At 67.3% G+C, this 57,671-nt stretch carries 40 protein-coding genes (2 of these 40 cut by a window edge); 22 read left to right on the top strand and 18 right to left on the bottom strand.

The genetic code is table 11. The features are described from left to right. The 4 genes in view from L1892_RS09500 to glfT1 are tightly spaced (at most 24 nt apart) and all read left to right on the top strand, a layout consistent with a single transcriptional unit that may run on beyond the window. Positions 1 to 357: the 3' portion of a bacterial proteasome activator family protein gene (locus L1892_RS09500; RefSeq protein WP_235723351.1), read on the top strand. 204 nt of this gene lie to the left of the window's left edge; 357 of the gene's 561 nt are visible here — the last part of the coding sequence; the start codon falls outside the window, past its left edge; the stop codon is at positions 355 to 357. A 24-nt stretch (positions 358 to 381) separates the two neighbouring features. Continuing rightward, positions 382 to 1,242: a galactan export ABC transporter permease subunit Wzm/RfbD gene (wzm, locus tag L1892_RS09495; protein ID WP_235723350.1), complete on the top strand. Its 861-nt coding sequence runs from the start codon at positions 382 to 384 to the stop codon at positions 1,240 to 1,242. A 14-nt stretch (positions 1,243 to 1,256) separates the two neighbouring features. Beyond that, positions 1,257 to 2,078, top strand: a complete 822-nt coding sequence (gene wzt, locus L1892_RS09490) for a galactan export ABC transporter ATP-binding subunit Wzt/RfbE (RefSeq protein WP_235723349.1) — start codon at positions 1,257 to 1,259, stop codon at positions 2,076 to 2,078. Further along, positions 2,078 to 2,974, top strand: a complete 897-nt coding sequence (gene glfT1 / locus L1892_RS09485; RefSeq protein ID WP_235723348.1) for a galactofuranosyltransferase GlfT1 — start codon at positions 2,078 to 2,080, stop codon at positions 2,972 to 2,974. The genes wzt and glfT1 overlap by 1 nt, the downstream gene beginning before the upstream one ends. A gap of 116 nt (positions 2,975 to 3,090) precedes the next feature. Here glfT1 and L1892_RS09480 read toward each other — a convergent pair whose 3' ends face one another. Beyond that, positions 3,091 to 4,500: an MFS transporter gene (locus L1892_RS09480; RefSeq protein WP_235723347.1), complete on the bottom strand. Its 1,410-nt coding sequence runs from the start codon at positions 4,498 to 4,500 to the stop codon at positions 3,091 to 3,093. Next, positions 4,497 to 5,315 carry an acyl-CoA thioesterase gene (locus L1892_RS09475; RefSeq protein ID WP_235723346.1) on the bottom strand — a complete coding sequence of 273 codons (819 nt, stop codon included), beginning with the start codon at positions 5,313 to 5,315 and terminating at the stop codon, positions 4,497 to 4,499. Before L1892_RS09475 ends, L1892_RS09480 begins: the two co-directional genes overlap by 4 nt. 53 nt (positions 5,316 to 5,368) lie before the next feature. Here L1892_RS09475 and L1892_RS09470 point away from each other — a divergent pair, with 53 nt between their 5' ends. Together L1892_RS09470 and L1892_RS09465 are read left to right on the top strand one after the other, a co-directional pair. Continuing rightward, positions 5,369 to 5,851: a winged helix-turn-helix transcriptional regulator gene (locus L1892_RS09470; RefSeq protein WP_235723345.1), complete on the top strand. Its 483-nt coding sequence runs from the start codon at positions 5,369 to 5,371 to the stop codon at positions 5,849 to 5,851. A gap of 118 nt (positions 5,852 to 5,969) precedes the next feature. Then, the gene (locus tag L1892_RS09465; protein WP_235723344.1) at positions 5,970 to 6,848 is read left to right on the top strand and encodes a TIGR03619 family F420-dependent LLM class oxidoreductase; all 879 of its coding nucleotides are present in this window, start codon (positions 5,970 to 5,972) and stop codon (positions 6,846 to 6,848) included. A gap of 6 nt (positions 6,849 to 6,854) precedes the next feature. Here the strand turns inward: L1892_RS09465 and L1892_RS09460 are convergent, their stop codons facing one another. The 4 genes from L1892_RS09460 to L1892_RS09445 are packed head-to-tail and all read right to left on the bottom strand — an operon-like array spanning position 6,855 to position 11,705. Further along, positions 6,855 to 8,270, bottom strand: a complete 1,416-nt coding sequence (locus L1892_RS09460) for a phytoene desaturase family protein (protein ID WP_235723343.1) — start codon at positions 8,268 to 8,270, stop codon at positions 6,855 to 6,857. A 2-nt stretch (positions 8,271 to 8,272) separates the two neighbouring features. Next, positions 8,273 to 8,776, bottom strand: coding sequence for a GtrA family protein (locus L1892_RS09455; protein ID WP_235723342.1), 504 nt, complete (start codon positions 8,774 to 8,776; stop codon positions 8,273 to 8,275). A 35-nt stretch (positions 8,777 to 8,811) separates the two neighbouring features. Then, positions 8,812 to 10,827: an MDR family MFS transporter gene (locus L1892_RS09450; RefSeq protein ID WP_235723341.1), complete on the bottom strand. Its 2,016-nt coding sequence runs from the start codon at positions 10,825 to 10,827 to the stop codon at positions 8,812 to 8,814. A 47-nt stretch (positions 10,828 to 10,874) separates the two neighbouring features. Then, complete coding sequence (locus tag L1892_RS09445; RefSeq protein ID WP_235723340.1) at positions 10,875 to 11,705, bottom strand: aldo/keto reductase; 831 nt, start codon at positions 11,703 to 11,705, stop codon at positions 10,875 to 10,877. Positions 11,706 to 11,776: 71 nt separating this feature from the next. Here L1892_RS09445 and L1892_RS09440 point away from each other — a divergent pair, with 71 nt between their 5' ends. From L1892_RS09440 to L1892_RS09405, 8 genes are all read left to right on the top strand, one after another. Further along, positions 11,777 to 12,988, top strand: coding sequence for an alpha/beta hydrolase family protein (locus L1892_RS09440; protein ID WP_372474992.1), 1,212 nt, complete (start codon positions 11,777 to 11,779; stop codon positions 12,986 to 12,988). Positions 12,989 to 12,995: 7 nt separating this feature from the next. Next, on the top strand, positions 12,996 to 14,540 hold the full coding sequence (locus L1892_RS09435) for a phytoene desaturase family protein (protein WP_235723339.1): 1,545 nt from the start codon (positions 12,996 to 12,998) through the stop codon (positions 14,538 to 14,540). Between the two features lie 9 nt (positions 14,541 to 14,549). Further along, positions 14,550 to 15,857, top strand: coding sequence for a DUF2254 domain-containing protein (locus L1892_RS09430; protein ID WP_235723338.1), 1,308 nt, complete (start codon positions 14,550 to 14,552; stop codon positions 15,855 to 15,857). A gap of 9 nt (positions 15,858 to 15,866) precedes the next feature. Further along, positions 15,867 to 17,393, top strand: a complete 1,527-nt coding sequence (locus L1892_RS09425; protein WP_235723337.1) for an acyl-CoA carboxylase subunit beta — start codon at positions 15,867 to 15,869, stop codon at positions 17,391 to 17,393. Between the two features lie 78 nt (positions 17,394 to 17,471). After that, positions 17,472 to 18,896, top strand: coding sequence for a decaprenylphosphoryl-beta-D-ribose oxidase (gene dprE1, locus L1892_RS09420; protein WP_235723336.1), 1,425 nt, complete (start codon positions 17,472 to 17,474; stop codon positions 18,894 to 18,896). Positions 18,897 to 18,949: 53 nt separating this feature from the next. Next, entirely contained in the window at positions 18,950 to 19,711 is a 762-nt protein-coding gene (gene dprE2 / locus L1892_RS09415; RefSeq protein WP_235723335.1) for a decaprenylphospho-beta-D-erythro-pentofuranosid-2-ulose 2-reductase, read from the top strand. A 2-nt stretch (positions 19,712 to 19,713) separates the two neighbouring features. Continuing rightward, positions 19,714 to 21,651, top strand: coding sequence for a galactan 5-O-arabinofuranosyltransferase (locus L1892_RS09410; RefSeq protein WP_235723334.1), 1,938 nt, complete (start codon positions 19,714 to 19,716; stop codon positions 21,649 to 21,651). Then, the gene (locus L1892_RS09405; protein WP_235723333.1) at positions 21,648 to 22,406 is read left to right on the top strand and encodes an MBL fold metallo-hydrolase; all 759 of its coding nucleotides are present in this window, start codon (positions 21,648 to 21,650) and stop codon (positions 22,404 to 22,406) included. The genes L1892_RS09410 and L1892_RS09405 overlap by 4 nt, the downstream gene beginning before the upstream one ends. A gap of 50 nt (positions 22,407 to 22,456) precedes the next feature. On the opposite strand, the gene L1892_RS09400 is transcribed toward L1892_RS09405, so the two are convergent. The 3 genes from L1892_RS09400 to aroQ form a co-directional block, all read right to left on the bottom strand. After that, positions 22,457 to 22,795: an ArsR/SmtB family transcription factor gene (locus tag L1892_RS09400; protein WP_235723332.1), complete on the bottom strand. Its 339-nt coding sequence runs from the start codon at positions 22,793 to 22,795 to the stop codon at positions 22,457 to 22,459. Next, complete coding sequence (locus L1892_RS09395; protein ID WP_235723331.1) at positions 22,782 to 23,234, bottom strand: SRPBCC domain-containing protein; 453 nt, start codon at positions 23,232 to 23,234, stop codon at positions 22,782 to 22,784. The genes L1892_RS09400 and L1892_RS09395 overlap by 14 nt, the downstream gene beginning before the upstream one ends. Before the next feature lie 168 nt (positions 23,235 to 23,402). Next, a complete protein-coding gene (gene aroQ, locus L1892_RS09390; RefSeq protein ID WP_235723330.1) occupies positions 23,403 to 23,864 on the bottom strand; it encodes a type II 3-dehydroquinate dehydratase in 462 nt (153 codons plus the stop codon). A gap of 71 nt (positions 23,865 to 23,935) precedes the next feature. Here aroQ and L1892_RS09385 point away from each other — a divergent pair, with 71 nt between their 5' ends. Next, positions 23,936 to 27,262, top strand: coding sequence for an arabinosyltransferase domain-containing protein (locus L1892_RS09385; RefSeq protein WP_235723329.1), 3,327 nt, complete (start codon positions 23,936 to 23,938; stop codon positions 27,260 to 27,262). An 82-nt stretch (positions 27,263 to 27,344) separates the two neighbouring features. On the opposite strand, the gene L1892_RS09380 is transcribed toward L1892_RS09385, so the two are convergent. Both L1892_RS09380 and L1892_RS09375 read right to left on the bottom strand, forming a co-directional pair. After that, entirely contained in the window at positions 27,345 to 30,665 is a 3,321-nt protein-coding gene (locus L1892_RS09380; RefSeq protein WP_235723328.1) for an arabinosyltransferase domain-containing protein, read from the bottom strand. After that, entirely contained in the window at positions 30,658 to 33,945 is a 3,288-nt protein-coding gene (locus L1892_RS09375; RefSeq protein WP_235723327.1) for an arabinosyltransferase domain-containing protein, read from the bottom strand. Before L1892_RS09375 ends, L1892_RS09380 begins: the two co-directional genes overlap by 8 nt. A gap of 116 nt (positions 33,946 to 34,061) precedes the next feature. On the opposite strand from L1892_RS09375, the gene L1892_RS09370 reads away from it, so the two are divergent. From L1892_RS09370 to L1892_RS09360, 3 genes are all read left to right on the top strand, one after another. Further along, entirely contained in the window at positions 34,062 to 37,394 is a 3,333-nt protein-coding gene (locus L1892_RS09370; protein WP_235723326.1) for an arabinosyltransferase domain-containing protein, read from the top strand. Next, entirely contained in the window at positions 37,387 to 40,704 is a 3,318-nt protein-coding gene (locus L1892_RS09365; RefSeq protein ID WP_235723325.1) for an arabinosyltransferase domain-containing protein, read from the top strand. The genes L1892_RS09370 and L1892_RS09365 overlap by 8 nt, the downstream gene beginning before the upstream one ends. Positions 40,705 to 40,944: 240 nt before the next feature. After that, the gene (locus tag L1892_RS09360; protein WP_235723324.1) at positions 40,945 to 41,835 is read left to right on the top strand and encodes an oxygenase MpaB family protein; all 891 of its coding nucleotides are present in this window, start codon (positions 40,945 to 40,947) and stop codon (positions 41,833 to 41,835) included. A gap of 3 nt (positions 41,836 to 41,838) precedes the next feature. On the opposite strand, the gene L1892_RS09355 is transcribed toward L1892_RS09360, so the two are convergent. After that, positions 41,839 to 42,249, bottom strand: coding sequence for a type II toxin-antitoxin system VapC family toxin (locus L1892_RS09355; RefSeq protein ID WP_235723323.1), 411 nt, complete (start codon positions 42,247 to 42,249; stop codon positions 41,839 to 41,841). Next, on the bottom strand, positions 42,236 to 42,481 hold the full coding sequence (locus L1892_RS09350; protein ID WP_235723322.1) for a FitA-like ribbon-helix-helix domain-containing protein: 246 nt from the start codon (positions 42,479 to 42,481) through the stop codon (positions 42,236 to 42,238). The genes L1892_RS09355 and L1892_RS09350 overlap by 14 nt, the downstream gene beginning before the upstream one ends. A gap of 149 nt (positions 42,482 to 42,630) precedes the next feature. Here L1892_RS09350 and L1892_RS09345 point away from each other — a divergent pair, with 149 nt between their 5' ends. From L1892_RS09345 to L1892_RS09335, 3 genes are all read left to right on the top strand, one after another. Next, a complete protein-coding gene (locus L1892_RS09345) occupies positions 42,631 to 43,353 on the top strand; it encodes a VIT1/CCC1 transporter family protein (protein ID WP_235723321.1) in 723 nt (240 codons plus the stop codon). Positions 43,354 to 43,467: 114 nt separating this feature from the next. Next, positions 43,468 to 44,016, top strand: a complete 549-nt coding sequence (locus L1892_RS09340) for a Dps family protein (RefSeq protein WP_235723320.1) — start codon at positions 43,468 to 43,470, stop codon at positions 44,014 to 44,016. A gap of 214 nt (positions 44,017 to 44,230) precedes the next feature. Beyond that, the gene (locus L1892_RS09335; RefSeq protein ID WP_235723319.1) at positions 44,231 to 45,463 is read left to right on the top strand and encodes a DICT sensory domain-containing protein; all 1,233 of its coding nucleotides are present in this window, start codon (positions 44,231 to 44,233) and stop codon (positions 45,461 to 45,463) included. Positions 45,464 to 45,576: 113 nt separating this feature from the next. Here L1892_RS09335 and L1892_RS09330 read toward each other — a convergent pair whose 3' ends face one another. From L1892_RS09330 to L1892_RS09315, 4 genes are all read right to left on the bottom strand, one after another. Next, positions 45,577 to 47,163, bottom strand: coding sequence for an acyl-CoA carboxylase subunit beta (locus tag L1892_RS09330; RefSeq protein ID WP_235723318.1), 1,587 nt, complete (start codon positions 47,161 to 47,163; stop codon positions 45,577 to 45,579). A 28-nt stretch (positions 47,164 to 47,191) separates the two neighbouring features. Continuing rightward, entirely contained in the window at positions 47,192 to 52,588 is a 5,397-nt protein-coding gene (pks13, locus tag L1892_RS09325) for a polyketide synthase Pks13 (RefSeq protein ID WP_235723317.1), read from the bottom strand. Positions 52,589 to 52,713: 125 nt separating this feature from the next. Then, a complete protein-coding gene (gene fadD32, locus L1892_RS09320; protein ID WP_235723316.1) occupies positions 52,714 to 54,615 on the bottom strand; it encodes a long-chain-fatty-acid--AMP ligase FadD32 in 1,902 nt (633 codons plus the stop codon). A gap of 253 nt (positions 54,616 to 54,868) precedes the next feature. Then, on the bottom strand, positions 54,869 to 55,855 hold the full coding sequence (locus tag L1892_RS09315; RefSeq protein WP_235723315.1) for an LLM class F420-dependent oxidoreductase: 987 nt from the start codon (positions 55,853 to 55,855) through the stop codon (positions 54,869 to 54,871). 255 nt (positions 55,856 to 56,110) lie between these two features. On the opposite strand from L1892_RS09315, the gene L1892_RS09310 reads away from it, so the two are divergent. After that, positions 56,111 to 57,448: an NAD(P)/FAD-dependent oxidoreductase gene (locus tag L1892_RS09310; protein ID WP_235723314.1), complete on the top strand. Its 1,338-nt coding sequence runs from the start codon at positions 56,111 to 56,113 to the stop codon at positions 57,446 to 57,448. A gap of 13 nt (positions 57,449 to 57,461) precedes the next feature. On the opposite strand, the gene L1892_RS09305 is transcribed toward L1892_RS09310, so the two are convergent. After that, positions 57,462 to 57,671, bottom strand: the final stretch of a protein-coding gene (locus L1892_RS09305) for a cutinase family protein (protein WP_268900160.1). Its footprint extends 741 nt past the window's final position; the window shows 210 of its 951 coding nt (coding positions 742-951); its start codon lies beyond the right edge, outside the window — the gene reads right to left on this strand; the stop codon is at positions 57,462 to 57,464.

The following is a 57,671-nucleotide window of genomic DNA, read 5'->3' as shown; positions in this document are numbered from 1 at the left end:
CTCGAAGAGGTGCGGGCGGCTCCCCTCGACGAGGCGAGCCGCAACCGGCTGCGCGAGATCCACGAGTCATCGATCCGCGAACTCGAGGAGGGGCTGGCCCCCGAACTGCGTGAGGAACTCGAGCGACTCACCCTCCCGTTCACCGAGAACGCCACGCCGTCCGACGCGGAGTTGCGCATCGCCCAGGCCCAGCTGGTGGGGTGGCTCGAGGGTCTGTTCCACGGCATCCAGACCGCGTTGTTCGCCCAGCAGATGGCTGCGCGGGCGCAGCTCGAACAGATGAGGCAGGGTCAACTGCCACCCGGGATGATGACCGGTAACGGCCCCGCCGGACCCAGCACCGGGCAGTACCTCTAGCAGCCGCTTGTAAGCTGTGTCCCCGTGTCATCCGTAGTCAGCGACGAGATCCCCGCAGCACCTCTGGTGTCGGACTCGCGCACCATGCGCCGTGCCGTCCGGGATCTGTCCCAGGGATTGCGCACATCCGAGTTGTGGCTGCATCTGGGCTGGCAGGACATCAAGCAGCGTTATCGCCGCTCGGTCCTGGGTCCGCTGTGGATCACCGTCGCGACCGGCGTCACCGCGGTGGCGATGGGATTGCTCTACGGCGAGCTGTTCGGGATGGACATCACGGTCTTCCTGCCGTACGTGGCGCTCGGCTTCATCTTCTGGAACTTCATCCAGAGTTCGATCCTCGAGGGATCGGCGGTGTTTTCCGCCAATGAGGGTTTGATCAAGCAGTTGCCGGCACCGGTGAGTGTGCACGTCTACCGGGTCGTGTGGCGGCAGTTGATCATCTTCGCGCACAACATCGTGATCATCGCGATCATCTTCGCCATCTTTCCCCCGCCGCTGAACTGGACCGTTCTGCTGGTCATACCGGCAATCGGATTGTTCGTGCTCAACGCGATCTGGGTGTCCATCGTCTTCGGCATCCTGTCCACCCGATTCCGCGACATCGGACAGCTGCTGACCACCGTCGTGCAACTGGTGTTCTTCATGACCCCGATCATCTGGAGCACCCAGAGCCTCACCAGCGCCACCGGGGAGGAGTCGTCGCGCCTGAAGATCGTCGAGCTCAACCCGATGTTCCACTACCTGGAGATCACCCGCGGGCCGCTGCTCGGCGAGTCGGTGCAGTTCTACCACTGGGCGATCGTCATCGGTTGTACCGTCGTCGGCTGGGTGCTGGCGATGTTGGTGATGCGTAACTATCGAGCCCGCGTGGCGTACTGGGTTTAGGACGGGCCGAACACATGGGATCTGAGAGCAAGGTGCGCGTCGACACCTGGGATGCGTGCGTCGACTTCCCCATCTTCGACGCCAAGACACGCTCGCTGAAGAAGTCGGTGATGGGCGCGGCCGGCGGCGTCATCGGGTCCACGTCATCCAACGTGGTGGTGGTCGAGGCGCTCAAGAACATCAACCTGCATCTCGAGCACGGCGATCGGATCGGCCTCGTCGGCCACAACGGCGCCGGCAAGTCGACATTGTTGCGCCTGCTGTCGGGCATCTACGAACCCACCCGCGGAGCCTGTCAGGTGCGTGGCCGGGTGGCGCCGGTATTTGATCTCGGGGTCGGCATGGACCCGGAGATCTCCGGCTACGAGAACATCATCATCCGCGGCATGTTCCTCGGCATGACCCGCAAGCAGATGTTGACCAAGATCGACGACATCGCCGAGTTCACCGAACTCGGCGACTACCTGCAGATGCCGCTGCGCACCTACTCCACCGGCATGCGGGTGCGGATCGCGCTGGGCGTGGTGACCAGCATCGACCCGGAGATCCTGATCCTCGACGAGGGCATCGGTGCGGTCGACGCCGACTTCATGCGCAAGGCACGTTCGCGGCTGCAGGCGCTGGTCGAGCGCTCGGGCATTCTGGTGTTCGCCAGTCACTCCAACGAGTTCCTCGCCCAGCTGTGTGATCGGGCCCTGTGGATCGATCACGGGCAGATCAGGATGGAAGGCGACATCGAGACCGTCGTGGGCGCCTACGAAGGGCCGAAGGCCGCCGCGCACGTCCGCAAGGTGCTCGACACCGTCGAGAACTTCGAGGGCGAGGCACGCAACTGATGCCCGACCAGGTGATCGCGGTGGTGGTCACCCACCGGCGGGTGGAGCTACTGGAAGGTTCGCTGGCGGTGATCGCCGGCCAGGACCGTCCCGTCGATCACCTCATCGTGGTGGACAATGCCGACGAACCCGAAGTCGCCGACCTCGTCGCCCGCCAACCCATCGCGACCACCTACCTCGGATCGCAGCGCAACCTGGGTGGCGCGGGCGGCTTCGCGCTCGGCATGTTGCATGCACTCGCGCTGGGCGCGGACTGGATCTGGTGCGCCGACGACGACGGCCGCCCCGACGGCCCGGCGGTACTGAGCACGCTGCTCGACTGCGCGGCGCGCTACCAGCTCGACGAGGTGTCGCCGGTGGTCGCCAACATCGACGACCCGGACACCCTCGCGTTTCCGCTGCGTCGCGGGGTGGTCTGGCGTCGGAAGCGGTCCGAGCTGTTCGAAGACGATGCGTCGGACTTTCTGCCGGGCATCGCGTCGTTGTTCAACGGCGCGTTGTTCTCGGCACAGGCGATCGAAGAGGTCGGGGTGCCGGATCTCCGGTTGTTCTTCCGCGGTGACGAGGTGGAGATCCATCGTCGGCTGCAGCGCTCGGGTCTCGCATTCGGCACCTGCCTCACCGCCGGGTATCTGCACCCGGATGGTTCCGACGAGTTCCGCCCGATCCTCGGCGGCCGCATGCACACCCAGTACCCCGACAATCCGACGAAGCGGTACTTCACCTACCGCAACCGCGGCTACCTGATGTCTCAGCCGGGCCTGCGTAAACTCATCCCGCAGGAGTACGCCCGCTTCGGCTGGTATTTCCTTGTGCAGCAACGCGACCCGCAGGGCTTCGCCGAGTGGGTGCGCTTGCGTCGGCTGGGTCGTCGGGAGCGGTTCACGCGCCCGTGAGGGAGGGACCCTTCGTGACGCTCGGCTAGCGCCTCGCTCCCACCCCTGATTGAGTAGTCCGGAGCGCCAGCGGAGGGCGTATCGAAACCAGCCCCACCCACGCGGCGCGGGAACCGTCAGGATGCGGGAGCCCGCGGCGTCATCCCCAGCGCGGCAACACCTCCCAGCAGCGCCACACCGCCGAGTACCCACCACGCCTCGGTGAACACATCGTGGGCGGCACCGTATCCGACCGGACTACCCACCACGGCCACCAGGATGCTGACCCCCAACGCCATCCCGATCTGCCGGCTCATGTTGACCACTGCACTGCCCGTGGCGGATTGGTGCACAGGTAGGTCTGCAGTCGCCGACGACAGAATGGACGGCAGCGCCAGCCCGACCCCGATGCCGCCGATCAGCCAGCCGGGCAGGATCTCGGTCGCGTAATTTGGTGTGGCGTCGACCGACAGCGCGATGATGACCCCGCCGAGACCGAACAGCACGCAGCCGGCCGACACGATCCGGCCCACCGGGATACGTGCGCTCAGCCGGTGGGCAACCGCGGCGAAGATCGGCACCATGAGTGGGCCGGTGGACACCGCGAATCCGGTGGCGATGGCCGAGTATCCCCAGACCTGTTGCAGCCAGAGGATGTTCGCGAGTAGCGCACCGGCGAACGGAATCGCGAACAGCACCGCGGTGACGTTGGCGAACGCAAAGGCCCTCACCCGCAGCAGGTTCGGCGCGATCACCGGCTCGGGGTAATGCATCGAACTGACCACGAAGCCCGCGAGAGCCGCCGCGGCCACGACCCACGCGCCGACAATCCGCCCATCGGTCCAGCCCCACTCAGGACCCTCCACCAACCCGAGGGTGAGTGCGCCAATCGACACGGCCAGCAGCGCCGCACCCCGCAGATCCGGCAATCTCGTCGCGGCATCGTCGTGGGAGCGGGTCAATAACACAGCACCGGCGATCAGCGCAGCGACTCCCACCGGGAGGTTGACGAGGAACACCCATCGCCACGACGCCGCGACCAGCAATCCGCCGACGGCCGGCCCCAACGCCGCGGCCAACGCCCCGGTTGCCGCCCAGATCCGCACCGACCTCGCCCGCACCTCGATCGGCATCGTCGAGACGACCAATCCCAGACTCGCCGGGGTGAGAATCGCCGCGCCGACCGCCTGCAGGCACCGGAACGCGACGAGCCACCAGATACCCTGTGCAGCAGCACATGCCGCGCTCGCGGCGGTGAACACCGCTAATCCCAGCAGGAATCCACCCTTGCGGCCGTATCGGTCGACGATCCGCCCGGCCGGCACCAGCAGCGCCGCGTACAAAATCGTGTAGGCGTTGAGCACCCACGACAACTCCGACAACCCGGTGCCACCGAACTCGCGGCCGATGTCGTCGAAGGCGACGTTGACGATGAAGACGTCGAGGCTCGCCATGAAGGCCGCGATCGACAGGATGGCCAGCACCAGGCCCGGCGTGGCCGGGCGCGACGAGGACATCCGCTCCGGAATCGTCCCGATGACGCTCATCGTCGTGCCTCCCATCCGAGGACACGTCGACTCTGCCGGGCCGAGGCCAGCAACCGGCCTCGCTCGTCGCGCAGGGTGGTGTCGTCGACCGACCATCCGCCCGACGTCGACGTGTTGCGGGTGCACACCAGGACGGGTGCCGGACCCGGGTGATCCGGCGGTGCGGCCAGATGCATCGAGAACGCGACGGTCGGCACCGCCACCGGCGCGGTGAGCGTCGGGAACACCGCTGGCGGCAGGCAGTCGGCGAGAAGCGCCAGATAGGCGGCGTCCACCGTCATCGGCCGCACCGTGGAGATCCATGCACGCATCCAGGGTTCGGCGGCCCCGGTCAGCGGCAGCGGACCATCGGTGGGCCGCAGGTCCAGGTGGTGGCCCATCGGAACGATCTCCGGTGGGATCGAGAACTGCGCGCAGTCGTCCGGCATGGGCAGGACGTCGGTCGAGATGTTGGCGATGTCGGTGGGGGCAGGCGGGCGCAGGTGCCCCATTGTCACCGATGCCGCCGCAACCATCACCCCCTGCTGGGTGATGGCGACCTCCACCATCCGGGTGCTACGTCCGGCCGAGGTGACCGTCGAGGTCAGCCGCAACTCCCCGTCGCCGGGCCGACCGGAGAAGCGGAGGTCGACGGCCCGCACGTCGGCCTCCGGGACCGACTCGGCCGCCACATGCACCGCCAACGCGGCGATCACACCGCCGTGCGGGCCGGACCAGCCCCACCACGACCGGTCGACGTCGGCCACCCACCGTCCGTCATCGAGAAGACGTGCCGAGAATTCGTCGGCAAGCGCGTACCTGCTGAGTTGTTTCACGAAACTCAGCAAAGCAGGTTGAGTTGCGTCACGCAACCCACTACGGTGAACTCATGCGCCGAGCCAGCTTCACCGACATGAACTGTTCCGTCGCCCAGACGCTGGAGATCGTCGGTGAATGGTGGACGCTGCTGATCGTCCGCGACGCCCTGTTCGGCGTGACACGCTTCGACGACTTCTCCACCCGACTCGGCATCGCCCGCAATGTGCTGACCCAGCGACTCGACACGCTCGTCGAGCACGGCGTGATGGCCAGGGAGCCCTACCAGGAAAAGCCGGTGCGCTACGACTATCGCCTCACCGAGAAAGGCCGCGACCTGTGGACGGTGCTGGCCGCGCTACGGCAATGGGGTGACAGGTGGGCGATCGACTCCGAGCCGCCGATCGTCACCGAGCATCGCGCCTGCGGTCACACGATGACCGTGGAACCGGTGTGCTCGGCGTGCGGCGAACAGGTGACGCGGTCCGACCTGCGAGTCCTGCCGGGACCCGGCGCCGACGAGTACAGCCCGCGTCCGGTCGCCCGGAGTCAGTAACTGAACCGTCGGACCCGATCGGGGTGGCCCGCAACGCCGCCGACGGGCCGAACCCTTCCCAAGCCAAACTAGAACGTGTTCTACTCTGGGGGAAGAGTCAACCGTCCCGAGGAGCACGATGCGCTTCACCTTTGCCGAGGCCATGACCGACCCGAGTTACTACGCACCGCTCGCGCAGGCCGCCGAAAAGGCCGGTTACTCCGGTTTCACCATCCCGGACTCGCTGGCCTACCCGGCCGAATCGGACGCCACCTACCCCTACACCGCTGACGGCGACCGGGAATTCCTCGACGGCAAGGCCTTCATCGAAACCTTCATCCAGGCCGCCGCACTCGGCGCGGTCACCGAGACCATCCGCTTCACCCCGTTCGTGGTGAAGTTGCCGGTGCGTCCGCCGGCCTTGGTCGCCAAGCAGGCCAGTTCGGTCGCCTACCTGACGGGCAACCGGTTCGCCCTGGGCGTCGGAACCAGTCCGTGGCCCGAGGACTACGACTTCATGGGCGTCGACTTCGCTCGCCGCGGCAAGCGGATGGATGAGTGTATGGACATCATCCGCGGCCTGACCACCGGCGAGTACTTCGAGTTCCACGGCGAGTTCTACGACATCCCCAAGATCAAGATGACCCCGGCACCCACCGAACCCATCCCGCTACTCGTCGGTGGTCACGCCGACCTCGCGTTGCGCCGTGCGGTGATCCGCGGGGACGGGTGGATGCATGGCGGTGGCCCGGGCGAGGAACTCGATGCGCTGCTGGACAAGATCGCAGATATCCGCAAGGCAGAGGGAAAGACCAACGAGCCCTTCGAGATCCACGTGATCTCCACCGATGCGTACTCCGTCGACGGATGTAAAAGACTGGCGGACAAGGGCATCACCGATGTGATCGTCGGCTTCCGGCTGCCCTACATCAAGGGCCCCGATACCGAACCCCTGCAGAAGAAGGTCGATCATCTGAACTGGTACGCAGACAACATCATCGCCAAAGTCAACGGGTGACGCAGGTCAGCGACTGAGGTACCGCAACGCGGACTGTGCGGCACGGTAGCCACACATGCCGTGCACCCCGCCGCCGGGCGGTGTCGCCGACGAGCACAGGAAGACACCCGGCGCTCCGGTTGCGTACGGGTCCGCAGACAGACGGGGCCGGGCCAGTAGATGACGCAGATCGTTGCGGCCGCCGCCGATGTCGCCGCCGACGAGATTGGGATTGCGGTGCTGTAGTTGTGCCGGTGAACTGCTCACCGAGTCGATGATGCGGTTCCGAAAGCCCGGCGCGAACCGTTCGATCTGTGCGGTGACCGCCTCGGTCGCATCACCGGTGTAGCCGTGCGGCACATGCGCATACGCCCACAACGGCTTGGCGTTGCCGGCCGCGCGTGTGGGATCGGCCACCCACTGCTGGGCCACCAGGGTGAACGGCCGCGACGGCATCCGGCCGGCGACCGCGTCGGCCTCGGCGTCTGCGATCTGGCCGATGTCACCACCGAGGTGCACCGTGCCGGCGCGCGCGCAGTCGGGATCAGACCAGCCGACCCCACCGTCGATCAGATAGTCCACCTTGAACGCAGCCGGTCCATGCGGATACCGCGCGAGCCGTCGCGAACGTCGCTGCGGCACTCGGTCACCGAGGATCTCGGCGGCCGCGCCGGGCATCACATCGAGCACGACGACGTCGGCGGGTTCCACCTCGTCGATCGAGGTGACCCGCACGCCGGTGGTGATGGTGCCGTTCGCGTCGATGAGTGCAGCGGCCAGGGCGCCAATGATGGCCTCCGACCCGCCCTGCGCCACCGGCCACCCGTGTCGATGACCCGCCGCGAGCAGCATCAGCCCCGCCGCCGACGACCCCGGCCGGTCGAGGCGGGTGAACGCGTGTGCGGCGACACCGGCAAACAAGGCGCGGGTGGCGTCGTCGCGAAACACCCGCGCCAGCGCGGTGGCGGGGTACAGCGCACGCAGACCGAATCCGGCCAGCCGGATCGGATGGCTCGGCACGCCGATGAGCGGGCCCAGCACGTCGTCGGCGATGTCGTCGAAATCGTCGGCGAGACCACCGATCATGTCCCGCCAGGTCTCCGCGTCGACGCCCAGTCCGGCCGCCGTGTCGTGGACCGATCGCGCCAGCACGGCCGTGCGGCCGTCGTCGAGCGGATGGGCACAGTCGAGCTCCGGGAGGCGCCACCGCAGTCCGAACTCATCGAGCCGCAGCGCGGTGAACGCCGGCGAACCCGCACCGAGCGGATGCACCGCCGAGCAGGTGTCGTGGAGCACGTCGGGCCGCAGCAGCGCCTCGGTGCGTGCGCCGCCACCGATGCGGTCGGCCGCCTCCACCACCCGGACCGCCACTCCGGCGCGTGCGAGCATCACGGCCGCAGTCAGACCGTTGGGCCCGCTCCCGACGACGACCGCGGTGCTCACCGTCAGCGAATCCGAAAGATGACGAGGCGCTGGACCACGAAATTGATGACGGTCGCGGTGCCCTGCGCGATGACGTAGGCGATGAAGCTGTAGAGCACCGTCTCCGGCCACAGATGTGACAGCCAGGTGTAGAGGCCGACGTTGACGAAGAAGGTCACCCCATAGAGCAGCGCCACAGCCACGAACCGCAAGGCGCTCGGCTCTGCCTGGAACGTCCAGCGCCGGTTGAACAGGTAGGCGGTGGTGGTCCCGAGGATGAAGCCGAGTGACTTGGCAATCGCGAACGGCGCCCCGAACACGTACTGCAGGAGCAGCGTGAGCCCGAAGTCGAGAACGCCGGACCCTGCGCCGGTGACGGTGAATCGGACAATCTGGGTCTTCAGGTCCGCATTGGTCGACAACTCGGCATCGTTGAGCGGCAGTTCGAGCGGCGTGATGGGGTGCGGGGACGTGAAATCCTCATGGTGCGGCTGATGATCGGCCGCGTCGGACTCGGGTCGGGACACGAACCAAACCCTAGTCCAGACGACGCCGGTCGCCGCTACCCCTCGGTGGTGACCAGACCCTTCGGCGGTGTCTCGGTGTGCAGACGGCGAGCGATCTCGTCGAGCAATTCGTCGACGTCGGCCTCGTCGCTACCCGGGTAGTCGGCGACGAACTGGCGCAGGCGGCTGCGTTGGGCGTCGAGGAGACGTTCGGCCTCGGCCTGCCCCTCGGCGGTGATGGTGACCAAGCCGTGGTCGATGGTCACCATCCCCCGCGCGGCCAACGACTCCGCAGTCGAGACGACCACCGGGCGCGGCGTGTCCGACGCGGCCACCATCGCCCCGATCTCCCGCGACGTCTCCTCGGCCACCCTGCTGACCATCCACGCCTCACCCCGCGATAGCGAGCTGTCAGCGCCGGCCACCACCAGTTCCCAGGCCCGCAACCGGTCGTCGCGCGCCAGCGTCTCCCACACCTTGAGCCGCAACTCCTCCAGCGAGGTACGTGCCGATGGCATGCCGAAACTCTCCCCGGTGTCGGGGGTCTTGGTGACCGTACGCAACGGCACCTCGGGCAGCAGCCAGCTCAGCGCGAAGGCGACGAACCCGATCGGCACGGCCACCAGGAAGACCATCTGGAAAGCGTCGGTGAAACCTCCGAGGAACCACACCTGCACGTCGGGTGGGCACGACGGCAGGGTCGTCGTGGACGCTTCCAACACCGGCGCCGAACACGGTCCCACTGCCCCGGGTGGCGCGCCGTCGGACAGCCGATCGTCGAGGCGGGTGTTGAAGACGGCACCGAACGCCGCGACACCGACCGAGGCGCCGATCGTCCGGAAGAACGTCGCACCGCTGGTGCCGGCACCGAGGTCGCGATACTCGACCGAGTTCTGCACCGCCAGCACCAGAACCTGCATCACCAGGCCCAGTCCGAGACCCAGGATGAACAGGTACACGCTGGTCAGAGTGCTCGAGGTGGTTTCGTCCATGGTGGACAGCAGGTACAGCGCGACGGTGAAGATCGCGGTCCCGGCGATCGGATAAAACTTGTAGCGGCCGGTGCGGCTGATGAGCTGCCCGCTGCCGATCGAGGTGAGCAACAGACCCACCATCATCGGGATCATCCGCAGCCCGGACGACGTCGCGCTGGCCCCCTGCACGGACTGCAGGAACAGCGGCAGGAACGTGATGGCACCGAACATCGCGAACCCGACGACGAAACCCACCGAGGAGGCGATGACGAAGACCCGGTCGGTCAGCAGCCGAACGGGCATCACCGGCTCCGGGGCGCGCCGCTCCTGGAACAGGAACGCGACCGCTGCCAGCACCGACAGCGCGGCCAGCGCCAACACCCGCCCAGAGGTCCAGCCCCACAGAGCGCCGAAGCTGGTGACCAACACGATTCCGGTGGCCGCTGTCATCAGCAACAGGATGCCGAGATAGTCGATCGACGGCTTGGTCTGCGCGACGGTTTTCGGCAGCACTGCGATCACCACGGCCAGTGCAACGATCCCGATGGGCAGGTTGATGTAGAACACCCACCGCCAGCTGAGGTTGTCGACGAAGAAGCCGCCGAGCAGTGGCCCCACCACGCTGGCGAAGCCGAACACCGCACCGAAGATGCCCTGGTAGCGTCCGCGTTCGCGTGGCGGCACGACGTCGCCGATGATCGCCTGCGACAACACCATCAGCCCGCCGGCGCCGATACCCTGCAGCGCGCGATAGCCGATGAGGGTGGCCATCGACGACGCGGTGCCGCACAGTCCCGAACCGACCAGGAAGATCACCACACACGCAAGGAACAAATTGCGACGGCCGTACAGGTCGCCGAGCTTTCCCCACAACGGTGTGGTGGCGGTGGTCGCCAGCATGTACGCGGTGACCACCCAGGTCAGGTGGTCGGCGCCGCCGAGGTCGTTGACGATCGTGGGCAGCGCTGTCGCGACGATCGTCTGATCGAGGGCGGCCAGAAGCATCGCCAGCATGAGGCCGGCGAAGATCGACCAGATCTTGCGCTGGTCCAGCGTGTCGGCGGGCGTGTCGGCAGTGGGGGCACGGCCATCCGTCATGGGCTGACCCTACGTCCGGGGGAAGAGGTTTCGCTGGGAATCGACCCTCAGAACTCCTCTTCGACGTCGGAGTCGCGGGCCGCTTTCTCCCCCCGGTCGAGCGCGGCCAAGGCGGCCAGGTCCTCGGCGTCGAAGTGGAAGTCGAAGACGTCGGCGTTCTCACGCTGCCGACCCAGGTGAGACGACTTGGGCACCACGCTGACTCCGTGCTGCACCGCCCACCGCAAGGCGATCTGAGTGGGCGACTTCCCGTACTTTCGGGCCAATCGGATCACCGCCGCTTCACCGAGCATGCCCTCCTTGCGGCCGGTCGGATGCCAGGCCTGGGCGTGGATGCCCTTCTCGGTCATGAACTCCCGCAGGCCCGTCCGGGCCAGCGCCGGCGAACACTGGATCTGGTTGAGAGCCGGCCAGCGACCCGTCTCGTCATAGAGCATCTGCAGGTGATGCTGTTTGAAGTTCGACACCCCGGCCGTGCGGATGAACCCTTCGTCGGCCAACGTCAGCAGCGCCTTCCACGAGTCGACGGTGCGGCCCAGACTGGGACACGGCCAGTGGATCAGGTACACGTCGATGTGGTCGACGCCGAGTCGTCTGGCGCTGTCCTTGGCGGCATTGATGGCCTCGTCGAAGCCCTGGTCACCACCGCCGAGTTTCGTCTGCACCACCACCTCGTCGCGCGGCACGCCCGACTCCCGCAGCCCCAGACCCACGCTGCGTTCATTGCTGTAACGGGTCGCCGTGTCGACCATCCGATAACCGGCCCGCAGCGCTCCGGCCACCGCGCCGACACCCGGGCGGCCGAGCATGTCGAAGGTGCCCAGACCCACCATCGGGATCGAATATCCGTTGTTCAGCTCCACTGACGGAATGTCCACGACCTCAGAATAGGTCCAACCCGACATCTGGGCGTGGCGGTGAGCAAGACGCACTAGGCTCGGCAGTCATGATGTCTCGACGGCTGCGGCGTGGTGCTGCGACGATGTTCCTGGTGCTGGCCACCGCCGTTGCGGCGTTGTCGGCACCGTCCCCCGCCACCGCCGATCCTGCCGCCACGCCGGCACCGAACTGGTCGGGTTTGGATGTGCGCGACTACGCCGGACCGATCCCCCACCGCGCGGGGACCCTGATCTCGCAGGTCCCGCTCGCCACCGAGCTGAGCCTGCCCGCCGCCGGGCAGGCCTACCGAATCCACTACGCGACACCGGATCAGCATGGCCGCCCGGCCACCAGCACCGGTGCCGTGTTCCTCCCGAAGGGCTCCCCACCGCCCGGTGGATGGCCGGTGATCGCGTGGGCACACGGCACCACGGGTCTGGGCGACGGGTGCACACCATCGGCACTGCCGCGCAGCGATCGGGATTCGGCGTATCTGTCGCACTGGCTGGAACAGGGGTACGCGATCGTATCCACCGACTACGTCGGCCTGGGCACGCCGGGCCTGATGAGTTACCTCAACGGCGACTCCGAGGCCCACTCGATCGTCGACTCGGTGCAGGCTGCCCAGCAGATGGGGCTGCCGCTGAGCACGCGATGGGCGATCGTCGGGCAGTCCCAGGGCGCGGGCGCGGCGCTCAACGGCGCACACCAGGCCACCGCGTTGTCGCGGGGCTCCGGGCTGGACTATCGCGGCGTGGTGGCCACGGGCACACCGGCCAACATCGAGCAGATCATCGCGCTCGGCGGGCCGGACTTCCCGCCTGTCACGTTGCCGGCGGGCCTCAACACCTACACCGCCTACATTCTCGCCGGGTTCAGCGAGGCCCGACCGGACCTCGACGTGCGGTCGGCGCTCACCCCGCGCGGCGCCGAGCTGGTCGCCAAGGCCCGCACACTGTGCTACACGGAGATGGCCGACGTGATGACCGGCGTGGATCTGCGCACCCTGTTCCGCGCGCCGTTGGCCGGCATCCCCGGTGTGCGTGCGGGACTCGCCGAGTACATGGGCACGCCGTACGACGGCTACGACCGGCCGATCTTCCTTGGTCAGGGCCTGTTGGACACGGATGTACCTGCACCGTCCGCGCTTTCGCTCTACGCGCAGATGCGCGCCGCCGATCAACCCGTGGAGTTGCACGTGTACCCGACCGAGGACCATTCCGGCACAGTGCTGGCGTCCATGCCCGACTCGACCCCATTCCTGTCCCGGATCATGAGGTGAACACCACGTGCCTACCGCACACTACGACGACATCATCATCGGCGCCGGCCACAACGGGCTGACCGCCGCGGCCTACCTCGCCGACGCCGGAAGGTCGGTTCTGGTGCTGGAGAAGGCCGATCATGTCGGTGGTGCGACGGTGTCGGCGATGCCGTTCGCGGGCCGGCCCGCGCAATTGTCGCGGTATTCCTACCTCGTGTCGCTGTTACCGCAACAGATCATGGCTGACTTGGGGGTGGACATCCGACTCATCCGCCGACGCCACGCCTCCTACACACCGCTGCCCACCGACCCGTCGATCGGCGTGCTCGTCGACCACGGCGACCTCACCGCCACCGCCGAATCCTTCCACCGTGCAACCGGTTCGGATACCGTGTTCACTGCCTGGCAATCGTTCTACACCCGAGTCGGCACCATCGCCGCACGCATCTTCCCGACGATGCTGGAGCCGTTGCGCTCGGGCGCCGAGATGCACGACCTGGTCATCGGCACCGATTCCAGCGAGGCCGAGTTCTGGGAAACACTCACCACCGAGCCGCTCGGAACACTGCTCGAACAGTACTTCGATGACGACGTGGTGCGTGGGATCGCCGCCACCGACGGTCTGATCGGCACCTTCGCCGACCTCGACGATCCGTCGATGCGGCAAAACATCTGCTTCCTGTACCACGTGATCGGTGGCGGCACCGGCGACTGGGATGTCCCGGTCGGCGGGATGGGCGCCGTGTCAGGCGCCCTGTATCAGGCGGCGGCTGCCGCAGGCGCCGAGATCCGCACGGGTGTTCAGGTTCTCGGCGTCGACCCGACCGACGGTACCGTCGAACTCTCCGACGGCCGGGTGTCGGCGAGCATGCTGTACGCCGCGTGCGCGCCGTCGGTGGTCAACGAGCTGCTCGACGACCCCATCCCCACCGAGTCCGAGACCCGCGGTGCGCAACTGAAGATCAACCTGCTCCTCGACCGACTGCCGCGGCTGCGGGACGGTTCGGTCTCGCCCGATGCGGCGTTTTCCGGCACCTTTCACATCAACGAGTCCGCGACTCAGCTGCGCACCGCATTCCGGCAGGCTGAGCGCGGGCAGATGCCTGATCTCCCGCCGTGCGAGATCTACTGCCACACCTTGTCGGACGCGTCGATTTTGGGTCCCGAGCTGGCCGGACACCACACCCTCACGCTGTTCGGGCTGCACACGCCGCCGGAGGTGTTCGATTCCCCCGGAGCCGTCGAGCATGCGGTGGGCGCCACCCTCGCCTCGCTGAATTCCGTACTGGCCGAACCCATCCAGAACGTCATCGCCCACGACGTCGAGGGCAGGCCATGTGTCGAGGTCAAGACCCCCCAAGACCTCGAGGACACCCTGGGGCTACCCGGCGGCAACATCTTCCATCGCAGCCTGCAGTGGCCGTGGGCCGAATCCGACACCGAGGTGGGCACGTGGGGCGTGGAGACGCCGCATCCACGCCTGCTGCTGTGCGGCGCCGGCGCTCGACGTGGTGGCGGGGTGAGCGGGATACCCGGCCGCAACGCCGCCCGCAAAGTGCTGGGCGGGTAGCGCATGCGGATGCGGTTGACGCGTCTACGGGACGTGTTCTGGTTCCTTCCGCTGGTGATGGGGCTGTCGGCGATCGTGCTCGCACAGGTCCTCGTCGCGGTCGACCGCTCACTGGCCGACACCACCCCCGGCTGGGAGGGCGGCTTCTTCGTCCGGGTCGGTGCCAGCGGCGGTCGCGACCTTCTCGGTGCGATCGGCGGGTCGATGCTCGGGGTTGCAGCGACCTCGTTCTCCATCACCATCTCGGTACTCGCGACCGCGAGCTCCACGTACGGGCCGCGACTGGTGCGCAATTTCATGAACGACCGCGGCAACCAGTTCGTGCTCGGTATGTTCGGCGCCACCTTCCTGTATGCGCTGATGGTGTTGCGCGCCATCACAGCCGGACCGACCGTGGACACCACCTTCGTCCCCGACATCGCGGTCAACGTGGCCGTGGGGTTGGCCGTGGTCGACGTCCTGGTGCTGGTGTACTTCATCAACCACATCGCGTCGTCGATCCAGGTGTCCACACTCTCGGCACGCGTGCGGTCCGAACTCGACGCCGTGGTCGCCGAACTCTATCCCGATCCCGCACCCGACAACGCAGTCCCCGCGCCGACGCCGAAAGGTGGGACACCTGTCACGGCAACGGGTTCGGGATTCATCATCGGCATCGACGAGACCGCACTGCTGGGTACCGCGCGCGAGCAGGACTGTCTGTTGGCAATGGAGGTCCGCCCCGGCGATCACCTGGTCGACGGCGAGGTGCTCGCCCACATCCACGGTGCCGATCGCAACGACGAGGTGATCGCGGCCGCGACCGAAGCGGTTCGGGCCGGTATCGACCTCGGCGAGACGCGAACGCCGTACCAGGACATCCAGTTCGCGGTTCAGCAACTCACCGAGATGGCCGTACGCGCCCTGTCCCCGGGCACGAATGATCCCTACACTGCGCACAACGCGCTCAACGAGCTCGCCGCCGGGCTCGTCCCGTTGGCCCGCCGCCACGCGCCCGACCTCGGGCGCGTCGACGACAAGGGCACCGTGCGCCTGCTCGTGACCCGTCTACCCATGCAGGAGTTGCTCGACGACGTGTTCGGAGCGGTGCGCACCTACGCACTCGATGCGCCGATCGCGATGACCGCGGCCATCCTGCTCGCACGTCGGATCGGGGTGGCGGCGGTGGATTCCGATGTGCGTGACCACGTCCTGCATCATCTCGGCCTGATCGACGATGCACTCGAGCGCACCGACGATAGCGTCAACGTGGATTTCTGCCGACGTGAGATCGAACAGGCGCGGTCGGCGATCGGCGCGTCAGAGAGCGCGAGATGAAGGAGCATCGTGACGAGTGACCCGGACCGCCTCACCGAACCGGCTGTTCCCGCCTCAGGTCTCGACGAGCTCCGCGCACGCCGGCACCTGACGAGCGATGCCGCGCGCACGGACAAGGTGGCCCGCCGTCATGTAGCCGGACGTCGCACCGCGCGGGAGAACATCGCCGACCTGATCGATGCCGATTCGCTGATCGAGTACGGCCAGTTCGCCACCGCCGCACAGGAACAACGTCGAGACCTAATGGACCTGGTGCTCGACACCCCGGCCGACGGGTTGATCGGCGGCACCGCCACCGTCGGCGGCCGCGCCTGTCTGGTGATCAGTTACGACTGGATGGTGCAGGCCGGCACCCAGGGCATGCGCGGTCATCACAAGACCGACCGGCTGATCGACGTCGCCACCCGATTGCGGCTGCCGGCGGTGTTCTTCACCGAGGGTGGCGGCGGGCGCCCCGGCGACACCGACTATCCGGTGGTGTCGGCGCTGGATGTGGGTTCGTTCCGGATGTGGGGCGCGCTCGGCGAGGTGGCACCGCGGATCGCGGTGGTGTCCGGCCGCTGTTTCGCGGGCAACGCGGTCCTGGCCGGGTCGGCGGACATCCGGGTGGCCACCCCGGACGCCAATCTCGGCATGGCCGGCCCGGCGATGATCGCGGGCGGCGGACTCGGTCAGGTGGCCGCCGAGGACATCGGACCTGCCGAGGAGCAGGCAGCCAACGGGGTCATCGACATCCTGGTCGACGACGAAGCCGAGGCCGTCGCGGTCGTGCGGCAGTTGCTCGGCATGACTGCACCGGGCGGCCCGGTCGAGGTCGTCGTCGACGATCAGACAGTGCTGCGCGACGCCCTGCCCGCCAACGATCGTGAGGCGTTCGACGTCCGGCCGATCGTCGAGACCGTCGTCGACACGGGGACGGCGCTCTGGCTGCGCGAGCGGTGGGCTCCGGAACTGGTCACTGCTCTCGCCCGGATCGAGGGCATGCCGATCGGGGTAATGGCCAATCAGTCCACCCATCTCGCGGGTGCGCTCACCTCGGATGCCGCGGCCAAAGCCGCCGACTTCCTCGAACTGTGCGAGCGGTGGGGCATCCCGCTCCTCAGTCTCGTCGACACGCCCGGGTTCATGGTCGGGCCCGAGGCCGAACGCACCGGTCTGGTGCGGACCGCATCTCGGATGGTCAACGTCGGGTCACAGTTCACCCAGCCGTTGATCGGCGTCGTCCTGCGGCGCGGCTACGGCCTCGGCGCCCAGGCGATGCTCGGCGGTGACACGCACCGCCCCGTCCTCACGGTGGCCTGGCCGCAGGCCCATCTGGGCCCGATGGGTCTCGAGGGCGCGGTGCGACTGTCGATGGCCAAGCAGCTCGCCGCGCTTCCGGAGGCCGAACGCGAAGAACTCGTCCGCACGAGCACCGATGCGATGCGTGAGCACGCCAAGGCTCTCAACGCCGCGCGGGTGTTCGAGATCGACGATGTGATCGATCCGGCGGATACGCGCGACATCGTCGCGCAGACGCTGCACCGGGCGCGATGAGATCGCTTCCTCGACTCCGCGACCAGGTGTTTCTCATCGCGATCCGACCGTCCGAGCGGACAGGTACCCTCATGTGCGATGTCTACTCACGAGTTGTTGCCGATCGAGACCCGCAAGCTGGTGGGGTGGTCCCGGACCACCCCGACCGTCGGGCACGTGCTCTCAACGCCATATCCCGAGGTCATCGCGGAAGCTGTTGCGCGCGTGGCCGACGAAAATGCGGACAAACCGGACTATCTCAAGCGCGGGGTGATCGCTCGCGGGTTGGGTCGTTCCTATAACGAATCCGGCCAGAACAGCGGTGGCCTCACCGTCGACATGACGCCGCTGACGCGGATCTACTCGATCGACCCGGACACCGCGATCGCCGATGTCGACGCCGGGCTGTCTCTCGACGCCCTCATGGCCGCGGCTCTGCCGTTCGGACTCTGGGTCCCCGTGCTGCCGGGCACCCGGCAGGTCACCGTCGGAGGCGCGATCGCCCACGACATCCACGGCAAGAACCACCACAGCGCGGGGAGCTTCGGCAACCACGTCGTCGAGATGCATCTGCTCGTCGCCGACGGCCGGGTGATGATCCTGACTCCAGAGGGCTCCTCCGACGACCCGGACGGCGAGCTGTTCTGGGCGACCGTGGCCGGCATCGGCCTCACCGGCATCATCCTGCGTGCCAAGATCGCGATGAAGCGCACCGAGAGTGCCCTGTTCCTCGCCGACACGTTCACCACTAACACCCTCGACGAGACGATCGACCTGCACCTCGAACAGCGTTACGAGGACGGCTTCGAGTACGCGTCGGGATGGTTCGACACCATCAGCGGGTCACCGAAACTCGGCCGCGGGTCGTTCAGTCGCGGCAATCTCGCAACCCTCGACGACCTGCCGGCCAAGTACCGCAAGGACCCGCTGGCGTTCAAGAGCAAGCCGCTGATCTCGCTTCCGGATGTGTTTCCGCGCGGGCTGGCCAACAAGTTCGACTTCGCGCTGGTGGGTGAGGCTTACTACCGCATGGGTTCGAACAAGATGGGCCAGATCAAGAATTTGGCGCAGTTCTATCACATGCTCGACGTCGTCGGGAACTGGAACAACGCCTACGGCCGCGGTGGCGGATTCACGCAGTACCAGTTCATCGTGCCGACCGGCAACGAGAAGGACTTCAAGCAGCTCATCGTCGACATCCAGGCCTCCGGGCACGTGAGTTTCCTCAACGTGATCAAACTGTTCGGCGAAGGGAACAAGGCGCCGCTGAGCTTCCCGTTCAAGGGGTGGAACGTCTGCCTCGACTTCCCGGTCAAGAAGGGTCTCGCGGAGTTCCTCAACGACCTGGACCGGCGGGTGATGGAGATGGGTGGCCGCCTCTACACGGCCAAGGACTCGCGGACGTCCGCGCAGAATTTCCACGCGATGTACCCGCGAATCGACGAGTGGACTGCGGTTCGGCGGCGGATCGACCCGACCGGAGTCTTCATGTCCGACATGGGTCGTCGCCTCGAACTCGTCTGACGACCACCTTCCCGAACTTCCCACGACCTGCTCACGAACACCGAAAGGGCACCATGATCAACGCCGTCGGCGCACCCCAATCCATCCTGATCCTCGGCGGCAGTTCCGAGATCGGGCTGGCGATCGCCGAGGAGTACCTCAAGAAGGGGCCCGCCCGACTGGTGCTGGCCACCGTCCCGGGCGATCCCACCTCCGATGCCGCGGTCGAGAAGATGCGGACGGCCGGCGCCACCGACGTCGAGTTGATCGACTTCGACGCACTCGCGCCCGACACCCACCCCGCGGTGATCGACAAGGCCTTCGCCGGCGGTGACATCGACGTGGCGATCGTCGCCTTCGGTGTGCAGTTCGACGACGAAAAGGTGTGGCAGGACCAGAAGGGTGCGGTCACCGAGGTCGCCATCAACTACACCGCGGCGGTCTCGGTGGGTGTGCTGCTCGGTGAGAAGATGCGCGCACAAGGCTCGGGCCAGATCATCGCGATGAGCTCGGTGGCCGGAGAACGTGTGCGGCGCAGCAACTTCGTCTACGGCTCCACCAAGGCCGGACTCGACGGTTTCTACCTCGGCCTCGGCGATGCGTTGCGGCCGTTCGGTCCTCGCGTCCTCGTCGTTCGGCCCGGCCAGGTCCGCACCAGGCTGTCGGCCCATGTCGACGAAGCTCCGATGACGGTGAACAAGGAGGACGTCGGCCGCATGGTGGTCGCGGCCGCCGACAAGGGCAAGGAGATCGTCTGGGCTCCGGCGCCGTTCCGCTTCGTCATGATGATCCTGCGGCACATCCCGCGCCCGATCTTCCGTCGACTACCGATCTGATCGTGAGCACCGCCGTTCGCCGCGCCCGCGACGTCGGCGCACTCGTCGCTGCCGCGCTGCTGGGTGCGCTCATCGCGTTCGTGGGGCTGAAAGTCATCGCGGGCGTCGACTGGCCCGCGTTCAACTCCTCCAATGTGACCCGCGCACTGACCACCGTCGGGCAGGTGTTCGCGGTCGCGGTGCTCGTCGTCGCCGTTCTCCTGGATCGTTACGGCAGACCACGCTGGTTGACCGGCCTGCTGTCGGTGGCCGCATCCGCCGGGATGGTGACCGTCACCCTGGGTATGCCGTTGGGCGCCACGAAGCTCTACCTGTTCGGTCTCTCGGTGGATCAGCAGTTCCGCACCGAGTACCTCACCCGGATGACCAGCAGCCCACGGCTGGCGGACATGACCTATCTGGATCTGCCGCCCTATTACCCGGCCGGGTGGTTCTGGTGGGGTGGCCGGTTCGCCAACATCGAGGGACTGCCCGGGTGGGAGGCCTACAAACCGTGGGCCATCATTTCGATGGCGGCGGCCGCGGCCGTGGCGATACTGCTGTGGACGCGGATGGTGGGCGCGATGCGGGGAATCCCGATCGCCCTGGTCATCACGCTGGTCACGGTGATGTGGGCGTCACCGGAACCGTATGCGGCGATTCTGGTGATACTCGGCGTCCCGATGCTGATCCCGATGTTGTACGGGTTGCGCGGCAGATCACGGCTCGCCGACGGCCCCGTGGGCGGCCTCCGCCGCGGCACGAGTTGGCCTGCGGTGATCGGCTCCGGTGTGTTCCTCGGCATCAGCGCCACCTGCTACACGCTCTACACCGGGCTGTTCGCGCTCAGCGCGATCGTCATGGCTCTGTATCTCTGTGTGGTCGGCTGGGTTTCGGCCGTCAACAAGGCGGTGCCCAGCGCCACCGTGACCGGCCGGCGAAGAGGAGTGATCCTCGCGATCCTGGGTCGACTGGTCGCGATGGGCGTCATCTCCGGCCTCATCGCCCTGGTGGTGTGGGCCCCGTATTTGTGGGCGCGGGCGACCAGCGAGCCCGCCAGCGGCGGCACTGCCGAACACTATCTGCCCGATCGTGGCGCTGTCCTGCCGCTGCCATTCTTCAACTTCTCCCTGATGGGTCTGGTCACTCTGATCGGCCTGGTCTGGCTGCTGCTGCGGTTCCGACAGCGCACCGTCGCGCTTGCGCTGTTCATCACCGTCGTGACGATCTACCTGTTCTGTCTGCTGTCGATGTTGCGCACCGCCGGCGGCAGCACGCTGCTGTCGTTCCGGCTCGATCCCCTGCTGTACGGCGCGTTGTCGGCGGCCGGGGTGCTCGGTATCGCGGATCTGTCGCGCTGGGCGGTGGGCAAGTTCGGCGATGTCCGCTTCGCGATCGGTGCGATCGCGGCGGTCTCGGCCATCGCGCTCGCGCAAGGCATCCCGGGTCATCTGTCCGGGGAGATCACCACCGCCTACACCGACACCGACGGTCGCGGCGAACGCGCCGATCAACGTCCCGCAGGCGCCGAGTCGTACTACCCGGAGATCCATCGGTTGATCCGCAAGCAGACCGGCCGGACCGCCGATCAGAACGTGGTGCTGACCGCCGACTACGGCTTCCTGTCGATCTATCCGTACTGGGGCTTCCAGGGACTCACCTCGCACTACGCGAACCCCTTGGCCGAGTTCGACAAACGCGCCGCCGCCATCGAACGATGGGCCGACGCCGAGACCCCCGACCAACTCATCCGACGGCTGGACCGTTCGCCGTGGACTCCACCCAATGCGTTCCTGTTCCGCTATGCCGCTGAGGGTTACACGCTGCGGCTGGCCGAGGACGTCTACCCCAATGACCCGAACGTCAAGCGGTACACGGTGACATTCGATCCGGCCGTGTTCGCCGACCCGAGGTTCGAGGTGACCGAGGTGGGACCTTTCGTGGTGGTGGTGCGTCGATGAAGTTCGGACGCAGACCGATGCAGATCAGTCGGGTGGACGCCGGATCGTCGACAGCGTTTCTGGTGCATACCGACGTGGTGAATTGGATACTGCTGCAGGAGGGCTCGGATCTGACCCTCATCGACGGCGGCTATCCAGGTCAGGCATCTGCGGTCGAGGAGTCGGTGCGGGCCATCGGCCGTCGTCCCGAGGACATCCGGGGTGCGCTGCTCACCCACGCACACGTCGACCATCTCGGCGGGCTGGTGACGCTGAGCGCGCGTTACGGATTCGACGTCTACTGCGATCCGGTGGAGGTCGCCCATGCCCGCCGCGAATACCTGCAGCAGGCGGGTCCGGCTGACATCGTGCCGATCTCCTACCGACCTCGGGTGCTGCACTGGCTGTCGATGGTGTTGCCGCTGGGAGCGTTGAGCCGCACGGGCCTCGAGGCCGAGCCGTTCCCGTCGCCGCTGGACCTGCCGGGCGCTCCGAACCCGGTGGCCGCGTACGGTCACACCGACGGTCACAGCGCCTACCTCGTCGCCGACGACGCGGTGCTCGTGTGCGGGGACGCCATGGTGAGCGGCCACCCGATCTCGACGGTGACCGGTCCGCAATGCATCGAGCACGCATTCGCACACGATGAGGCCACCGCGCGACGCACCGTGGAATCGTTCACCTCGCTCGACGCCACGGTCCTGTTCCCCGGGCACGGCCCCCGGCACAACGGTCCGGTCGCCGAGGCCGCGCGCCGCGCGCTCGACATCTCCTGAGCCTCCCTCACGATTTCGTAGTACCAACAGCCGCGAGGCGGCGGTTCGTACTACCGATTCGCGTCTTCGGCGAGCGACTTGATCCGCTCGAGTCGGCGGTCCCAACCGCGGGCGATGGCGTCGAGTTGGCGCGCCACCTGACTCAGTCGCGCGCCCACCGGCTCGTAGCGCACCTCGCGACCGACCTTCGCGGCCGCGACGAGCCCGACGTCGGTGAGTACTCGCAGGTGTTTGGCGATGGCCTGTCGGCTGATCGGCAATCGGTCGGCCAGCGCAGACGCCGAGGCCGGGGCGCGGGAGAGTTCGACGAGAATCTGCCACCGGCTGTCGTCGGCGAGCGCGGCGAACAACTCGACCGGCGCCTGCGTCTCGGCGTCAGGCACGAGCATCGGCCCCGGTGAAGTGCACATGGGCCAGCTCCAGTTCGAGTCGCCAGCCCTGGGAGTGATCGTCGAATCGGGAACGTCGATCGGCCTCCGGCTCGGACAGCGATGCGAATCCCGATTCGGCGACCTTCAGCAATACTCCCGAATCGGCCGGAGTCAGCCAGAATTCGACCAGCGTGGATGAGCTCGACGGGTCGTCTGCGTCGATGTGCCAGCGAAACGCCGCATACGACGGCTCATCGAGATGCACGGTCCGGAAGGCGAAGCGCCCGTGGGTCGGATCGGTGACATAGGCGATCTCACCGTCGTATTCGACCTGATGGTCGACGATGCGCTGGTCATTGATGTACCAGCCGGGTTCACTCACCAACTCCCAGACCCGCTGCGGGGATGCGTCGATGGTGATCTCACGTTCGATGCGGTCGTACTCGGTGTCCATCATGGTGTCCTCTCAGGTTTTATCTGCAACCCAAGGATTGCACATCGCACCGACCGTCTGCAACCCCAAGGTTGCATTTCTGTCGCCACGCGGTTCGTCCCCCGGGTATCGCTTCATCCGCTGACGGCAGTGGGACGAGGAAGCGATACCCCGGGGAAGAACGCTGAGCCGTCAGCCGAGCACGTCGACTAGTTGCCTTATCGCGAATTCGTAACCACGGATACCGAATCCGGCGATCACCCCGGACGCAAGCGGCGACACATAGGAGTGATGGCGAAACGCCTCACGCTTGTGCACATTGCTGATGTGCACCTCCATGATCGGCACCTCGGGGATCACGAGGGCATCGGCGAGTGCCACCGAGGTGTGCGTCCAAGCGGCCGGGTTGATCACGATCCCACTGATCTGACCACGCGCCTCGTGCAACCAGTCGATCATCTGACCCTCGTGATTGGTCTGCGCCGCCCGCAATCCGTAGCCGAGTTCGGCTGCGGTCCGCTCCGCCAGCGCGACGACGTCGTCGAGGGTGGCCGCACCGTAGACCTCCGGCTGCCGGACGCCCAAGGTGTTCAAATTGGGGCCGTTGAGCAGCAGAATCGGCAACGGTTCCGGGCCGGTGGCGGAGTCAGGCATGGCACCCACCATAGTTCAGCGACCTTCGGCCGAAACGGGACGCGCAAGCCCAACCGTTACCATCTCTCTTTGTGCCATCGCAGACGGTAAGACGCGCCAGGGTCGTCGCCATCATCACCGGACTGCTCGGATTCCTGATGGCACTCGCAACACCACTGATGCCGGTTCATCAGACGACCGCCCAGATCTCCTGGCCCCAGGGCGAGCAGGTCGAGTCGGTCGCGGCACCGCTGATCAGCTACGTTCCCATCGATCTGGATGTTCGGGTGCCGTGCAGTGCGGTGGAGCAGCTCGGCGACGGCGAGTCCGTGCTGTTGTCGACGACGCCGAAGCAGGCGGAGAAATCCGGCGAGCGCGGGTTGTTCATCCGCAAGACCGGGCAGCCCGGCGATCCCGCCTCGCGGCAGACCGTCGAGGTGGTCATCCGCAACATGCCACTGGTGGCGGCGACGCTGGAGGACATCCGCGGTCAGGACTGCCGCGAGATCTCGGTGCACGCCGACGCCGAGGCCGTCTCGGCCGAGTTCGTCGGGATGCGCACCGACGACGGCGAACCGCTCGACGGCACCACCGCGGGCCGCGAGTCCGACACTTACGATGCCGACCAGCGCCCGCAGGTCACCGGGTTGTTCACCGACCTCGACGGCCCGGTCGCCGGCCTGCCCGGGCTGGACGCGCACGTCACGATCGACTCGCGTTACTCCACCGCGCCGACGATCCTGAAGTGGGCGGTGCTAGTCATCGGGATCATCGCCACCCTGCTGTCGCTCGCCGCGCTCGCCGTTCTCGATTCCACCGACGGCCGACGGCACCGACGGATCCTGCCGGCGCGGTGGTGGCACCTCAACGCCCGCGACTATGTGGTCATCGGCGCGCTGGTGGTGTGGCACATGATCGGCCCCAACACCTCCGACGACGGCTACCTGCTGACGATGTCGCGGGTGGCGCAGGACACCGACTACACCGCCAACTACTTCCGCTGGTTCGGGGCGCCCGAGGCACCGTTCGGCTGGTACTACCAAGTGTTCGGCTGGCTCAGCCACATCAGCGTGGCCAGCCCGTGGATGCGACTGCCGGCACTCTTGTGTGGCATCGGTGTGTGGCTGATCGTCAGCCACGAGGTGTTGCCGCGACTCGGGCGCGCCGCCATCACCCGTCCGTCGGTGGGCTGGACAGCCGCCTTCGTCTTCCTCATCTCCTGGTTCCCGTTCAACAACGGGCTGCGCCCCGAGCCGATCATCTGCCTCGGTGCGCTGCTCACCTGGTGTTCGGTGGAGCGGGCGATCGCCACCGGCCGCATGCTGCCGGCTGCCGTCGCCTGTCTGATCGGCGCATTCAGTCTCGCCGCCGGACCCACCGGCCTGCTCGCCGTCGCCGCACTGATCGCCGGCGCCCGACCGATGATCCTGGCCCTGATCAAGCGCGCCAAAGTGATCGGTGGTGGTCGATGGTCTTATGTGGCGTTGCTCGCCCCCATCGTGGCCGCCGGCACCTTCGTGATCTTTGTGGTGTTCTCCAATCTCACGCTGCGGTCGTTCGTCGAGGCCTCGCAGATGAAGTCGGCACTTGGGCCGTCGATGCACTGGTACAACGAGATCAACCGCTACTCCTCGTTGTTCGCGTTCTCCGCCGACGGCTCCATCGACCGCCGATTCGCGGTGCTCACCATGATCCTGTCGCTGGTGGTGTCCGCGGCAATGCTGATCCGGCGCTCCCGTATCCCCGGCACCGCGCTGGGACCGTCGCGCCGGATCGTCGGGATCACCTTCGCCTCGCTGGTGTTCCTGATGTTCACGCCCACCAAGTGGACCCACCACTTCGGGGTTTTCGCCGGTCTCGCCGCGGCCCTGGCCGCGCTGGCCGCGATCGCCGTCGGACATCAGGCCATGCATTCGCGGCGCAACCGGACGTTGTTCGCCGCGCTCGTTTTGTTCGTCGCCGGCCTCGCATTCACCGCGCCGAACTCCTTCTACTACTCCTCGGCATGGGGTATGCCGTGGGGCGTCACGCAGGTGAGCCTCGGAGTGAACCTCGCGAGCCTTCTGCTCTATGCCGCCCTGCTCCTGCTGCTGCTCGCGCTCTGGTTCCACTTCCGCGAACCGTTCACCGGCACCGACCCGGCCGACGACCCGACGACCGATACCGACAGAGCCTGGTACCGCCGGATGTGGGCGGTGCTCGCATCCGCGCCACTCGCCTTCGTCTCCGCTGCCGTCGTGGTGTTCGCTCTGGTCACCGCCATGTTCGCGGGAATCCAGCAGAGTTCGTCGTACTCGGTGCCGCGTGCGAATCTGGAGGCCCTCACCGGCCAGGAGTGCGGGATGGCCGACAAGGTGTGGGTGGAAACCGACCCGAGCCGGTTCTTGCTGCAACCGGTCGACGGCTCCATCGCCGACCCCCTCGCGGGTCCGGCGACGGCGCCACCGGACGGTACCCGCCCGGCCACCACCGGGTTCACCGCCAATGGCGTGCCGGTCGATCTGGAGACCACCGCCAGCGAGGGGTCGCTGGGCGTGCTGGCGGGCAATGCGACAGACTCACCCGACGTGCTCACCGCCAACACCGGCGGCACCGGTGGCGGCGTCACGTCGCAGGCCGGGGTGAACGGCAGTTTCGCCGAGCTGCCGTTCTTCCTCGATCCGGCCACCACCCCGGTGATGGGCAGCTACTCGACCACCGATCAGGTGCCGGCCCGGCTCACCTCCGCCTGGTATGCGCTGCCCGCCGACTTCGCCGACAGCCCGCTGCTCACCTTCTCGGTCGCCGGGCTCTATGACAACCCGAACCTGCTGCTGGAGTACACCACCGATCCGATCGATCCGGGTACGCGGGACGCCGAGCTTCAGGCAGAAGGCGAAACCGAACTGATCGACCCGGGCCCGCGTCCGTCGTGGCGCAATGTCCGCGTCACCACCGACTCATTGCCGTCGGATGCGACCGCGGTGCGCATCGTCGCCACCGACGACAACCTGTCATCGGACCGCTTCATCGTGGTGACCCCGCCGCGGCTGCCGGAGATGCAGACGCTGCAGGACGTCGTCGGCCGGGAAGACCCGGTGCATGTGGACTGGACCTCCGGCCTGGTGTTCCCCTGTCAGCGTCCGTTCTCCCACGCCAACGGGGTCGCCGAGATCCCACAGTGGCGGATCAAACCGGGCGCCGACCTCGCCGCCGCGGTGTCGGCGTGGCAGGACTCCTACGGCGGCGGACCGCTGGGCTGGCTGGAGGTGTCCCAGCAACCCGAGGCGATGGCCACCTACCTGCAGGGTGACATCGGCCGCGACTGGGGTTCGCTGGAGCGCTACACCCCTTACGGCGACGTGAACACCCTCGCCGACATCGACACCGGCACCGCCACCCGCAGCGGCCTGTGGAGCCCGGCGCCGATTCGGTACTGACCCCTCAACCCACCCCCCCGGTTTTGTAGTACGAACCGTGCGGAAAGCGCAGGTTCGTACTACAAAACCGGGCGGGGGCGGGTCAGTTCCTGATCGCGCGCATCGGGCCGGGGGTCCAGAGGCCGCCGTGGTCTTCTTCGGTCAGTACGAGCTCGGCGTCGACCTGGGGTTGAAGCGGGGTGAGGCGCTGCAGGCTGCCCCAGTCCTTGGCCCAGCCGTTGCGGAGATACGACGGCAGCACCACGGGCCGCAGTTCGTTCTCCACGATGCCGAGCGGACCACCGTAGTCACCGGCCATCCAGCGCCGTGAGTTCACCCGCTCACCTTCGGCATCGGGCGTGATCCGCCACTGCGGGGTCTCCCACACACCATTGACCACCGTCGCCGGCCGCTGACATGGGAAGGCGAAGGCGACCTCCCAGTCCAGCAGCACCGGATCCTCGCTACCCACCAGCGAATTCAAGGTGACCAACGGGGTCACCCGCGGCGGGGTCACCGCCAGCCACTGGGCCGGATTGCCCGAGGTGTCCTCGGCGACGATCCGCACCACCGACGCCCGCGGCGGGGCCTGATCCCGCGGGAACCGCAGGTTGCGCCATTCGGGGTCGTTGCCGATGTCCAACGGCACCATCGATGCCACGGTGGTGACCCTGCCGTCCGGCTCGACGCGACCGAATTCCAGTCGCAGCTTCTGCCCCGGATGGGTGACGGCCAGTTCGTCGACGTATTCGATGGTCCCGGCCACCGAAATGGTGACCAGCGGTGTGTCATCGGATCGCTCCGGCAACTGATACCAGTCGGACGTAAGTTGCCCACGCCCGGTGGGAGTTCCGTAGGTTCCCAACACCGGTACCCGGCTCTGGTCCAGACCGAACGGCAGCCGCACCGATGATCCGTTGACCCCGCGGGTCGCGGTGGTGCCGCCCCCGGTGTCCGCCGATCCCGCCGTACCGCTGGGTTCGGACTGGGCATCGGTGGGATCGGTCTGGGTCCGGTCGACGCCACTGGCGGTGGTGTCGGCTTCTGCTTCGCTCTCCAGATGCGCGGAGACCCCGTTCGGATCGAATCCTTCCATCGAACCGGTGCCTGCGCCGGCGAGCGCACCGCCGGGAGACCGATCACTCTGTCCGGCAACACGGGCCGGCGTCAGCAGACCCTCGTTGGGATCGGCCTCCACCAGCACGGCGTCGGCAAGTGCGCACGGCTCACCCTGTATCGCGTTCAGGTTGGAACTGGCCCATGACCACGAATCGCGTTGTGTCTGATACGCCTTGGCGAACGAGACGAAGTTGAACAGCAATACGGCAGCGGAGATGATGGCCAGCGAATACGTCGGCATCCGCTGGATCAGGCTCGGCGACGAACCGGCCACCGGCTGCACACCGCTCTCGGCCGCCCGGTCGTCGCGGTAGTACTGCCAGACGCCGAGCACGGTCAGCGCCCCCGCCACTGCGAGGATCGGGATGAACAACCCGATGCCCGCGACGTTGGGGGTGTCATCGGCCCACGGGATCCCGTAGCTGCCGACGTACCACCACTGGTTGCGTCCGGCGAACGCCACCGCTAGGGCGTAGGCCGCCGCGGCGGCGATGAACGTCCGGTTGCAGCGCCGCCGCATCACCTCCGGGCGCAGAAAAACGGTCGCCGCAGCTGCGAGAACACCGGTGAGACAAGCGAAAGCACCCATCTGATGGGTGGCCTTGGTGGGCACGAAGGCCAGCACGGCCACCGCACCCGCCGCGACCGCGAGCAACCGCCACAGCGGCGCCGTGGCCACCCCCGGCACTCGCCGCTTGCTGAGCAACGTGAGCACGATGATGATGGCGGCGAGGAAGGTGACGAAGATGCCGACGCGACGCGCGATCGACCCGTCGGGGGTCGGGTTGAGCAGGATGTAGTAGCGCATCGCCTCGGTCCACCATTCGTTGGTGGGGCCGACGACACCTTGCACGTCAACGCCTTCGAGGATGGTGGCCAGGGTCTGATCGACGAAGATCAGGAACAGCACGGCCAGGCCAGAGGCGAGTACCGGCATCAGCAGCGGCAGCAAGCCGTCGTCGGCGCGGCGTCGGCGCAGACGCCGCAGCAGCGGGCGCAGCGCCGCCAGCAGCGGCAGAATCGCGATCGCGCCGGCCGGGTGAATCGTCAGGGTTGCCCACGCGGCCACCACCGCCAGGGTCAGTGGGAAGAATCGCCCCGTCGCGATGGCGCGTTCCACCAGCACCCAGGTCAGCAGAATGCCCACGCTCAGTGCCGGTTCCACCCGGAGTCCATTGTTGAACGGCAGCCACACGGCCAAAAAGCCGAGTCCCGCCGCCCAATACGCTGCCCGGGAGGTGCGAACCGCCCGACCGAGACGGGGCAGCGCGAACCGGCTGATCAGGAACCAGCCGACGAGCGCGAACAACAACGGCAGCAACCGCAGCCACGGGGTGGCGGTGCTGACCTCCATCCACAGCGCCAGATAGCGGTAGTGCCAGCCGAACGGGTCCTGTGGCGCACCGAAGTAGCGGTAGTAGTTGTCCAGATAGCCGGCGTCGGGCGCCACACGCCCGACGGTCACCTGATAGCCGTCATCAGCGGTGTTGCCGCCGACGAACAGCCAACCGAACAGCACTGCGGTGATCACCCCGTCGAGCAGGGTCGGCCGCCACCACCGCGCCGGTAGGCCCAACCCGAACCGGTGCCCGTCGCGCGAGTCGAGCACCGCCAGCGCGGCCATCGAGGCGATCGTCATCACGATGCCGACGATCAGCACCAGCCCCTTGAGCAGGGTCGGGCTGGTGCTGAACCGGGTGTCCACGGTGGAGGTGAACGAGAGCCCATCGGTCGGGGCGTCGGCCGGCAGATCGGTGTAGACACCGATGATCTGGGGTCGCGCGTTCGGGTCGGCGAGGTCGAACGTCGCCGGATCTCCGTCGGCGGGCACGAACCCTTCGACCGATCCGCGGGTTCCGCTGGTGTCGGAATCGATCACGATGCGGCAGTTCGCGCTCTGCGCTGCGGCAGCGCGGGGCACGTTCAGCAACACCGCGTTACGCTGCGTCACCAGCAGCCGGTCGGCTGTCGCACGGATGAACAGGCCGACGGTGTTCGCCTCGGCACCGTTCTCGGGGACCGTCGACAGCAGCACCCCACCGGAGGGAGGCAGGTCGGAGGCGAGCGCGCACGGCACCGAGATGTCCATCGACACCGGCACATATGCGACGTTCGGCGCCGCGACGTTCTCCAGACTGCTACTGCCGGGCTGTGGCCACTGCAGTTCGGCCTTGGTGTAGGTCACCGGTAGGAACGGCGCGAGGATCGCCAGCAGCACTCCGATCGCTCCGGCCACCACGGCGACGATCTTGGCGTTCTTCAGCTTTCGCGCCGACGGACGGCGTGCCTGCGCGTTCTCAGTCATCCTGTGCCACCACCCTGATCGCACCCGGGCGCATCCAACCCCAGGTCGACGACGTCCCGGTACTCACCCGGGCCGGCTGAGCCTCGGGCACCAACGGCGTCAGACGTCGCAGACCTCCCCAGTCCCGATACCAGTCGCCGTCGAGGTAGGTCGCCATGGTGGCCTCACGTGTCAGTGCCTCCGGGGTGGTCAGGATGCCGCCGTTGATCGCGGCCTGCCACGTCTTGGACTTCGAGTTGGTGGTGGTCTGGTCGGGCACGATGCGCCATTCGGGGATCTCGGCAACGCCGTGACGGGTTCCCATCGGATGCTGGCACGGGAATTGGCTGCCCACCGAGAGATCCAGCAGCACCGGAGTTTCTGTGCCCACCACTTGCTGCAGGGTCTGCAGTTGCGGTGCCCGAGGCGGGGTGATGGCCAGCCATTGATCGGGACTCACGTTGTTGTCCACTGCACTGATCCGCATGGCGGTGGCGTTCTCGGGTACCGCCGACATCGGGATGCGCAGGTTGCGCCACGGCCGATTCGGCCGCTCCGGACCGGGATCGATCGGCACATATGCCTCACCGACCTGGCGGAAGCCCTCGGGGCCGTCTCCGGCTCGCCCGAACTGTACCTTCAGCGAGCGGCCGCCGCGTGGCACACCGTCGGCGTCGACCGAGAACACCGGTCCCGCCGCGGTGATCACCAGCAGCGGCGAGGAGTCGCGGGCGGGCAGTCGGTACCACATCGACGTCAGCTCGGCGATACCGTTGTCGTGCCCGTAGGTACCCAACACGGGGGTGGTCTCGGCCGACAGACCGAACGGCAGTGCGGCGGTTGAACCGTTGATTCCCTCGGGGCCGCGACCGCCGGTGGTGCCCGGGGCCCCGCCGCTGACGATGAACGGCCGCGACAGGTCCCCGGAGGTGTTGATGGTGCCGGCGCCGAGCGCGGTGGGGTCGGGCATCAGGTCGCCGGCCACCCCGTCCGGCCCGAAGCCGGTGGATTCGCCGGCCAGCGCGCGGGAGATGTCGTCGGTGCCGATCGGTTGCAGTGCACCACGATTCGGGTTGTCCTCAACCAGCACGTCGTCGGCCATCCCGCAGGTGTCACCGGTCAGCGCCCGCATGTTGGCACTGAACGTCGTGTAGGTGTCCGACCGCGCCACCGCGGCCTTGGCGAACAGCAGCAGTTCGACGATCACGACCAGCGTCGCGATCACCAGCATCGGCGCCGACGACACCGCCGACTGGGTGCGCGACACCGGAGCGTGATCATCGCGGACCTTCCCCTTCTCCGCGTCCACGTCGATGCGCAGATGGAACCAGATGGCCACCGCCAGTGCGAGCGCGGTGAGTACCAAGAAGATCGACGACAGCGGGGTGCCGGCGATCGACGGCGCCTTGTCGAACCAGGAGATGCCGAAGTCGTAGGCCCAGCCCCAGGCGTTCTCCCCCGCCATGGCGAGCGCGCAGGCGAACATGAGCACCGCGATGTACATCCACAGGTTGCGCGGCGAGCGCCGCGCCGACTGGGCGACTGCCACCGTCGCCACCGCCGCCATGGCGGCACCCACCCCGGCGTAGATGCCGAATTGGACGGTCCACTTGGTGGGCGTGAACGACAGCAGCAGCACGGTCAACAGGATCGCGCCGATGACACGCCACACCGGACCCGGATCGACTCCGCGGATGTGTTTGCGCCGCAACATCACCGCCAGCGTCACGAACACCGCGGCGATCAGCAGCAACATCGGGACGCGGCGGACCAGCGAGCCGTCCTGGGTGGTCAGCGACAGGTAGTAGAACCGCAGCAGTTCCTGGTACCAGACGAGGGTGGGCCCGACGGTGTAGCGCACGCGCACCGCCTCGGCGACCGTGGCGAGGGTCTGGTCGCGGAACACCACGATCACCACCAAGGCCGCCGCCGCAGCTACCGGAGCGAGCAGTGGGAGCAGACCGTTCTCGGCTCGGCGCCGACGCACAGTGCGCAGCATGGGCCGCGATCCGGCGATGAGCAGGGCGACCGCGATCAACCCGTGCGGCGCCAGCGCGAGGGTCATCCCGGCGGCCAGTGCGGCGCCGGCGGCCGGCAGCATCCGGCGTGTGGCCACCGCCTGCTCCACCCCCCACCAGGTGAGCAGCGAACCGAGCACGATGATGCCTTCGCTGCGCAGTCCGCTGGCCAGCGGCATCCAGAACGCAACGAACACCGCAGCCGCGGTGAACATCGCCCACTGGGACCGGCGTACGGCGCCACCTAGTCGGGGCAGCAGCACCCGGCTGAGGATGAACCAACTGGCCAGGCCCGCGAGCAGCGCGGGCAGTCGCATCCACACACCGGCCGTCGACACCGCCTCCCAGTGCGACAGGAAGGCGTAATACCAGTCGAACGGCGCCTCGGGGATGCCGAAGAAACGGTAATAGTTGGCGAGGTAACCGGCGTCGGACGCGTTGCGGCCCATCGCCAGGATGTAGCCGTCGTCGGAGGATCCCGCGCCGAGGAAATGCCAGATCACCAGGGCCGCGGTGACCGCGAGGTCGGCGATCCGGGGGGCGAACAGCCGACGCAGGTCGAGTCGCCCGATCCGGCGGTGATAGCCGTGCGCGACGTCGAGGGCGGCGATGGCGACGAACGCGACGATCACCGCGAGCACTCCGATGATCATCACCAGCAGTTTGATCCACGACGGCGACGACTCGAACCGGTTGTCGACGTCGATGTGCACCGCGAACCCGTCGTCGGCGGCCGCGCGGGTCACCGTCTCGGGATCGAGGTCGGTGAAGATGCCGGAGACCTGCGGACGGGCGGCCGGGTCGGCGGTGGCGACGATGCCGGCGCCGACAGCGCGCGCCTCGACACCGTCGAACGACGCCCGGATGCGTAGCCGCTGGCAGTCGGCGAGCCGGTCGGACGGGATGCGCAACAACTCCTGTCCGCGCAGGACCACATCGACCCCGGTCGGTGCGGCCGTCACGAACAGCGCCTTCGCCGACGCGTCGGTACCGGCTGGCGGCATCGTCGACAGCACCATCGTCGGCCCGTTGGTCGCCGCGGCGGCCAGCGTGGCACACCCGATCGTGACGTCGAGCCCAGCCGGTGTCTGTGCCACCAGCGGCGCGGTCACCGACGCGCTCGCGGCGCTCGTCAGGTCCCGGTCGGGCCAGTCGATGGCGGCGGTACGCTCGTTCACCGGCAGCAACGGCGTCAGGACGGCGGCGAGGATCGCCACGAATCCGGCGACGGTTGCAATCGTCGCCCACGTGCGCGCCGGCAGCCGTCGGGAAGTCTCAGTCATCAGTCGGTGACCCTAATCGACAGTCCTGAAAGTACCGTGAGCCGCTCCGCGGAGATGACCGGCGGCTGCGACCGTTGACTAGGTACTCACCGCGAAGTCGCTTAGCATCAGACATCGTGCCTGTGACAGCCCCGAACGCGGCGCCCGACGCGGCGCAGCCCAGAACCAGGGTGTCCGCGGGCACCGCACGCACGGTGGCGATCGTCGCCGGCATCATCGGGGCCGTCCTTTGTGCGATCACCCCGTTTCTGCCGGTGGAATCCACCGAGGCCTCTTTCGTCTGGCCGCAGGGTCAGCAGCTGTCGCCCGAGTCGTCGTCGGTGGTGGCCCCGCTCATCGCGCAGACACCGCAGTCCCTCGACGCCACCATCCCGTGCAGCGTGCTCGCCGCGGCGCCGGTCGGCGACGTGCTGACGACGATGCCCGCGGACGCTCCCCAGAGCAGGTCCTCGGCGCTGTATGTCACCGCCGGCCGCGACGCGGTGTCGGTCACCTTCCGTAACTCCCTGGCGGCGAGCGCACCCCGCGATCAACTGTCGCAATGCAGTGATCTCCGTATCTTCTCCGAGCCGTCGGGGCCCGGCGCCCAGTTCGTGGGGCTGGGTGAGCCCACCGTGCTGGCGCCGGACAAACGTCCGCAGGTCGACGGCATCTTCTCCGATCTCCCCACCGCGGAAGTCACCGCCGCAGCTCAGGACGGGTTGCGGGTGCAGGTGCAGATCGACAACCGCTACGTCAGCTCGCCGACGACCCTGAAGCTGATCGTGATGGTGCTCGCGGTGATCGCGGTGCTGGTGGCGTTGATCGCGCTCGGAGTGCTCGACCGCGTCCACGGATATCACCGACGGATCGGCGTGCGCACCCGCCCACGATGGCGCATCGCGGTTCCCAGCCCTGCCGACATCGTGGTCACCGGCGTGCTGATGGTGTGGACGGTGCTCGGCGCCGGCACCGCCGATGACGGTTACATCCTCAACATGGGCCGTACCGCCGACGCCTCGGGCTACCTCGCGAACTATTACCGCTGGTACGGCATCCCCGAGGCGCCGTTCGACTGGTACTACAGCTTCCTGGCCCACTGGTCGGCCATCTCACCGTCATTGTTGTGGATGCATCTTCCGCCGCTGCTGGCGGGCCTGGCGTCGTGGTTCGTGCTCAGTCGAGTCCTGCTGCCCCGGCTCGGCGCGGCGGTGCGCCGCAGTGGCTGGGCGATTTGGGCTGCCGCGTTGGTCTTTCTCGCGTTCTGGCTGCCGTTCAACAGCGGTTTGCGCAGCGAGACGATGATCGTGCTCGGGTCCGTGCTCACCTGGTGGGCCGCCGAGCAGGCCATCGCGACCCGACGGCTGCTGCCGGCCGCGCTGGCGGCCATCGCCGCCGGCTTCACCTTGGCACTGGCCCCGCACGGCGTGATCGCAGTCGCCATCCTGCTGGTATCCGCGCGCCCGCTGCTGCACATCCTGCTCGACCGCCGCCGCGAGGCGGGCACCCTCGCCCTGCTGGCACCGATGGCCGCCGCCGGGTTGCTGGTGCTGATCGTGGTGTTCCGCGACCAGACGCTGGCCACTGTCGTGGAGGCGATGAAGATCCGCTACCAGGTGGGGCCGGTGATCAGCTGGCATCAGGAGTACCTGCGCTACTACTTCATCTCCGTCACCACCGACGACGGCACACTCACCCGCCGGGTGCCGGTCCTGCTCCTGCTTGCTGCGCTGATCGTGACCGTCGCCGTCCTGCTGCGCCGTACCCGCATCCGCGGAGTCGACCCCGGCCCGGCGTGGCGTCTCGTCGGCGCCGTAGGCGTCACCCTGCTGTTGCTGGCGTTCACCCCGACCAAGTGGACCATCCAATTCGGCATCTTCGCCGGGCTCGCCGCCGCGCTGGCGGCGACGGCCACCCTGGCGGTCGCGCAGTCGGCGGCGCGGTCTGCCCGCAACCTGACGGTGTTCATCTCCGGCCTGTTGTTCGCCCTCGCCGCGGCGACCGCCGGCTACAACTCGTGGCCGTTCGCCTACGAATACGGCATCTCCTGGTTCGACCGCGCCCCTGTGCTGGCCGGCCGGCCGGTGTCGACGATGTTCTTGGTCCTGGCGGTCGTCGCGGCCGCGGTCGCGGTGTGGCAGCACCTGCGGCTGGACTACGTGGAGAACAAGGGGCTCGCGCACGCCGGTGAGGGACGTGACCAGAGTCGCGCCGACCGTCGTCGGCTGTTCTTGGCGTCGTCGCCGATCGCGGTGGTCGCCGGCCTGATGGTCATCGCCGAGGTGCTGGTGTTCGCCAAGGCCGCCGTCACCCGGTATCCGGCGACCACCGTGCTCGCCGAGAACATCGACGCCCTCCGCGGCAACAGCTGCGGCATGTCGGAGAAGGTCCTGGTGGAGCCGGACCCCAACTCCGGCATGCTGACGCCGGCGAACGGGCAGTCGATTACCGAGGCGTTGACCGGCTCCGATCCGGTCGGATTCACCCCGAACGGCATCCCGAACGACCTCCTGCCCGATCCGGGTAATCAGCGCCCCGGCCAGATGAACGTATCGGCCAGTTTCTCGCGCCCCTTCGCGATCACCGGCGGCCTCGGTGCCGGGACCACCGGCGGGCAGGGCCCCCGGACGGTCAACGGGTCCACTGCGGCATTGCCCTACGGCCTGGACCCGGCCACCACACCCGTCCTGGGGAGCTTCGGCTATCCGGGTCAGGCCCAGATGACCACCGGCTGGTACGAGCTGCCGGCGGTACGAGCGGTGTCGCCGCTGCTGGTGTTCAGCGTCGCCGGAGCGGTGTCCACGATCGACACCTTCGGGGTCCGTGTGTTCGGACAGAAGCTGGTGGTGCAGTTCGGGCGACCTGGACCCAATGGTGAGTTCGTCCAGGTGGGCCCCGACGTCTTGCCGATCGACCCGGGCCCGGTCATCACCAATCGTCCGTGGCGCAACCTGCGGGTCCCGATGAGTGCCGCTCCGCCGCGGGCCACCGCGATGCGACTCGAACTCGCCGACAACAATCTGGGCCGCGACCAGTTCATCGCCGTCACCCCGCCCCGCGCGCCGCGGCTACAAACCCTGCAGCGGGTCGTCGGGTCGCGGGCACCCACGCTGATCGACTTCATCGTCGCAGCCCACTTCCCGTGCCAGCGCCCGCTGCACATCGCCAACGGAGTCGCCGAGGTACCGCAGTGGCGCATCATGGGCGACTATCCGCTGACCAACTCGCAGTCGAAGACGTGGCAGGCAGGCGCCGACGGCGGCCTGCTCTCGATCTCCGAGTCGACGACATCGGCGCAGGCTGTGCCGACGTACTTGAAGGACGACTGGACGCGGGAATGGGGTGCGCTGGAACGGCTCACGCCGCTGGTCCCGGGGGCCGCCGACGTCCGGCTCGACACAACGCAATCGACGCAATGGGGCTGGTCGCGCACCGGTTCGATCAGGGTGGAGCCGCAATCCGATGACTGACACACCGACGACCGACGCGCCGTCGACCGGCACCCGTGCACCGCGCATCGATCACCGGACCGCCCGGATCGTCGCGGTGGTGGCCGGTCTGCTCGGTTTCCTCATGGCGCTCGTCACCCCGCTGCTCCCGGTGAATCAGTCCACCGCGGAACTGAACTGGCCGCAGGGAGAGCAGGTCGGTGACGTCGCCGCCCCGCTGGTGTCGTATGTACCCATCGACATGGACGTGACCGTGCCGTGCGCACTGGCGTCCGACCTGCCCGACACCGGCGGGATGCTGCTGTCCACCATCCCGGCCGGCGGGCAGGATGCGGCGGCGCGGGCCCTGATGATCCGGGCCACACAGGACGCGCTGCTCGTCACCGACCGTGACGTCGTGATCCTCAACACGCCACGCGCCGCGGCGCAGGCGAATCCGAACTGCCACATCGTGTTCCACGCCGATGGCGACGGGGTCAACGCCCGCATCGACAACGTCACCGGCGACGGCCAACACACCTTCTCCGTCCCCGACCACGAGTTGCGCCCGCAGATCGTCGGCGTCTACACCGATCTTCCGGCGACGGCATCGCGCGAGGGACTGTCGCTGCACGCCACCATCGACACGCGCTACGTCAGCACTCCGGCGCCGCTCAAGGTCGCAGTGATCGTCCTCGGCATCCTGATGACGATCCTGTCGCTGATCGCGCTGGGCATCCTCGACCGGGCCGACGGCCGCAGCCACAAGCGGTTCCTGCCATCGGGCTGGTGGACCATCCGCGGTCCGGACATCGCGGTGTTCGCGATCCTGGCGTTCTGGTGGATCGGCGGCGCCAACACCTCCGACGACGGCTACAACTTCACCGTCGGCCGCATCGCCGGCGAAGCGGGATACGCCGACAACTACTTCCGATACTTCGGCGTCCCGCAGGATCCGTTCGGATGGCACTTCCAGGTCATCGCGGCGATGACCCATGTGAGCCTCGCCGCGCCGTGGATGCGGTTGCCGGCATTCCTGCTCGGGCTGCTCGGCTGGTGGTTGATCAGCCGAGAGGTGATCCCGCGACTCGGGCGGGCAGTGCGCAACAGCACCCCCGCGGTGTGGTCGGCCGCGTTCGTGTTCCTGGCGATCTGGTTGCCCTACAACAACGGTCTGCGGCCCGAACCGGCCGAGGCCGTCGGCGCGCTGCTCACCTGGTGCTGTGTGGAACGCGCCATCGCCACCCGGCGACTGCTGCCCTATGCCGTCGCCGTGGTGACCGCCGCGTTCACCCTCGCGCTCGCGCCGGGTGGCCTGATGGCCGTCGCGGCGTTGCTCGCCGGAATCCGGCCGGTCATCAAGACATTGGTGACGAGACGTCGGCGCGACGGACTGCTCGCGATGATCGCACCGATCCTGGCCGCCGGTACCGCGGTGCTGTACCAGATCTTCTTCGACCAGCCACTGGCCCCGCTGATCGCGGGCAACAAGGTCGCCTCCGACGTCGGGCCCACGCTGGAGTGGTGGTCGGAGCCGGTGCGCTACTACTACCTGATACTGCCGACCGCCGACGGCACGCTCGCCCGCCGATTCGGTGTGCTGATAATGATCTTGTGCCTGGTGGTGGTGTTGCTGCGGCTACTGCGCCGCGAGCACCCCAACGGTGTTGCCCGCGCACCGATCTGGCGACTCATCGCAGTGACGCTGGGCACCATGTTCTTCATCGCGTTCACCCCCACCAAATGGACCCACCACTTCGGTGTGTACGCCGGCATCGCGGCCGGTCTGGCCGCGGCGGCCGGCGCAATGATGGCACCGGCAATACTCCGGTCACGCCGCAACCGCACCTTCTTCGCCGCCGCAGTCCTCGCGGTCACCGCGATCTCGTTCACCGGAACCAACGGCTGGTGGTTTGTCGGCAGTTTCGGTGTGCCGTGGTGGGATCGGCCACCGTCGATCGCCGGGATCAAGGTGGGCTGGGCCATCCTGGTGATCGCGGTGGTGACCGCGTTGGTCGGTCTGTGGTACCACTTCCGCGACGACTACGTCGACGAGTCGACCCGCACCCGCGGCGGCTCCGGATGGTTGTCGAAGCTGAAGTTCTCACCCCTACCGGTGATCTCGGCGTTCATGGTGATATTCATGGTCCTGTCCTTCGTCAAGGGCGCCTACGAACAACGCGACAGTTGGTCGTGGCTGAAATCCAACGCGCGGGCGTTGACCGGCAACGAGTGCGCCCTGGCCAACGACGTGCTGGTGGAGGCAGACCCGAACACCGGGTTGTTGCTCCCGGCGGCCGTGGACGGTCGCGCGGCGCCGGATATCTCGGCGGCGCTCGCCGGCTCGACCAACCCGCCCGGCTTCACCCCGAACGGCGTCCCCAACCGCCTGTCGGTCGATTCCACCGAGGACGCCGACACCGCAACGACGTCAGCACAGAACACGGCCCAGACCGGGGCCGGCGCCGACGAATCCACCGAGACCAGCGAATCCGCGCAGGGCGGCACGGAGGGTGGTCAAGGCGTCCGCGGCGTCAACGGCTCCACCGTGAGCCTGCCGTTCGGTCTGAACCCGGCCAACACCCCGGTGCTGGGCAGCTATGGTTCGCCCACCGGCACCGGATCACTGACCACCGACTGGTACCAACTCCCGGCCCGCAGCGCCGACGCCCCGCTGCTGACGATCGCTGCCGCCGGTTCGGTGGAGGCCGTCGACGGCCTGGGTGTGCAGCACGCGGGGCAGCAGGTGAACGTGCAATTCGGTCGTACCGAGGTGGATGGCTCGGTGACTCCGGTGGGGATGATGTCGCCGATCGACATCGGCGAGGTACCCATCTGGCGCAACCTGCGTTACCCGCTCGCCGATGCCCCACCGCGCGCGGATGTGGTGCGCGTTGAGGTGCGCGACACCGCCGGCGCCCCGTCGGAGTGGGTGGCCATCACGCCGCCGCGCGTCACCACCTTGCAGACGCTCAACGACGTCGTGGGCACCACCGATCCGGTGTTCATCGACTGGCTTCCAGGGTTCGTGTTCCCCTGTCAGCAGCCGATGGCGGTGTCCGACGGTGTGCTCGAGGTGCCGCAGTGGCGGATCATGCCCGACGCCGAGGCCACCCGGAAGAACAGCCAGACCTGGATGTCGGGCAAGGCCGGCGGACCGCTGGGCATCACCGAGGCGATGCTCAAACCGACCCTGCTGCCGACCTACCTGCGCAACAACTGGGGTCGCGACTGGGGCGGCCTGCAACGATTCACCGAGATCGCCCCGGCACCGCCGGCCGAACTCGACCTCGGTACGGCGCGCCGCTCGGGACTGTACGACCCGGCGCCGATGCGGTCGAGTGGTTACTGACGGTCGATCTCGATACGCCACTCACTTCGTTCGCGGCTACTCGATCAGCAGGAGGTACGCCACTCACTTCGTTCGCGGCTACTCGATCAGCAGGACGCCCCAACCGCTGGTCGAGTAGGCACGAGCCGCTGGGCGAGGGCCGTATCGAGACCCGCCGGCGCATCACGGTTACGCCTACGGAAAGCTACGGTTTGTGCCGATTTTCGGCACAAACCGCGTCGTCGGTGCCCATGATGGGGCATGGCCACCGTCGACCACTACCAGCACGCACATGTCGCGGATGTCCGTGCATCCCGGCACCGTCGCCGCATCCGCCGCACCGGCGACTTGGTGACAGGACTGGGCCCCACGATCGCCGGCGCCAATGTCATCATGCAGCTGGCGAACCCCAGGGTCGGGTACGGCGTGGTGGAGAGCCGTGTGGATTCGGGCAGCGCGGTCAAGCACCCGATCAAGCGCAGCCGGACCACCGGCACCTTCCTGGCCGTCGCCCTGCTCGGCGACGACGAGGACCGGCGCTACGTCCATGACGAGCTGAAGCGAGTGCATGATCTGGTGTACTCCACTGCCGAGAGTCCGGTCCGATACAGCGCCAACGACTCCCGGCTCCAACTGTGGGTGGCGATCTGTCTACTCAAGTACTTCATCGACCAGTACGAGCTGCTCTACGGCCGCCTCACCGTGGCAGAGAAGGAACGCATCATCGCCGACGCCCGGTGGCTGGGCACCACCCTCAACGTCCGGCCCGACCAGTGGCCGTCGAGTTACCGGCAATTGCAGGAGTACTGGGACGATCAGCTCGGCGACATGGCCATCGACCCACCGGTGCGCGATCTGCTCCAACAACTCTCGGATCTGTCGTTCCTGCGCCATCGCTTCGGCACCGCGGGCACGGTGGCGCACAAAGTACTCGGCCGGCCGATGAACTACCTGATCAATGCGGGGCTGCCACCCGAGTTCCGCGACATGATGCAGTGGCGATGGGGCCCCGGCGATGAGCGGCTCTATGCACGGACGCTGCGCGTGGCCCGCGCGCTCGATCCTGCGACCGGCCGACTCATGCGGGGCATGCTGTTCACCTATGTGCTCGACATGCGGTTACGACGGCGGTTGGGGCTGAAGGTGTTCTGACAGTCACGTTTGGCGCGGCTCGCCGCCGAGCACCTCGATTGCGCACCGTGGTCCGTGCGCTCGTGCCAGGCGGGCGTCCATCGTGAGGAGCGTGGCGTCCATGGCCTCCGCGAGCGTGACGTAGAACGCATCCCAGCCGCGAACCGAATCGCGCAGCTCCCACACCCTGTCGAGCATCCACCGATGTGAGTGCCGGTCACCCGGCCAGTCCCGAAGGTCGTCGACCGCCAACGCGGCCGCCGTCTCGTCGAGTCGTCCTCGAAGATATTGCGCGCGAATGACTCCGAGCACCTCAACATCGATCACCTCGGGAGCGGCATGATCGGTGTCCGACGCGAGGCGTGCGCGGATGTCGTCGGCCCGTGGGGTATCGGCGACCACCTCGAACAGGCACGACGCGTCAACGACGAGCATCCGGCCACTGCCCCCGCCAGTTGTCGAGCGCATCCAACGCTTCTGCGGTCGAGATCTGCGATGGGCGCCGCGCGGTGCGGCGCAGCCATTCGGCCACCGACGGACGTGACGCCATGCGGGTGGCCTCACGTCGGAGCAACTCCGGCACACTGACCCCCTCCTCCGCGGCGCGACGTGACAGCGCGGCGTACACATCGTCGTCGATGTCACGAATCTGCACGGTTTTGGGCATGTGTGCATGTTAACATGCGTTCTTGCATCACTGCAGGTAGGGCCGCACTTCGTGACACTCGCAAGCTCGCTCCTCAGGGAGCGGGTGGCCATGCTGAGGCAACCTTTGCCTTGCTTGCGTGAATCGTCCTGCGCCAGTTGAGTTGACCCATGACCGTCGACCACGAGCATCAGCACCGCAACGAGCCCCACCGCGGATCGCTGGCCAACCGGCTCAACTGGCTGCGGGCAGGCGTCCTGGGCGCCAATGACGGCATCGTGTCCACCGCAGGCATCGTGGTGGGTGTCGCCGCCGCCACCGCCGACCGGGGCGCCATCTTCACCGCCGGCGTTGCCGGCCTGGCTGCGGGCGCGGTGTCGATGGCGCTCGGCGAGTACGTCTCGGTGAGCACCCAGCGCGACAGCGAGGAGACGTTGCTGGCCAAGGAGCGTCGCGAGCTCGCCGAGCAACCCGACGAGGAGTTCGACGAGCTCGTCGGACTGTACGAGGCCAAGGGCCTGAGCCACGAGACCGCGAGCCGCGTCGCCTCCGAGCTCACCGAGAACGACGCCTTCGAAGCCCACGCCGAGGTCGAGTTGGGCATCGATCCTCACGAGCTGACCAACCCGTGGCAGGCCGCCGCGTCGTCGGCGATCTCGTTCACCATCGGCGCCTTACTACCCCTGATCGCGATCCTCGTGCCCACACCGTCCTGGCGCATCCCGGTCGCCTTCGTGGCCGTACTGGTGGCGTTGGCACTGACCGGCGCGACGGGCGCGACGCTGGGCGGCTCGCGTCCGTGGCGTCCGATGGTGCGGGTGGTGATCGGTGGCGCGATCGCGATGATCGTGACCTTCGCGATCGGGCGACTGGTGGGCACGGCCGTCGTCTAACCGGGTACTCAGCTCATTCGGCACCGTTACCGCTCCGTGACCATCGGTCTCGGTTGAGTTGCCGATCACGGTCGAAGGTCGTTGGAACCGAGGAAGGTTCCTAACGTCGGGGACATGACTTCATTCACCGCTCCCGGATTGTCCGTCGAATCAGCAACCACCGTGTCCGATACCTTGCAGGAACGGCTCAGCGCGCTCAACGATCTGCACCTCACGCTCAAGCACATCCACTGGAATGTGGTCGGCGCCAACTTCATCGGGGTGCACGAGATGATCGACCCGCAGGTGGACCTCGTCCGCGGCTACGCCGACACGCTCGCCGAGCGCATCGCCACGCTGGGCTCGTCCCCGCGCGGCACCGCCAAGGCCATCGAGGACGACCGTTCGTGGGGCGACTATTCGATCGGCCGCGATACCGCGCAGGCCCATCTCGGTGCGCTCGACCTGGTCTACGACGGCTTCATCACCTCACACCGTTCCGCGATCGAGAAGATCGGCAAGATCGACCCGATCACCGAGGACATCCTCATCGGCCAGACTGCCGAACTCGAGAAGTTCCAGTGGTTCGTCCGCGCCCACCTGGAGAGCTACACCGGCGAGCTGGCCAACGCCGGCCAGTCCAGCGAGTCCGCTGCCGCGGAGGCCGCTCGCACCGCCAACTGATCGCCGCCCGCCTTCAGGTGGCCGATGCCCGCTGCCGGCCCTCCGGCCAGCCTCTCCTCGACCGGGGAGCCGGCACCACCTTTGTTATCCTGGCCGCAGAGCGGCATGCTTGCATGTTTGCACTGCACAGGATGTGAAAAAGACCGCATCCTCCCACTTCATCTCGGAGCATTCACAGCTCTGACGGGAGGCGCCCGATGATCGCTGTTACCGCATGACCCCCGAGGTCAGGCAGGCACCGGCCACCGAGGGCGGGTTCACCCTGTTCGAGGATCTGGAGCTCCACATGCAGTTCGCGCCGGTGTGCCGGCTCACCGACGGTGCCCTCGCGGCCGTCGAACTGCAACTCCGCGGCCCCTCCGGTACCCGGTTGGGGACCGCGGATGCGCTGCGTCGAGCCGCTCGGTTGATGGAGCAGCATCACGTCCTGGACCGTCGACGACGTGAGCTGGCCCGCAGCGCGCGGGCACAGTCGGTGGCCAAGATCCTGCCGATGCTGGTCGGGATGGATCTCGAATTGTTCGACGAACTCGGCGACGACACCGTTGAGGTGCTCGAGCGCCACGTGATGGTGGTCCTGCCGAGCGCTGTGGAACGCAGCCCACAACGCACCCTCGCCCGTGTGGCCCGAGCACGGGCTGCCGGCAAGGTGATCTGCGTCGACGGGTTGAGCAGCAGCGACCACGCCGCGACGCTGCTGACGCTGATCGAACCCGACATCGTGATCACTTCGGCCGAACTGCTGAATCAGAACTCCAACCCGGAATCGGCCCAGCTCGCGCACACCCTGGCCGCGCACACCGAACGCAGTCAGGCGGTCGTGGTGGCCGAGGGCGTCGACGACGAGGCGCGCCGGGTCATCGCCATGACGATGGGTGCATCATTCGGCATAGGGGCCCTGTATCCCTCGGTCGAGAACCCCGAGTCGCTGGCCACTTCCACGATCGTGCCGCTGCCGGAGCTGCCGGTGTGGTCTACGCCGGCACCTGACCAACAGACGCCCTACGCCATCGCCGCAACCTCGCTCACGCCCCGTCTTGGTGACAAGCGGCTGCTGATCGAGATGAGCAAGGCACTCGAGCACCAGGCCGCGATCGGTGGCGCCTCGATTGTGCTGGGCACCTTCCAACACGCCGACCACTTCACCCGCCGCACCGCGGACCGGTGGCGTGACATGTCGGAGCAGACCGGGCTTGCCGGTGTGTACGGCGTGGGACTGCCGGATGTCCGGGACGGCAACGTCCACCGCGCACCGCTCGACCCCGACGATGACCTGGTCAACGAATGGAACGTCGCCGTACTCGGACCCCACTTCGCCGCACTTTTATCTGCGCGCGATCTACACAGCGGCGCAAGCGATCTCGACCGCACCTTCGACTTCGTGCAGAGCTACGACCGGCTCACCGTCACCCAAGCCGTGCACTCGATTCTGCGGCGATTCGACTGACTCGTACCCGTCCCGTGTCCGGCGGGATCACCGGTGGACGCCGCCGACCGGATAATCCGCCCGGCGACGCTGCACGGTGATCCCGGCGGACATTGGCCGATGACCAGGAACCGTCAGATCGGCATCAGGTAGTGCTTGCGGGGCGTCCGGTATTCGGTCTTGTCCCGCAACTGCGCCAACGCCTTCCGGAGCTGCAGCCGGGTCTCGGCGGGCTCGATCACGGCGTCGATGTATCCGCGTTCGGCGGCAAGGTACGGGGTTGCCATCATCGTGTTGTAGAAGTCGATGAAGTCGCGCCGCACCTTGTCGGCTTCGGCCGCCGACATCCCGTCGGTCTGCCGCCGCGTGAGCACCGCCGCAGCGGATTCGGCACCCATCACCGCGATCTTCGCGCTCGGCCAGGCCAAGTTGATATCGGCACCGAGCTGCTTGCAGCCCATCACCGCATACGCACCGCCGTAGGCCTTGCGCAGCACCACCGTCACCTTCGGGACGTCGGCCTCCACGTAGGCATACAGGAACTTGCCCGACCGCCGGATGGTGCCCTTCTGCTCCTCGGCGAGCCCCGGCAGGATGCCCGGTGTATCGACCAGGAAGATCAGCGGGATGCGGAATGCGTTGCAGATCCGGACGAACCGGGTCGCCTTCTCCGACGAATCGGTGTCCAGCACGCCCGACATCACCGATGGCTGGTTGGCCACCACACCCACCGATCGGCCATCCACACGCGCATAACCGGTGAGGATGTTCGGCGCGAACAGCTCGCCGACCTCGTGGAACGCACCATCGTCGAAGAGCTTGATGATGATGTCGTGCATGTCGTAGCCGGCGTTGTCGTTGTCGGGCATGAAGGCGTTCAACGACAGATCCGACTCGGTGATCTCCGGTTCCAGACCGGGGTTGATGACCGGCGGCTGCTCATACGCGCTCGACGGCATGTACTGCAGGTACTCCCGCACCCAGTCGAAGGCGGCGCGTTCGTCGGGTGCGACGTGATGGATGTTGCCCCAGCGCGCCTGGTTGTGGGCGCTACCGAGGTCCTCGGCCGAGATGTCCTCGCCGTTGACCTGTTTGAGCACATCTGGTCCGGTGACGAACATGTAGCTCTTGTCCTCGACGGCCACCAGGATGTCGGTGTTGGCCGGGGTGTAGACCGCACCGCCGGCACACTTGCCGAGGATCACCGAGATCTGTGGGGCCAGACCGGACAGCAGCAGGTTTCGACGACCCATTTCGGCGTACCACGCCAGCGAGGTGACGGCGTCCTGAATACGCGCACCGGCGGAGTCGTTGATGCCGACCATCGGGCAGCCGATCTTTCCGGCCCACTCCATCAGCGCAGACACCTTGCGGCCGAACATCTCTCCGACAGTTCCGCCGAACACGGTCTGATCGTGGGAGAACGCGGCAACTGGTCGGCCGTGCACCAGGCCGTGCCCGGTGACCACACCGTCGCCGTATCCCGAGTGCGCGGCACCCGGCATCTTGGCGAGCGCACCGATCTCGACGAAGGTGCCCGGGTCGAAGAGCATCGTCAGCCGTTCGCGCGGCGAGCAGATACCCTTCGCCTCGCGTTTGGCAATCGCCTTCTCGCCGCCGGGTTCCTGTGCCGATTCCAGCTTCTCACGCAGATCCGCCAGCTTCGCCGCGGTTGTCGCATTGGCCGGTGCTGCCGTCCCGACCTCGGTCGTGTCAGTCACGATGCTCGCTTTCTCCCACCTACCGAACTCACCGGCGTGCGTCCACTTCACGCAGTCGCCGGGTGAGATCCGCACCGATCTTGGCGATGAACGGCTCGTCGACGATCGACAGGTGATCGCCGCCGATGTGGATGATCTCCAGATCGTCCACGACCTCACCCCACCGGCCGTCTTCGTCGATGTTCGCCCACTGCGGTTCCAGTTCGATCGCACCGTCGTGCATCTTGTCGGCACGATAGAGGACCACCTTGCCGTCATAGTCGGTGGGTTCGATGTTGGTCAGCGCACGGTTGTCGAGGAACGACGTGCGCTGGTGTTCGATGATGCCGCCTGGGATCTTGGTGCCCGACATCGACATCATCTCCATGATGATCTGGAACTGCCCCTCGTCGTCGGCTTCCACGAGCCGGTCCATCGGGATCGGGATGTCGTCGTCGAGATCGTAGGTCTTGACCGCGAAATCGCGCCAACGCTCGAGCCGGGCACGCTTGGTCTGTTCATTCTCCACCACGGGTTTGGATGGCCGAACCACGTCGATCAGGCCGACGAAGGAGACCTCCTCACCTTCCTCACGCAGCACCTGGGCGCACCCGTAGGCCAACGCCCCGCCCAGCGACCAGCCGATGAGCACGTACGGGCCGTGCGGCGCAACCTCGCGCAGCCGCGGCAGGTACTGGCGCACCCGCTCCTCGATGGTTCCCTCGACGCGGTCGAAGCCGATCACCGGCTGATCGTCGGGCAGCCGTTTGAGCAGCGCCTCATACGCCGAGGTGTTGCCGCCTGCCGGGTGGAAGAGCAACGCCGGCACCGGATCTCCGGCGGTCGTGTCGTAGCTCTTCTTGCCGTCGACCACCCGCAAGAAGCGCAGGAAGCCGTCGGTGTCGGCGCCCGCATCGAGGTACTCGCGGACATAGTTCGACATCTCCTCGATCGTTTCCGAGTCGAGGATGTCTTCCATGTCGATGTCGCCGCCGGTGCGCTCATTGAGACGATCGGTGAGCTGTTGGGCCACTTCCTCTTCGAGCACCGGGAGTTTGTTGAACACGCCGCCCGCCGAAGTCTTGGTGACCACCGCGTAGACGCCGAATGTCAGGCGCTCGGCCGCATCGCGCGGCGGAACGTCGGAGCCGGTGGCGTCGGCGACGGCGGCTTGGTCGGCGAGGTCGGTGGGGGTCTGGTCGGCTGGTTGCGGGGTGTTCGAGGCTTGCGGGGTCTCGATACGCTCCTCGCTAGCGCTCGTCGCTACTCGACCAGCGGTAGGGGTCTCCGTCGCCACGCCAGTAGGGGTCTCCGTCGCCACGCCAGTAGGGGTGTCCGCCGCCACGCCGTCGGCGGGCGCTGCCAAATCCTTCGCGTTCTGCTCATCGATGTAGGCGTTGAGCGCCGCGGTGTCGAGTTCGCCACCGCCCGCGGCATTGTCGGCGAGGTCATCGAGCTGATCGCGGTGGGTGACCGCGAACTCGACGAATTTCACCACATCGGCGAGGTTCGCCTGACGCATCGCCTGCAGTTGCAGTTGAGGGATGTCGAACTCGAACTCGACGCGATTCTTGATCCGCACCGCCATCAGCGAGTCGAGACCCAGTTCGATCAGCGGGATCTCGCGCGGTAGGTCCTCGGGGTCGTATCCCATGGACTCGCCGACGATGATCGCCAGTCGCTGCTCGACCGTCTCACCGCTTTCCGGGTTCCATTTGTTGTCGATGTCGTCGACAATCTCGTCCTCGGTGATCACCTTGTCGTCGGCGAACACCGCGGCCGGTGACGTCTGAGCGGTCTCGACAGCCGGGGCGCTCGCCTGTTCGGGCACTGCCCCGCCCGTGACGACCGCCTCGAACAGCAATCGGAAGTTCTTGTCCTGCTTGGCATGCACCGTCACCGACGCGCCACCCGGATGCGGGCTCAGCGTGGTCGTCACCGTGCCGGAGGCCGGGATCTGCGCATGCGTGACCACAGCTCCCACCACGGCGTCGGCCATCACCTGCGCCGCCGCAGCCCGCACCAGCTCGCGCGTATCGGCGACCGCCGAGGCGTTCACCTCCCACGCGTGCCGGCCGTCCGGCAGTGCGACATGCGAACCCGGCACGGTTCCCGCCGAGCCGCCGCTCGCGAGCTGCGCCTTGAGCCAGAACTCCCGGCGCTCGAACCGAGTCCGCGGGATGTCGCCGAATGCGCCGGAACCAAACAGAGATCCGACGTTCACCGGATGTCCGTGCACGTACAGCTTCATCAGCGCATTGACGAGTCCGTAGCTCTCGTCTTCCTTGCGTTTGAGCGTCTCCACCAGTTCGGCATCGTGCAGTCCGGCCGAGAATGTCACCGCGGCAACAGAGATCAGCACGGCGGGATTCGGCGAGAGCTCCAGGAAGGTGCGGTGCCCGTTCTCCACCGACTTCGCGATCGCCTGGCTGAACCAGACACTGTGCCGCAGCCCCTTGGTGAAGTACTCGATGGTGTGTACCGGCTCGTGGCCCGGTCGGTAGAACGTCTCCCGGTCCACCGAGCTGTAGAACCCGACGGTCGGCCGCAGCGGCTCGATTCCGGTGAGCTCGTAGGCCAGTTCGCCGAGCAACGGGTCCATCTGGGAGGTGTGGCTGGCTCCCTTGGTCTGCAACTTGCGACCCAGCTTGCCCTCGGCCTCCGCGCGGGCGACGATGGCGTCGACCTGCGACTCGGGGCCACCGATGACGGTGTGGGTGGGTGCCGCGTAGACGCAGATCTCGAGATCGGGGTAGTCGACGAGGACGTCGTTGATGTTCTCGGCGCTGTACTCGACGAGCGCCATCAGCCGGATGTCGTCACCCTGCAGCATCGACTCGCCCTCGCCCATGAGGCGCGAACGCTGGCAGATGACCCGAGTCGCGTCCTCCAAGGACAACCCGCCACTGATGTAGGAGGCGGATGCCTCACCCATCGAATGCGGCACCAGCACACCGGGTTCGGCGCCGAAATGCCGAAGCGTGTCGGCGAGCGCGACCTGGATGGTGTAGATGCCGACCTGGCTCGTCTCGATGCCGTAGGTCTGCTCGTCGTCGAGAAACATCTCGGCGATCGAATAGCCGAGCTCGCTGCGCACATATTCGTCGACCCGGTCGACGTACTTCGCGAACACCGGGTTCTCGGTGTAGAGCTGTTTGGCCATCTTGCGGTGCTGCGAACCGAAGCCCGACAGCAGCCACACCGCGGTCGCCGCGTCGGGCGAATCGGCCACGTAGACCAGCGGATTGCTCTTGCCCTCGGCGACCGCACGGACACCGGCGATGGCGTCGTCGTGGGTCCGCGCCATCACCACGGCACGGGAACGGCCGTGATTGCGGTAGGCCAGGGCACGACCGATGTCGGCCAGCGGTGTCGTTTGTCCTGCCTCGGATTCCAGCCACACCAGCAGATCCTCGGCGGCCTTGCGGCGACGCGAGGGCAGGAATCCGGAGAGTACAAGTGGGACAACCGAGCCGTCCGCGGCGCAAGGCGCGAAGCCCTCGGCGGGGTCTTGTTCGGTCTGCTCGGCCGGGGCCTCGTCCTGCTTCGCCTGCGCGGCGAGGACGGCGCGCTCGGCCTCGGTGAGGTACTCGTCGTCGTCGAGGGCGTCGATGTCGATGTCGCCTGGTCTCGATACGGCACTCACTCCGTTCGCGCCTACTCGACCAGCGGGAAGGTCGTTCGCGCCTACTCGACCAGCGGGAAGGTCGTTCGCGTCTACTCGACCAGCGGACTCCGACTCCTCGGCAATAGGGCTCGAACCCAGATCGCTCGGCAGGACTTCGCGGACGATGACGTGCGCGTTGGTGCCACCGAACCCGAAGCCCGAGACGCCGGCGATGGCGTGACCGGAGTAGCGGGGCCAATCGCCTGCCTCCGCGTTCACCTTCAGCCCGTTCGCGTCGAACTGGATGTATGGATTGGGGCCGGAGTAGTTGAGCGAGGCTGGAATCTTGTTGTGCTGCAACGACAGGACCACCTTGGCCAGCGCGCCCGCACCGGCCGCGGACTCCATGTGACCGAAGTTGGTCTTCGCCGACCCCAGCAGAGCGGGCGCACCGACGACCCGGCCACGCCCGACCACACGACCGAGTGCGTCGGCCTCGATCGGATCGCCGAGGATCGTGCCGGTGCCATGGGCTTCCACGTAGTCGACGGTGCGCGGGTCGATCGCGGCGTCGGTGTAGGCAGCGCGCAGCACCTCCACCTGCGCCTCTGGATTCGGGGCGAACAAGCCGTTGGACCGACCGTCGGAGTTGACCGCGGAACCGGCGATCACGGCCAGCACCTGGTCGCCGTCACGACGGGCGTCGGCCATCCGCTTGAGCACCACCAGTCCGCCACCCTCGGCACGGATCATGCCGTCGGCGTCGGCGGAGAACGCCTTGATGTGGCCGTCCTTGGCCTGCGCACCGACTCGATCGAAACCGAGCGTGACCGCGGGCGTGATGATCATGTTGACGCCGCCGGCCAACGCGACCGAGCTCTCGCCCGACCGCAGGCTGCGGACCGCCTGATGCACGGCCACCAGGGACGACGAGCAGGCGGTGTCGACCGCGATGGACGGCCCGTGGAAGTCGAAGAAGTAAGAGACGCGGTTTGCGACGATCGACGTGGCCGTACCGGTCAACGCATAGGCCGCGGTCTCCTCGGCACCCTCACCGAGGCCCATCGTCGCCAGCATCTGATAGTCGTTGGTCGACGTTCCGAGGAACACACCCACCGGACCGCCCTTGAGGTCGCTGGCCGGGATGTGTGCGTGCTCGAGCGCCTCCCAGGTGAGTTCGAGCGCGAGCCGCTGCTGTGGGTCCACCATCTCGACCTCACGCGGACTCATCTGGAAGAAGTCGGCGTCGAAGCTCTTCACATCGTCGAGATAGCCACCCTTGACGTTGGACGCGGCGATGATCTCGGCGATCCGCGGGTCATCGGTGAACTCGGTCCACCGGCCCTCGGGTAGGTCACTGATGCCGTCGACGCCGCCGATCAGCGCCTCCCACGTCGACTCCGGGGTGGCGCCGGCCTTCGGGAACCGCGTCGCGAGGCCGACGATCGCGATGTCGTCGTCGGCGCTGCGCTCACGCTGCCAGAAGGTGTCGGCGACGTCGTCGAGCAGCTCGTCGGGATCACCCTCGATGATGCGCTTGGCCAGCATCGCGATGGTCGGATGGTTGTAGGCCGCAGTCGCCGTGAGGATCACGCCGGTCTTGTCCTCGACGTCGGCGGCCAAGGCGACGGCGTCACGCGAGGAGAGTCCGAACTCCTCCATCGGCCGGTCGTCGGAGATCTGTTCTGCGGGGATTCCGGTGGCGTCCGAGACCCAGGAACGCAGCCAGTCCCGAAGCTCGGCGACCGTCAGATCACCGGCGGTCTCGCCGACGGTTCCGGTGGCATGCGACTGGTCGTCCGTGCTGGCGCCGGACTCGTCGGTATTCAGTTCAGACATCGCTTCCAGACTACTGATCGGGACCCTTCGTGGCTCGCAAGCTCGCACCTCAGGGATCATTTGTTGTGGCTCGCAAGCTCGCGCCTCAGGACGACACCTCAGAACGGCCGCGGAGGCCTGTTCGTCTACTGGGCGTCCGGGAACGCCGTCTGCTTGTAGCCGCCGCGCAGGCTGCCATCGATATAGGCGGTGCGGGTGGCGCGTCGCGCGATCTTGCCGCTGGACGTGCGCGGGATCGAACCGGCCGGCACCAGCAGGATGTCGCGCGCCATGACCCCGTGGCGCTGCGCGACGGCGGCACGCACGGTGTCGGCGATCTCCTGCGGGTCGTGCTTCTTGCCGGGGCCTCGCTCGGCGACGATGACCAACTGCTCCGAGGCATCATCGGCGTCGAAGGTCAGTCCACTGGTGGACTGCTCGAACACGTCGGCGGGCAGCTGGTTGGACGGCACCGAGAACGCGGCGACGAACCCGGGGCGCAGCGAGTCGCTGGCCTCCTGCGCCGAGTACTCCAGGTCCTGCGGGTAATGGTTGCGCCCGTCGACGATCACCAGGTCCTTGACACGACCGGTGATGTACAGCTCGCCGTCGAGCCACACACCGTAGTCGCCGGTGCGCATCCAGATCGCGTCGGCCGCGGTGCCCTCGGTGTGGCTGCCGTCGGCAAGCGGGTCGGTGATGCGGTTGTGGAAGGTCTGCTCGGACTCCTCCGGCTTGTTCCAGTAACCGGCACCGATGTTGATGCCGTGCAGCCAGATCTCGCCGACGTGGCCGTCGGCCTGCTCGGTGGCCGTCTCCGGGTCGACGATCGCGGCCCATTGACTCAGCGCGACCTGCCCACACGACACCTGCGCAACGGCGTTGTCCGCGTGCTGGTCGACGACCTTGAACCGGCCGGCGTTGAGCTCGTCGCGGTCGACGTAGATGACCTTCGCCTCGTTCTCGCGCTGCGTGGCGGAGACGAACAGGGTCGCCTCGGCCATGCCGTAGCAGGGCTTGATGGCCGTCTTCGGCAGACCATACGGCGCGAAGGCGTCGTTGAACTTCTTCATCGAGCTGACGGTGACCGGCTCGGAGCCGTTGATCAGGCCGATGACGTTGGACAGGTCGAGGTGTTCGCCCTCCTTGGGCAGACCACGTGCCGCGGCATGCTCGTAGGCGAAGTTCGGGGCGGCGGCGTAGGTGGGCGCGTTGTCGGACTCGGCGGCGAGTTCCTTGATCCAGCGGCCCGGGCGGCGCACGAATGCCTGCGGACTCATGATGGTGATGTACTTACCGCCCAGCGCAGGCAGGATCACCGTCAGCAAGCCCATGTCGTGGAACATCGGCAGCCAGGTCACGCCGCGGGCATTGCGGTCGATCTCGATGCAGTCGTAGATCTGCAGCACGTTGGCGGCGACGGCCTGATAGGTGATCTCGACGCCGGCGGGCACGCGGGTCGACCCCGACGTGTACTGCAGATAGGCGACGGTGTCCTTGTTGTGGTCGGTGCCGGCGACGGGAGCGACCCAGCTCGAACCGACGGAATCCGGCACGGCATCCACGGCAATGACCCGTGGGCGTTCCTTGGCCGGCAGCGGCTTGAAGAAGTCCCGGACCGCCTCGGCCGATTTGGTGGAGGTCAGGATCGCAGTGGGCTTGCAGTCCTCGAGAACGGCGTGCAGCCGATCGGTGTGACCGGGCTCGTCCGGCGAGAACAGTGGCACGGCGACATTGCTGGCGTAGAGCGCGGAGAAGAAGCCGATCACGTACTCGAGCGACTGCGGGGCGAGGATGGCGACCCGGTCACCCGGCTTGGTGACCTGCTGCAGACGTGCCGCGACGGCACGCAGACGCTTCCCGAACTGCGCCCAGGTCAGGTCTTGGGCCTCGCCGTCACGCTCGCGGCTGTAGTCGATGAAGCGGTACGCGAGGGTGTCGGCCTCTTCACGCACGTTGCGTTCGACGTAGTCGACGAGCGTCGCGTCCTCGGTGAAGTGGATCTGTCCGTTCTCATCGAGGAACTGCTCAAATTCAGTGTTCAACATCCATTACTCCTGTGGCCCCTCGTGGACCGCGCTCTACCTCCCCGATCGCTGGCACGTCCCCCGTCATGCCATCGACCCACGCTTTCCACGCCCGTCCGTACTACCGCGGTCACGGTAGTCCAAATTGTTACCCGTTCGAAATGCTCGTGATCGTCAACCGCACCTTCGCGCTCGCACACACCGGGCATAAACCGCGGTCAGCCAGCGTCGATGCCCGCTCAGCGCGTCAAGTGCATTCAGGCCGTCGACAATGCTACTCCCCCTTGAGAAGCGAGATGACCGGCGCAAACGCGTCCATCTGCGTCGGGAAGACACCGACATAGGACATCGAGGTACGCCGACGCACCTCGCGGATCTGCTCGGCGATCTCCTCGAATGTGCCCATCGCCAGATACGGCGAGGCCATCACATCGTCAACGGTGAACTCGCAGTCGCGTTCGATGTTGGGCGGATAGCCCTGTTCCAGGGCTTTCAACGCCATCTCGGCGGTGGCCTCGCGGTCGTCGGTGATGACGATGACCGCGATCGTCCAGTTGAGTTCGATGTCGTCGAACCGGTCGCCGGCAACCTCGCGGATCCGGTCGACTCGCTGCGCGGTCTTCTCGATCGTCATATCCGACAGCCGCATCTTGCCCTCGCGTGTCGTCGACGGCGCGACCGAAATGATGTCGGCATGCTTGGCCGCCAGTGCGAGCATCTTGGGCCCGCCACCGCCGACGGCGATCGGTGGCCGAGGGCCTTGCCGCGGTCGTGGCGATCCCTCGAGCCCGTTGATCTGGTAGAACTCGCCCGCGAAGTCGACGGTCTCGCCCCGCATCAGGCCATCGAGGATGGTCAGCGCCTCGTCGAGGCGCCGGATGCGGACACCGGGTGACTCGAACTCGATGCCGGCCTTGTCGAACTCTTCTTTCATCCACCCGGCGCCGATGCCCAACTCCAGGCGTCCCTTGGAGAGCACGTCGATCGTGGTGGCCTCTTTGGCGACCATCGCCGGATGGCGCCAGCCGTTGGCCAGCACCGATGTCGCCAGCCGGATGGTCGAGGTGGCCTGGGTCAGCGCGCCGAGCGCGGCGATGGGTCCGACCTGGTTGCCCAGGTGATCGGGCACCGCGAAGGTGTCGTAGCCGTACTCCTCGGCGGTCTGGGCGAGTTTGACGAACTTGCGCGCGCCACCCTCGTCCTTGTTGCCCTCACCACCGGCACCGAACCGGAACGGGCGCAGCTCCCCGGTCTCGCTCATTCACTGTCTCCTCATGCGCATGGTGCGCGTCTGCCCCCAGCGCATGTCCCTGCGCGTCGCGGGTATCGGTAGCCCGATCGCCCAATCACGGTAATGCAGGGCCAACACACCGCCAAACAGATCGCGGACATCCCCCGGCGGATAGTCGAGAATGCCACAACTGGGTCCATTGACCCACTCCGTGACCTGCGCGTTTTCGGGCCGGCGTGAGACGTGTCGCGTTTCACTCACGACGATGCGGGTACGGACACCGATATGACCGCAACAGTCGAACCCGTCCGCATCGTCATCGTGGGTGCCGGCTTCGCCGGCTTCGAGACCGCCCGGCGCCTGCTGCGCCATCAGCGCTCGTCGACCGACCATCCGATTCGGGTCACCGTGATCTCGCCGGATGACTTCATGCTCTACACACCGCTGCTGCCCGACGTCGCCGGTGGGCTGCTCGATCCGCGATTCGTCGCCGTCCCGTTGGCCGACAGCCTGCCAGAAGCCGACCTCATCGCCGGCCGCGTGGAGAAAGTGGATCTGGCCGCTCGGACACTCGAGGTGCACAACCGCGAAGACGCCGTCGAAACCGTCGCCTACGACCGACTGGTGCTGACCCCCGGCTCGGTCACCCGACTCTTCGACATCCCCGGCCTCGCCGAACACGCCCGCGGGCTCAAGACCACCACCGAGGCGTTGTATCTGCGCGATCAGCTGCTCGAGCAGCTCGAATTGGCGTCGCGCGAAACCGATTCGGCGGTTGCCCGGGCACGACGCACCGTCGTGGTGGTGGGCGCGTCCTATGCCGGCGCCGAACTGACCGCACAGTTGCGCGCGTTGGCCGACGAGGTCGCCCGGCAACGTGATTTCGACCCGCAGGAGGTTCGTTTCGTGCTGCTCGACATGGCCGACCGGGTGATGCCGGAGGTGGGCGAGAAGCTCGGCGACAAGGTGCTCGAGGTGTTGCGCTCGCGCGGCATCGACGTGCGGTTGGGCACCACCATCGACCGGTTGACCGATGAGGTCGCCGAGCTGAGCGACGGCACGACGGTTGCCACGCACACCGTCGCCTGGGCCGCCGGAGTCAGCGCCAACCCCCTCATCGAGTCCCTCGGATTGCCCACGGAGAAGGGGCGACTGACGGTGCGCACAGACCTGTCGGTCCCCGACCACCCCGACGTCTTCGCAGCCGGCGACGCGGCGGCCGTGCCGGACACCACGAAGTCGGATTCGGCGGCGATCACACCGCCGACCGCCCAGCACGCCGTGCGTCAGGGCAAGGTGCTCGCACGCAACGTGCTCGCCTCGATCGGCACCGGGACTTCGACGAACTATCGACACAACGATCTCGGCCTGGTCGTCGATCTGGGGCCGCGGTTCGCGGTGGCCAATCCGGTCGGTGTGCACCTGTCCGGCTTCGCGGCCAAGGCAGTCACCCGCGCCTACCATCTGTTCTCGCTGCCCCGTGGCGCCAACCGCATGGCGGTGGCGGCGGCCTACCTGGGCGACGCCGTCTATCCGCGCCCGCTGGTGTCGTTCGGGCTCGTCAGTGCCGAGGAGGCATCCTTTGCGCGCAGTCAGGGCATCCGGATGTCAGACACCGACTGACGCCCGTCGTCGCTCAGTTGTGGGCGGGGCGGGGTGCGTCGGAGATGACGCTGCTGGCCCAGCCGTACATCCACTGGGTGGCCGACGTCCCGTCGAGCGACCAATAATCGGTGGTCGCATACATCGCGTGCACGGGGTTGTCGATCGCACCGGCGAGCTGGCTGACCGCCCGGATCGGGTTGGTGATGGTCGGCGAGTCGCAGATCAGATCGCCGGGGGCGCA

The organism is Gordonia tangerina, assembly GCF_021556435.1.
Taxonomy (GTDB): domain Bacteria; phylum Actinomycetota; class Actinomycetes; order Mycobacteriales; family Mycobacteriaceae; genus Gordonia; species Gordonia tangerina.
Note: the sequence above shows the minus strand (reverse complement) of the source record. Positions and strands in the feature narration are given on the sequence as shown.

Bases quoted from the DNA above. Each gene is read 5' to 3' on its own strand.
- L1892_RS09375 (WP_235723327.1), bottom strand. From the start codon at position 33,945: ATGACTGAGACTTCCCGACGGCTGCCGGCGCGCACGTGGGCGACGATT.
- L1892_RS09315 (WP_235723315.1), bottom strand. From the start codon at position 55,855: ATGAGCGAGACCGGGGAGCTGCGCCCGTTCCGGTTCGGTGCCGGTGGT.
- dprE2 (WP_235723335.1), top strand. From the start codon at position 18,950: ATGATCAACGCCGTCGGCGCACCCCAATCCATCCTGATCCTCGGCGGC.
- L1892_RS09310 (WP_235723314.1), top strand. From the start codon at position 56,111: ATGACCGCAACAGTCGAACCCGTCCGCATCGTCATCGTGGGTGCCGGC.
- L1892_RS09360 (WP_235723324.1), top strand. From the start codon at position 40,945: ATGGCCACCGTCGACCACTACCAGCACGCACATGTCGCGGATGTCCGT.
- L1892_RS09480 (WP_235723347.1), bottom strand. From the start codon at position 4,500: ATGAGCGTCATCGGGACGATTCCGGAGCGGATGTCCTCGTCGCGCCCG.
- glfT1 (WP_235723348.1), top strand. From the start codon at position 2,078: ATGCCCGACCAGGTGATCGCGGTGGTGGTCACCCACCGGCGGGTGGAG.
- dprE1 (WP_235723336.1), top strand. From the start codon at position 17,472: ATGTCTACTCACGAGTTGTTGCCGATCGAGACCCGCAAGCTGGTGGGG.
- L1892_RS09365 (WP_235723325.1), top strand. From the start codon at position 37,387: ATGACTGACACACCGACGACCGACGCGCCGTCGACCGGCACCCGTGCA.
- L1892_RS09465 (WP_235723344.1), top strand. From the start codon at position 5,970: ATGCGCTTCACCTTTGCCGAGGCCATGACCGACCCGAGTTACTACGCA.
- L1892_RS09355 (WP_235723323.1), bottom strand. From the start codon at position 42,249: ATGCTCGTCGTTGACGCGTCGTGCCTGTTCGAGGTGGTCGCCGATACC.
- L1892_RS09395 (WP_235723331.1), bottom strand. From the start codon at position 23,234: ATGATGGACACCGAGTACGACCGCATCGAACGTGAGATCACCATCGAC.
- L1892_RS09350 (WP_235723322.1), bottom strand. From the start codon at position 42,481: ATGCCCAAAACCGTGCAGATTCGTGACATCGACGACGATGTGTACGCC.
- L1892_RS09380 (WP_235723328.1), bottom strand. From the start codon at position 30,665: ATGACTGAGAACGCGCAGGCACGCCGTCCGTCGGCGCGAAAGCTGAAG.
- wzt (WP_235723349.1), top strand. From the start codon at position 1,257: ATGGGATCTGAGAGCAAGGTGCGCGTCGACACCTGGGATGCGTGCGTC.
- aroQ (WP_235723330.1), bottom strand. From the start codon at position 23,864: ATGCCTGACTCCGCCACCGGCCCGGAACCGTTGCCGATTCTGCTGCTC.
- L1892_RS09470 (WP_235723345.1), top strand. From the start codon at position 5,369: ATGCGCCGAGCCAGCTTCACCGACATGAACTGTTCCGTCGCCCAGACG.
- L1892_RS09400 (WP_235723332.1), bottom strand. From the start codon at position 22,795: ATGCTCGTGCCTGACGCCGAGACGCAGGCGCCGGTCGAGTTGTTCGCC.
- pks13 (WP_235723317.1), bottom strand. From the start codon at position 52,588: ATGTCTGAACTGAATACCGACGAGTCCGGCGCCAGCACGGACGACCAG.
- L1892_RS09340 (WP_235723320.1), top strand. From the start codon at position 43,468: ATGACTTCATTCACCGCTCCCGGATTGTCCGTCGAATCAGCAACCACC.
- L1892_RS09405 (WP_235723333.1), top strand. From the start codon at position 21,648: ATGAAGTTCGGACGCAGACCGATGCAGATCAGTCGGGTGGACGCCGGA.
- L1892_RS09345 (WP_235723321.1), top strand. From the start codon at position 42,631: ATGACCGTCGACCACGAGCATCAGCACCGCAACGAGCCCCACCGCGGA.
- L1892_RS09335 (WP_235723319.1), top strand. From the start codon at position 44,231: ATGACCCCCGAGGTCAGGCAGGCACCGGCCACCGAGGGCGGGTTCACC.
- L1892_RS09450 (WP_235723341.1), bottom strand. From the start codon at position 10,827: ATGACGGATGGCCGTGCCCCCACTGCCGACACGCCCGCCGACACGCTG.
- L1892_RS09440 (WP_372474992.1), top strand. From the start codon at position 11,777: ATGTCTCGACGGCTGCGGCGTGGTGCTGCGACGATGTTCCTGGTGCTG.
- fadD32 (WP_235723316.1), bottom strand. From the start codon at position 54,615: ATGTTGAACACTGAATTTGAGCAGTTCCTCGATGAGAACGGACAGATC.
- L1892_RS09430 (WP_235723338.1), top strand. From the start codon at position 14,550: ATGCGGTTGACGCGTCTACGGGACGTGTTCTGGTTCCTTCCGCTGGTG.